General features: G+C 70.1%; 52 protein-coding genes and 1 riboswitch (1 of these 53 running past the window's edge). Of the genes, 22 read left to right on the top strand and 30 right to left on the bottom strand.

Annotation, left to right across the window (positions count from 1 at the left end; translation table 11 throughout):
• The 4 genes from NWP09_RS00260 to NWP09_RS00245 form a co-directional block, all read right to left on the bottom strand.
• Positions 1-2709, bottom strand: the 5' portion of a protein-coding gene (locus NWP09_RS00260) for a type ISP restriction/modification enzyme (RefSeq protein WP_258273539.1). 2106 nt of this gene lie to the left of the window's left edge; 2709 of the gene's 4815 nt are visible here — the first part of the coding sequence; its start codon is at positions 2707-2709; its stop codon lies beyond the left edge, outside the window.
• Positions 2710-4041: 1332 nt separating this feature from the next.
• Complete coding sequence (locus NWP09_RS00255; protein ID WP_258273538.1) at positions 4042-5613, bottom strand: AAA family ATPase; 1572 nt, start codon at positions 5611-5613, stop codon at positions 4042-4044.
• 285 nt (positions 5614-5898) lie between these two features.
• Positions 5899-7338, bottom strand: a complete 1440-nt coding sequence (locus tag NWP09_RS00250) for a CoA-acylating methylmalonate-semialdehyde dehydrogenase (protein WP_258273610.1) — start codon at positions 7336-7338, stop codon at positions 5899-5901.
• A gap of 4 nt (positions 7339-7342) precedes the next feature.
• On the bottom strand, positions 7343-7891 hold the full coding sequence (locus tag NWP09_RS00245) for an NYN domain-containing protein (protein ID WP_258273537.1): 549 nt from the start codon (positions 7889-7891) through the stop codon (positions 7343-7345).
• A 108-nt stretch (positions 7892-7999) separates the two neighbouring features.
• A riboswitch (SAM riboswitch) is annotated at positions 8000-8114 on the top strand.
• 38 nt (positions 8115-8152) lie between these two features.
• On the opposite strand from NWP09_RS00245, the gene NWP09_RS00240 reads away from it, so the two are divergent.
• The 8 genes from NWP09_RS00240 (at position 8153) to NWP09_RS00205 (ending at position 16475) form a co-directional block, all read left to right on the top strand.
• Positions 8153-8608 (top strand): hypothetical protein, encoded by a 456-nt coding sequence (locus NWP09_RS00240; protein WP_258273536.1) that lies wholly within the window; start codon positions 8153-8155, stop codon positions 8606-8608.
• Positions 8609-8797: 189 nt separating this feature from the next.
• Positions 8798-10369 carry an ABC transporter substrate-binding protein gene (locus NWP09_RS00235; RefSeq protein WP_258273535.1) on the top strand — a complete coding sequence of 524 codons (1572 nt, stop codon included), beginning with the start codon at positions 8798-8800 and terminating at the stop codon, positions 10367-10369.
• A gap of 55 nt (positions 10370-10424) precedes the next feature.
• Positions 10425-11306, top strand: coding sequence for an ABC transporter permease (locus NWP09_RS00230; RefSeq protein WP_258273534.1), 882 nt, complete (start codon positions 10425-10427; stop codon positions 11304-11306).
• Positions 11307-11308: 2 nt separating this feature from the next.
• Entirely contained in the window at positions 11309-12262 is a 954-nt protein-coding gene (locus tag NWP09_RS00225; protein WP_258273533.1) for an ABC transporter permease, read from the top strand.
• Between the two features lie 6 nt (positions 12263-12268).
• Positions 12269-13147, top strand: a complete 879-nt coding sequence (locus NWP09_RS00220; RefSeq protein ID WP_258273532.1) for an ABC transporter ATP-binding protein — start codon at positions 12269-12271, stop codon at positions 13145-13147.
• Positions 13144-13977, top strand: coding sequence for an ATP-binding cassette domain-containing protein (locus tag NWP09_RS00215; protein ID WP_258273531.1), 834 nt, complete (start codon positions 13144-13146; stop codon positions 13975-13977). The genes NWP09_RS00220 and NWP09_RS00215 overlap by 4 nt, the downstream gene beginning before the upstream one ends.
• The gene (locus NWP09_RS00210; RefSeq protein WP_258273530.1) at positions 13974-15374 is read left to right on the top strand and encodes an alpha/beta hydrolase domain-containing protein; all 1401 of its coding nucleotides are present in this window, start codon (positions 13974-13976) and stop codon (positions 15372-15374) included. Before NWP09_RS00215 ends, NWP09_RS00210 begins: the two co-directional genes overlap by 4 nt.
• A gap of 9 nt (positions 15375-15383) precedes the next feature.
• Positions 15384-16475, top strand: a complete 1092-nt coding sequence (locus NWP09_RS00205; protein ID WP_258273529.1) for a DUF5937 family protein — start codon at positions 15384-15386, stop codon at positions 16473-16475.
• Between the two features lie 30 nt (positions 16476-16505).
• On the opposite strand, the gene NWP09_RS00200 is transcribed toward NWP09_RS00205, so the two are convergent.
• The 4 genes from NWP09_RS00200 to NWP09_RS00185 are packed head-to-tail and all read right to left on the bottom strand — an operon-like array spanning position 16506 to position 20056.
• Positions 16506-17669 (bottom strand): M20 family metallopeptidase, encoded by a 1164-nt coding sequence (locus NWP09_RS00200; protein ID WP_258273528.1) that lies wholly within the window; start codon positions 17667-17669, stop codon positions 16506-16508.
• Positions 17662-18333 (bottom strand): DUF1028 domain-containing protein, encoded by a 672-nt coding sequence (locus tag NWP09_RS00195; RefSeq protein WP_258273527.1) that lies wholly within the window; start codon positions 18331-18333, stop codon positions 17662-17664. The genes NWP09_RS00200 and NWP09_RS00195 overlap by 8 nt, the downstream gene beginning before the upstream one ends.
• The gene (locus tag NWP09_RS00190; RefSeq protein ID WP_258273526.1) at positions 18330-18758 is read right to left on the bottom strand and encodes a RidA family protein; all 429 of its coding nucleotides are present in this window, start codon (positions 18756-18758) and stop codon (positions 18330-18332) included. The genes NWP09_RS00195 and NWP09_RS00190 overlap by 4 nt, the downstream gene beginning before the upstream one ends.
• Positions 18755-20056 carry an NAD(P)/FAD-dependent oxidoreductase gene (locus NWP09_RS00185; protein ID WP_258273525.1) on the bottom strand — a complete coding sequence of 434 codons (1302 nt, stop codon included), beginning with the start codon at positions 20054-20056 and terminating at the stop codon, positions 18755-18757. Before NWP09_RS00185 ends, NWP09_RS00190 begins: the two co-directional genes overlap by 4 nt.
• A gap of 120 nt (positions 20057-20176) precedes the next feature.
• Here NWP09_RS00185 and NWP09_RS00180 point away from each other — a divergent pair, with 120 nt between their 5' ends.
• A complete protein-coding gene (locus NWP09_RS00180; protein WP_258273524.1) occupies positions 20177-21103 on the top strand; it encodes a LysR substrate-binding domain-containing protein in 927 nt (308 codons plus the stop codon).
• A 78-nt stretch (positions 21104-21181) separates the two neighbouring features.
• Here NWP09_RS00180 and NWP09_RS00175 read toward each other — a convergent pair whose 3' ends face one another.
• Genes NWP09_RS00175 through NWP09_RS00160 form a run of 4 tightly spaced genes read right to left on the bottom strand, consistent with a single transcriptional unit; the run spans position 21182 to position 25380 of the window.
• Positions 21182-22054 carry a carbohydrate ABC transporter permease gene (locus NWP09_RS00175; RefSeq protein ID WP_258273523.1) on the bottom strand — a complete coding sequence of 291 codons (873 nt, stop codon included), beginning with the start codon at positions 22052-22054 and terminating at the stop codon, positions 21182-21184.
• Positions 22054-23034: a carbohydrate ABC transporter permease gene (locus tag NWP09_RS00170; protein WP_258273522.1), complete on the bottom strand. Its 981-nt coding sequence runs from the start codon at positions 23032-23034 to the stop codon at positions 22054-22056. The genes NWP09_RS00175 and NWP09_RS00170 overlap by 1 nt, the downstream gene beginning before the upstream one ends.
• Positions 23035-23068: 34 nt before the next feature.
• Complete coding sequence (locus tag NWP09_RS00165; RefSeq protein ID WP_258273521.1) at positions 23069-24403, bottom strand: extracellular solute-binding protein; 1335 nt, start codon at positions 24401-24403, stop codon at positions 23069-23071.
• 5 nt (positions 24404-24408) lie between these two features.
• A complete protein-coding gene (locus NWP09_RS00160) occupies positions 24409-25380 on the bottom strand; it encodes a nucleoside hydrolase (protein ID WP_258273520.1) in 972 nt (323 codons plus the stop codon).
• Positions 25381-25718: 338 nt separating this feature from the next.
• On the opposite strand from NWP09_RS00160, the gene NWP09_RS00155 reads away from it, so the two are divergent.
• The 5 genes from NWP09_RS00155 to NWP09_RS00135 are packed head-to-tail and all read left to right on the top strand — an operon-like array spanning position 25719 to position 30094.
• Positions 25719-26945, top strand: coding sequence for a Tm-1-like ATP-binding domain-containing protein (locus tag NWP09_RS00155; RefSeq protein WP_258273519.1), 1227 nt, complete (start codon positions 25719-25721; stop codon positions 26943-26945).
• A 2-nt stretch (positions 26946-26947) separates the two neighbouring features.
• The gene (locus tag NWP09_RS00150; RefSeq protein ID WP_258273518.1) at positions 26948-27781 is read left to right on the top strand and encodes a phosphoenolpyruvate hydrolase family protein; all 834 of its coding nucleotides are present in this window, start codon (positions 26948-26950) and stop codon (positions 27779-27781) included.
• The gene (locus NWP09_RS00145; protein WP_258273517.1) at positions 27778-28650 is read left to right on the top strand and encodes a sugar phosphate isomerase/epimerase; all 873 of its coding nucleotides are present in this window, start codon (positions 27778-27780) and stop codon (positions 28648-28650) included. Before NWP09_RS00150 ends, NWP09_RS00145 begins: the two co-directional genes overlap by 4 nt.
• Positions 28650-29699, top strand: a complete 1050-nt coding sequence (locus NWP09_RS00140) for a Gfo/Idh/MocA family protein (RefSeq protein WP_258273516.1) — start codon at positions 28650-28652, stop codon at positions 29697-29699. Before NWP09_RS00145 ends, NWP09_RS00140 begins: the two co-directional genes overlap by 1 nt.
• A gap of 14 nt (positions 29700-29713) precedes the next feature.
• Positions 29714-30094 (top strand): cupin domain-containing protein, encoded by a 381-nt coding sequence (locus NWP09_RS00135; RefSeq protein ID WP_258273515.1) that lies wholly within the window; start codon positions 29714-29716, stop codon positions 30092-30094.
• A 60-nt stretch (positions 30095-30154) separates the two neighbouring features.
• On the opposite strand, the gene NWP09_RS00130 is transcribed toward NWP09_RS00135, so the two are convergent.
• The gene (locus NWP09_RS00130; protein ID WP_258273514.1) at positions 30155-30838 is read right to left on the bottom strand and encodes a GntR family transcriptional regulator; all 684 of its coding nucleotides are present in this window, start codon (positions 30836-30838) and stop codon (positions 30155-30157) included.
• Positions 30839-31050: 212 nt separating this feature from the next.
• Here NWP09_RS00130 and NWP09_RS00125 point away from each other — a divergent pair, with 212 nt between their 5' ends.
• Positions 31051-32325, top strand: coding sequence for an MFS transporter (locus tag NWP09_RS00125; protein ID WP_258273513.1), 1275 nt, complete (start codon positions 31051-31053; stop codon positions 32323-32325).
• A gap of 103 nt (positions 32326-32428) precedes the next feature.
• On the opposite strand, the gene NWP09_RS00120 is transcribed toward NWP09_RS00125, so the two are convergent.
• The 9 genes from NWP09_RS00120 to NWP09_RS00080 all read right to left on the bottom strand — a co-directional run bounded on the left by NWP09_RS00120 (position 32429) and on the right by NWP09_RS00080 (position 41089).
• A complete protein-coding gene (locus NWP09_RS00120; RefSeq protein WP_258273512.1) occupies positions 32429-33595 on the bottom strand; it encodes a TM2 domain-containing protein in 1167 nt (388 codons plus the stop codon).
• 187 nt (positions 33596-33782) lie between these two features.
• Positions 33783-35477 (bottom strand): BCCT family transporter, encoded by a 1695-nt coding sequence (locus tag NWP09_RS00115; protein WP_309137085.1) that lies wholly within the window; start codon positions 35475-35477, stop codon positions 33783-33785.
• Between the two features lie 143 nt (positions 35478-35620).
• Positions 35621-36667, bottom strand: coding sequence for an LLM class flavin-dependent oxidoreductase (locus NWP09_RS00110; RefSeq protein WP_258273511.1), 1047 nt, complete (start codon positions 36665-36667; stop codon positions 35621-35623).
• A 17-nt stretch (positions 36668-36684) separates the two neighbouring features.
• Positions 36685-36885, bottom strand: a complete 201-nt coding sequence (locus NWP09_RS00105; protein WP_258273510.1) for a 4-oxalocrotonate tautomerase family protein — start codon at positions 36883-36885, stop codon at positions 36685-36687.
• A gap of 6 nt (positions 36886-36891) precedes the next feature.
• Complete coding sequence (locus tag NWP09_RS00100; protein WP_258273509.1) at positions 36892-38376, bottom strand: aldehyde dehydrogenase; 1485 nt, start codon at positions 38374-38376, stop codon at positions 36892-36894.
• A complete protein-coding gene (locus tag NWP09_RS00095; protein ID WP_258273508.1) occupies positions 38373-39140 on the bottom strand; it encodes an alpha/beta fold hydrolase in 768 nt (255 codons plus the stop codon). The genes NWP09_RS00100 and NWP09_RS00095 overlap by 4 nt, the downstream gene beginning before the upstream one ends.
• Positions 39141-39153: 13 nt before the next feature.
• Positions 39154-39705 (bottom strand): amino acid synthesis family protein, encoded by a 552-nt coding sequence (locus NWP09_RS00090; protein WP_258273507.1) that lies wholly within the window; start codon positions 39703-39705, stop codon positions 39154-39156.
• Positions 39702-40370, bottom strand: coding sequence for an amino acid synthesis family protein (locus NWP09_RS00085; RefSeq protein WP_258273506.1), 669 nt, complete (start codon positions 40368-40370; stop codon positions 39702-39704). The genes NWP09_RS00090 and NWP09_RS00085 overlap by 4 nt, the downstream gene beginning before the upstream one ends.
• The gene (locus tag NWP09_RS00080; RefSeq protein ID WP_258273505.1) at positions 40367-41089 is read right to left on the bottom strand and encodes a GntR family transcriptional regulator; all 723 of its coding nucleotides are present in this window, start codon (positions 41087-41089) and stop codon (positions 40367-40369) included. The genes NWP09_RS00085 and NWP09_RS00080 overlap by 4 nt, the downstream gene beginning before the upstream one ends.
• Positions 41090-41195: 106 nt before the next feature.
• On the opposite strand from NWP09_RS00080, the gene NWP09_RS00075 reads away from it, so the two are divergent.
• The 3 genes from NWP09_RS00075 to NWP09_RS00065 all read left to right on the top strand — a co-directional run bounded on the left by NWP09_RS00075 (position 41196) and on the right by NWP09_RS00065 (position 44242).
• On the top strand, positions 41196-42164 hold the full coding sequence (locus tag NWP09_RS00075) for a flavin reductase (protein WP_258273504.1): 969 nt from the start codon (positions 41196-41198) through the stop codon (positions 42162-42164).
• Positions 42165-42236: 72 nt separating this feature from the next.
• Positions 42237-43658, top strand: coding sequence for a cytosine permease (locus NWP09_RS00070; RefSeq protein WP_258273503.1), 1422 nt, complete (start codon positions 42237-42239; stop codon positions 43656-43658).
• Positions 43655-44242, top strand: coding sequence for a cysteine hydrolase family protein (locus NWP09_RS00065; RefSeq protein WP_258273502.1), 588 nt, complete (start codon positions 43655-43657; stop codon positions 44240-44242). The genes NWP09_RS00070 and NWP09_RS00065 overlap by 4 nt, the downstream gene beginning before the upstream one ends.
• Before the next feature lie 52 nt (positions 44243-44294).
• Here the strand turns inward: NWP09_RS00065 and NWP09_RS00060 are convergent, their stop codons facing one another.
• Both NWP09_RS00060 and NWP09_RS00055 read right to left on the bottom strand, forming a co-directional pair.
• Positions 44295-45806: a CoA-acylating methylmalonate-semialdehyde dehydrogenase gene (locus tag NWP09_RS00060; RefSeq protein ID WP_258273501.1), complete on the bottom strand. Its 1512-nt coding sequence runs from the start codon at positions 45804-45806 to the stop codon at positions 44295-44297.
• Between the two features lie 87 nt (positions 45807-45893).
• Complete coding sequence (locus tag NWP09_RS00055; protein WP_258273500.1) at positions 45894-47054, bottom strand: iron-containing alcohol dehydrogenase; 1161 nt, start codon at positions 47052-47054, stop codon at positions 45894-45896.
• Between the two features lie 118 nt (positions 47055-47172).
• Between NWP09_RS00055 and NWP09_RS00050 the strand changes: the two genes are divergently transcribed.
• Positions 47173-48069: a LysR family transcriptional regulator gene (locus NWP09_RS00050; RefSeq protein WP_258273499.1), complete on the top strand. Its 897-nt coding sequence runs from the start codon at positions 47173-47175 to the stop codon at positions 48067-48069.
• Between the two features lie 7 nt (positions 48070-48076).
• Here NWP09_RS00050 and NWP09_RS00045 read toward each other — a convergent pair whose 3' ends face one another.
• From NWP09_RS00045 to NWP09_RS00020, 6 genes are read right to left on the bottom strand one after another with little or no spacing between them, the layout of a single operon-like run.
• A complete protein-coding gene (locus NWP09_RS00045; protein ID WP_258273498.1) occupies positions 48077-49018 on the bottom strand; it encodes a C-terminal binding protein in 942 nt (313 codons plus the stop codon).
• The gene (locus tag NWP09_RS00040; RefSeq protein ID WP_258273608.1) at positions 49015-49839 is read right to left on the bottom strand and encodes a fumarylacetoacetate hydrolase family protein; all 825 of its coding nucleotides are present in this window, start codon (positions 49837-49839) and stop codon (positions 49015-49017) included. Before NWP09_RS00040 ends, NWP09_RS00045 begins: the two co-directional genes overlap by 4 nt.
• Entirely contained in the window at positions 49839-50900 is a 1062-nt protein-coding gene (locus tag NWP09_RS00035; RefSeq protein ID WP_258273497.1) for an Ldh family oxidoreductase, read from the bottom strand. The genes NWP09_RS00040 and NWP09_RS00035 overlap by 1 nt, the downstream gene beginning before the upstream one ends.
• Positions 50897-51193 carry a LysR family transcriptional regulator gene (locus NWP09_RS13500; protein ID WP_309137084.1) on the bottom strand — a complete coding sequence of 99 codons (297 nt, stop codon included), beginning with the start codon at positions 51191-51193 and terminating at the stop codon, positions 50897-50899. The genes NWP09_RS00035 and NWP09_RS13500 overlap by 4 nt, the downstream gene beginning before the upstream one ends.
• On the bottom strand, positions 51190-52725 hold the full coding sequence (locus tag NWP09_RS00025; protein WP_258273496.1) for an NAD(P)/FAD-dependent oxidoreductase: 1536 nt from the start codon (positions 52723-52725) through the stop codon (positions 51190-51192). Before NWP09_RS00025 ends, NWP09_RS13500 begins: the two co-directional genes overlap by 4 nt.
• A 20-nt stretch (positions 52726-52745) precedes the next feature.
• Complete coding sequence (locus NWP09_RS00020) at positions 52746-53573, bottom strand: alpha/beta fold hydrolase (protein WP_258273607.1); 828 nt, start codon at positions 53571-53573, stop codon at positions 52746-52748.
• Positions 53574-53864: 291 nt separating this feature from the next.
• Here NWP09_RS00020 and NWP09_RS00015 point away from each other — a divergent pair, with 291 nt between their 5' ends.
• From NWP09_RS00015 to NWP09_RS00005, 3 genes are all read left to right on the top strand, one after another.
• Positions 53865-54569 carry an SDR family NAD(P)-dependent oxidoreductase gene (locus tag NWP09_RS00015; RefSeq protein ID WP_258273495.1) on the top strand — a complete coding sequence of 235 codons (705 nt, stop codon included), beginning with the start codon at positions 53865-53867 and terminating at the stop codon, positions 54567-54569.
• 77 nt (positions 54570-54646) lie between these two features.
• The gene (locus NWP09_RS00010) at positions 54647-55975 is read left to right on the top strand and encodes an MmgE/PrpD family protein (RefSeq protein ID WP_258273494.1); all 1329 of its coding nucleotides are present in this window, start codon (positions 54647-54649) and stop codon (positions 55973-55975) included.
• On the top strand, positions 55972-56516 hold a 545-nt coding region (locus tag NWP09_RS00005), incomplete at its 3' end, for an NADP-dependent oxidoreductase (protein ID WP_258273493.1). The genes NWP09_RS00010 and NWP09_RS00005, both read left to right, overlap by 4 nt.

Below are 56516 nucleotides of genomic sequence, written 5' to 3'. Positions count from 1 at the left end.
GATGCGCGAACCGAACTCGGCGTACAGAGCGTCGTCGACCGAGCGCAGGATGAAGTCGACGATCTCGATCGGCGTGTAGACGATGCCGAGGCGATCACTAGTGCGGCTGAAAGCGTGTGAGAAGAACTTCTCGTAGAGCTCCTTGACGACATGCTGCTTGGCTGCCGCGTTGTCGAGACCCTCGGCGCGGATGCGTACGTCGTCGTAAAACTTCTCGAGCGTCTTGGTCTCGGCACCGAGGTTCTTCCCTTCGAGCGCGTCGAGCATCCCCTGCATCACCTGCGCGACCGGGTTCTTGCGCGAGAAGTCCTCGTGGGCGAATAGCGCGTCGAACACCGGCTGGGTGATCAGATGCTGCGCCAGCATCTCGATGGCGTCGTCGCGCTTGACCGACGGGTTGAGGTTGTCCTGCAGGCCCTTGTGGAATCGCGTGAACTGCTGCCGCAGCTCATGGTCGGATCCCTCGACGAGATCGGTGATGCGCGTGATCTGGCGCTGGGCGATCTCGCCGATGTCCTTCGCCCAGTCCTCCCAGTAGCGGCGCGTGCCGACCTTCTTGACGATGCGGGCGTAGAACGCGTCTTCCCACTGCTCGAATCCGGGGAAGGCGAGTTGCGAGCTTTGCACGCGCACGGCGGCGGCTTGCGCTGCCTCCGCGCCGAGGGTGACAGGCACGCCGTCACTGTCCCACTCGCCCAGCCGCACCGGCGCACTGTCGCCGGCCCACGCATCCGCCGCCCGCGAGTCTGTGTTCACGCCGATGATGCTGATCTGCCCGTTCGCGCGCTTGTCGCGGTTGAGATCAAGCTTGTTGATAGTCGCGTCAAGGCGCTCATCGTGCGCGCGCAGCGCCTGCAGCACCTTCCAGACCACCTCGAAGCGCTTGTTGTCGTTGAGGGCGACGTCCGGCTCTTGGTCGGTGGGCACCGCGACCGGCAGGATGACGTAGCCGTACTCCTTGCCGGCCGAGAGCCGCATGACGCGCCCGACCGACTGGACGACATCGACGATGGAGTTGCGCGGGTTCAGGAACAGCACCGCGTCGAGCGCCGGCACGTCGACGCCCTCCGAGAGACATTTCGCGTTCGAGAGGATGCGGCACTCGCCGGGTTTGCCGCCCTCGCGCAGCCAGTCGAGGCGGCCGTTGCGCTCGAGGATGTTCATGCCCCCGTCGACGTGCTGCACCTCGCAACGCGGCGGGCGATCGTCGCTCGCGAGCTCGCCCGCGATCTCCTCGAACTGCTCGGCGAACTGCTTCGAGTCACGGATGCTGCGGGTGAACGCGACGGCTCGCTGCATGGGGGCGCGGTCTCGGCCGAAGTCCTCGGGGTCGTCGCTGCGCTTGGCGAGGCCGTTCCAGCATCCAACGATCTTGGCGGCGTCGGGCAGGTCGATCTCGTGCTCGCTGGTTGCGAGCACTCTCTGCATGCTGCGGCTCACCTGCCGCTCGTCGACGGCGAGCACGATGACCTTGTAATCGGTCAGCCACCGGCCTGCAACGGCTTCGCCAAAGCCGAGGCGGTAGAGCTCCGGGCCGTAGAGCGACTCGTCGTCCATCGACGCCAGCACGGCTGCGCCGTCGGCCTGCACCTTCTTCGCTTCGGAGCCATAGATGCGGGGCGTCGCCGTCATGTACAGACGCTTCGAGCCGCGGATGTACTCGGCATCATGCACTTTCACGAAGTGGCTCTCTTCCTCGTCGGCAAGAGTCACTCCGGTGGTGCGATGCGCCTCGTCGCAGATGATGAGGTCGAAGTCAGGGACGCCCTGTTGCTGCGCCTCGTGGATCACCCCGATCGACTGGTAGGTCGAGAAGACGACGGTGGTCTTACCAGCGCCCAAGCGCTTGCTGAACTGGGCTGCGAGACCGGTCGCATCGGTAGTCGCTGGGTAAGCCAGATCGGTGAGGGTGAGGTCGGCGGCGTCGTCGTCGCGGCTGCGCTTGCCGACGCGCACGTCGGAACAGACCGCGAACGCACGAATCGGCGACTCTGCGGCGGCGGTCCACTCTTTGAGCGTCTGGGAGAGCAGCGCGATCGAAGGGACAAGGAACAGCACGCGGCCGCCCTCCGGCACGACGTCCTCCATGGCGCGCAACGACGTGAATGTCTTGCCCGTGCCGCACGCCATGATCAGCTTGCCGCGTTCGCCCTCGGTAAGCCCTGCTCGAACGGCAGCGATGGCCTCTGATTGGTATGGCCGAAGCTTCTTCTTCGCGTCAGGCTGGAGCTCCGTGGGCCTGTCGAACGAGTAGGTCGACCAGTCCACGCCGCTGTCGCCCAGGTCGTGCACGCCCAGGCGCATCACCGGCGGGTGTTGGCCCTCGATGGTCTCCTGAGCGTTCTTTCCCCAATGGTCTGTTGTGGAGACGAAGAGGCGGGCGGCGAACTCGCCGTGCTTGCCCGATGCGGCGAGGAAGCCGTCGACCTCCGCCTTGCTGATGACGTGGCCGGCGTCGTAGAACTTGCACTGGATCGCGGTCAGATCACCGGTCTCGCGATCTTTCGCGACCAGGTCGATGCCGGTGTCCGCGCGACCGTTGCGACCCGGGTAGTCACGCCAGAGCCAAACGTCGCTGAAGCGCTGCTGGTACAGCGGTGCCGTTCGCAGGAAGGACTGGATGAGGTACTCGAACAGGTCGCCCTGGTTGCGCTTGTCGAGCGCGAGCGCGCGGTACTCGTCAAGAACGTCGTATATCGACTTCGTCATTGCCGTGATCCTTGGGATTTGCGGGGAATACTGTCGAGCCTAGGTAGAGAACGCTCGTCAGAGTGGTACTGACACACTCCGGCCGTTGGTCCGGACACATCCGCTTCGAGTCGCTGCCGCCTGCACATCCGTCAAGTGGGGTCGATGGACTCAGCCCACATTCTGGCGTAGTCGATGGGAAATCCGGACGTTGGTGCTACGACGGCACTCCCGGCGGCCGCTAGGGCAAGGACCACTCGGCCTTCCGGCAGCACGAACCCCCCTCCGCCATCAAGAGAAGCAAGATGGCGATCATGCAGGGACGCCACTGAACCACGATGCATGAATCGCAGGCGTACACCAGGGACTGCGAGCAGACGCCGCGCATCGCTCGCAGAGTACACGTGACCGGGCGGTTCCTTCATGGTCAGGACGTTGACGCCTGTTTTCGAATGCTGCCGGACCGCATGGAGAAACTCGACAAGTCGATCAGTGTGCGGAAGCAGGTATCGGTCACACCACACCACCGTCGAGCTACTGTCAATCAGTCCGGCGAACCGGCGAGCCGCATCGCCAATCGCTGACGGCCATCCCGCGCTGTCACGGCGGAGCAGCTCGTCAAGCCCGGACTCCGTCGAGAGTCGAGTGGGAGCGCCCTCCCAGCTAAGGCCCGAGAGTGATGCGAGATCGTTCCAGGCCAGCGAGTCGGGGAAGCGTCCCGTCCTGTTCGCCGCGCGTGCCGCTTGCGTCACGTCGTCAGCGATCAAGTCTGCCTCTTGTGAGACGCGCGCAACGACGTCAGCGATGCGAGGTTGCCGCGCTCGCGCGTACTCGTGCCATAGCGCAAGCGAGTCGCCGAAAGCCGCCGTCAAGTCGCGATGAGAACCCTGAAGGCGGGCAGGAACTGTAGGCAGCGGGTGCTTCGTCGTGCGAGTGAGCAACGGACTGCCCGTGGTGCGCGACTTGTGAGGTCCGCTGCAACGCGTCAGAAACAGCGCGGCGGTGTCGGTTGCCATAGGCCCGTCGATCAGCTCCGCGACTAATGCTTGCTCTAGAAGGCCACCGCCTGAGCGCGCCAAGGCCAGATGTATGTCGTCGAAGAGGAGCACTACAAGACCGTGTTGCTCACGGGTCGAGCGTAAGGTCGTTAGCAGCTCTGAGCGCAGGGAGTGCTGGTCCGGCTCGGTGAAGGCTTTGCCGCTTGCGATGATGGCACATTCGCCAAGCATTTCTTTCAGTCGCTTTGCCAGCCAGGTCTTCTGAGAGCGAGGAGGCCCGGCAGTCGTCAACAACGCTCCGCTGAACAGTTGGTCACCCACGTCCTCGAGCCAAGCGGAGGCTTCTGTGTCCAGGTCACTCAGAAGCGACACTGGGGAACGCCGCTCGGATTCTTGGGTTAAGCTCGCCGTCGAGAAGGCCGTAACTAACTGCGTGCTCGAGTCGATTTCCGCTTTCTGCCATCCACTCCGCGGCGAGACTACGTTCGTCTTCATCGCCGCCTACGTGCAGCATAAGCGCAGCGTGTTCGTCTGGAAACCACTCTGCGAAGGAGACCAGCACGTCCTTCGCCTGGTCGCGCGCACTGCCACTTGCGTCGACCCGTACGGCAGCGGCGAGCCTATCGACCGTCAGTAGGAAAGGCATCTCCTCAGCGGTGCGCATGGAACTCGCTTGCGATGCAGCCTTCCGAGTCAGCAGAGGATGACCTCCGAAGGCGCTCCACAGAATTTCCATCGCCTCGTCGCCGGCCTGGCCTCGCGGAAATCGGACACCCATGCGCTTTCCCAGAGCCTGCACCATGTCGCGGGCATCCTGACGGCTCATTGGCGCCAACCAGTACAGCCGCACTAGCTTGTAAAGGAGATTGTCAGCTCGCCCCTGAAGCGGCTCCTCAAAAAGCCGGGGATTCACGCCCGCGGAAACCATCACAAGTTGATCCGCCTCTTGCAGCGGTCCGCGCAGTTGAACGAGGGCTCGATACGGTTCTTCGTCATTTGCGAACTTTGACTGCGGACCGGGCGGGACCTGATCGATTTCGTCGATGAACAATTCAACGCGCGCTGGGACGGCCGCCAGGATCGCACCGAGGTCCTCAATCCAGAAATCTCTCAGGTCCTCCTCGCTGGCCTTGAGGCGTCCCTCGCGTGACAGGCATCGCAGGCGCAACTTCGCTTCGCCCACGTGAGGCCTACTCGCTTCCCAGACCCTCTCAAGCAGAGTCGCGCGTAATTGGCGAGCTGATTCGATTTGTGAGACGTCCACCTCGACGACCGGGCGGCCCTCATCGCGCCGTTCCCGTGCCAGCCTTCTAAGAAGCGAAGTCTTTCCTGCCTTGCGGAGGCCGAAGATTCCTACCGACTGCCCGATCTCCAAGGCATGCCTCAGTCCGCTGAGCTCGGCCGACCGACCAAAAAACTCCGCAGCACTCGTGACCGGGCGCGTAACGTCATACACATCCACAGACGTAAGGCCAGACGCTAGCTTCGTGCGGAACTGCCGCTGACCCTCGAGGTCTTCCAGGTCGATCTGGACAAGGACGATGTCACGTTTGCGCCGTTGGGCCAGGAACTCGAAGCGGCGGTCGTTGGTGAAAACGACGGCAATATCTTCTTCGAGTCGGCTCGACTTGCTAATTCGATCTGTCAGGCGATCCAGCAGCCGCGGCTCCACCGTGTCGAACTCGGTGTACAGCAGGAGAATCTCACGGTGCAAGTCGAACATGTCTTTCACGTTCGTCGGCAACACACAGTGGAGCCACCACGCTCCCCGCATGGCGTGGTCCTCCGCGACCTGGAAGGTCTCGATCTCGTTTGATCGCAGGTAAGCAAGTAGCGCGGAGCCATGGAGGGTCGTCCGCATGAACCGACCTTTAGCTTCCTGCAGAACGCGCTGATTCGCTGTAATCGACTTCCCTGAGTCTTCCACCTCCTGAGTGTATCGAGTCGACGGCTCTCGGCGGTCCAGCTGTCCTCAACGGCTAGTTGATGACCGCGCGAGTCCGTGTCTCACGTGTCAGAGAACACCAGCGTTTCGTTCACATCCCGATTCGATCTCGCCACCGGTTCCGTTCCATTCAAGTGCCGTAGTCTTGGACCGGCGCCGCGCGAGCGGTCGCATCGTTGACGAGCGCCGCTGTTGACACGAGGTAAGCGGATGTCGCCTTACGCCAGCGCCGACGGCATTCACGACCATCCCTCCGGCACGCCCTGATCAGTTCGAAGGGAAGCCAAGGTTCAGGCCGCCGTGGCTCGGGTCGAGCCAGCGGCTCGTGACGACCTTCTCGCGGGTGTAGATGTCGAACGCGTGCTTGCCGTACGCCTTGCCCTGGCCGAACGCCGACTGCTTCCAGCCGCCGAACGAGTGGTAGCCGACCGGCACGGGGATCGGCACGTTCACGCCGACCATGCCGACCTGCACCTCGTTCTGGAACCGGCGCGCGGCGCCGCCGTCGTTCGTGAAGATTGCCGTGCCGTTGCCGAACGGGTTCGCGTTGATGAGCTCGAGCCCCTCCTCGTACGAGGCGACGCGCACGATCGAGAGCACCGGGCCGAAGATCTCCTCCTGGTACGCCTTCGACTCCGTCGGCACCTTGTCGAGCAGCGTGGGCTTGACCCAGAAGCCGTTCGGGTCGCCGTCGACCTCGGGGTCGCGGCCGTCGACCACCACGGTCGCGCCATCCGCCTCGGCGGTGCCGATGTAGCCGACGACCTTGTCGCGGTGGGCCGCCGAGATGAGCGGGCCCATGTCGTTGTCTCGCGTGCCGTCCCCGGTGCGGATGCCCTGCATCCGCTCGGCGATCTTCGCCTGCAGCTCGTCGGCGATCGACTCGACCGCGAGGACCACCGAGATGGCCATGCAGCGCTCGCCCGCCGAGCCGAAGCCGGCGTTCACGGCCGCGTCCGCGGTCACGTCGAGGTCGGCGTCGGGCAGCACGAGCATGTGGTTCTTCGCGCCGCCGAGCGCCTGCACGCGCTTGCCGTGCTTCGAGCCCGTCTCGTAGACGTACTGCGCGATCGGCGTGGAGCCGACGAACGAGATCGCGGCGACGTCTTCGTGGGTGAGGAGCACATCCACCGCCTCCTTATCGCCGTGCACGACGGTGAGCACGCCGGCGGGGAGGCCCGCCTCGGCGTAGAGCTCGGCGATGAACACTGCGGCCGACGGGTCCTTCTCGGAGGGCTTCAGCACGACCGAGTTGCCGGCCGCGAGCGCGATCGGCGCGAACCACAGCGGCACCATCGCCGGGAAGTTGAACGGGCTGATGATGCCCACGACGCCGAGCGGCTGGCGCAGCGAGTAGACGTCGACGCCGGTCGAGACGTTCTCCGAGAACTCGCCCTTCGTCATGAGCGGAAACGCGGTCGCGAGCTCGACGACCTCGATCGCACGCGCGATCTCGCCCAGCGCATCCGAGTGCACCTTGCCGTGCTCGGCGGTGATGATGCGCGCGAGGTCGTCCTTGCGCGCCACGAGCAGCTCGCGGAAGCGGAACATGATCGCCTGCCGCTTCGCGATCGACAGGTCGCGCCAAGCGGGGAACGCCGCCTTCGCCGCCGCGATCGCCTCGGCGACCTCGTCGGCCGACGCGAGCGCGACCTCGCGCGCGACCGTGCCCAGCGAGGGATTCAAGACGGCGCGGTGGGGCCGGATTCCCTTAGATGAACTCGAGCGGGTCGAACTCGTCGATCGGGATGATGCGCACGCGAGGCAGGCGCGAGTTGAACGCCGCCACGTCGTACTCGAGGTCGAAGAACTCGATGCCGTCGACGTCACGGAGGTCGCCGGCCATGAACTCGCCGAAGCCGACGATGCCGACGCGGCGCGCGTCGTCCTGCGCGAGGCGCTGCATCTGCAAGGCGAAGTCGCGGTCGTGGCTCACGAGCATGACGTCGTCTGCCCGGGCGGCCAGCGCATCCGCCGTCTTCTGGATCGCGATGTCGACGACCTTGCCCTCGCCGCTCAGCGGCACCGGCCGGTAGCCCATCGCGATGAGCGCCTGCACGAACGACGCCGGCAGCTCGTGGCTGACCGCGAGGAAGAACAGGCCCTTGACCGGCTGCTGCCACGCGCGCTCGGCGAAGTCGAGCACCTTGTTCCAGCGCGGGCGCTCCTGCGGCTCCGGGCGGCGGTCGAGGATCGAGACGCCGAGCGTGGCGTCGATGTTCTCGCCGTCGATCAGCAGGTATGTCGTGCGCTCGGGCATGGGGGAGACTATCGGCGGGCGGGTCTCGATACGCCGACTTCGTCGGCTACTCGACCAGCGGGGAGTGGGAACGGCACGTGTCGGTGGGGCGCGCTATCGTCGGGGCAGGCTCAAGAGTTGCAGCCATCGGTACCTGGCCGGCTGCACGGCAACCCCCTCCGCTGAGCGGGGTGCCCCAGGGGAAGAGCCGGCCCGCCGCGACCGCGCCGGGCAAGTCAGCGGGGTGCGGTGCGCCGCCCTCGCCGAGCGGGCGGAGCTCCCATGCACATGCAGCGACCCTTCATCGACGGCCAGCCGGTGCCGACGCACCACGACGGCGTCTGGCCCGAGCGCGTCCCGCCGCTCCCCGCGGGCCAGTTCAGCTTCATGTCGTGGGCGAAGGCTGCCGCACGCTCCCAGCGCGCGTGCCCGCACGACGGAGGCACGCGACCCGTCGACGCCTACAGCGACCTCGACCAGTGCGTGCTGTGCGATCTCGTGCTGCCGCTCGCGCCGCTGCCGGAGGTCGACCTCGACGATGCCGGCAGCGAGCTTGCGTGGGCCGTCGCGTTCGCGCAGCGGCCGCCCGCGTTCCCGGGCGTGCTGGCGCTCGTGGAGCTGTCGCGGCGCATCAGGCGGGCGGATGCGTCGTGGGCGACGCGGATGTTCGCCGACGACCTCGGGGGGTTGCGCCGGCTGGGCCACACGCCGCGAAGCTACCTGGCGATGTGCGAGTGATCACGACGGATGCGGCGGCCGGCCCGCGCGGCCGGTCACCGCATCCGCCGGTCTGAGGCGGCCGCGGGAGCCGCTTGCTGAGACGATTGTCGCTGTCCCGAACATCGTCGAAGCTCCGCAGCGACGCGCGCTCCTACAGTGGCCGCACGCCCGACTGGGATCAACGACGCTCCGCACGAGAGGTCCGGTATGAAGAACCGAAAGCCAGCGATCGCGCTCACCGCGCTCGCGACCACCGCCGTCATCCTCACCGGCTGCGCCGGTGCCGGCGGCACCGCACCCGCCGCATCCAACAGCGGCGAGCCGACCGAGGGCGGCGAGCTCATCGTCGCCTCGCTGCCGGCCATGATCGACCCGTACGTCACCACGTCGCGCAGCAACTGGATGGTCGCGGCCTCGGTGTGCGAGGGCCTGTTCGCGAACGGCGCGAACATGGAGGTGCACAACGGTCTCGCCGAGGACTACACCTACGACGCCGAGACCGGCGAGTACCTGATCACCCTCCGCGACGGCGTCGCGATCCACAGCGGCGGCACCCTCACCTCGGCCGACGTCGTCGCGTCCCTCCAGCGCTACGCCGAGAGCGACGCCGGCGAGCTCTTCGGCGAGCTCGTCAGCGAGGTCAGCGCCGTCGACGACGCCACCGTCCGCATCGCGACGGTCTCGCCGACCGGCGCCATCCCCGCCCTGCTCGCGGTGCCCGACACCGGCGCCTACATCCTGTCGGCCGCCTCGCTCGAGGCCGCCGGCGACGCCGAGCTCGAGACGCTCGACTGCACCGGCCCCTACCAGCTCGACTCGTTCACCGTCGACGATAGCGCGGTCGTGAGCCGCTTCGACGGGTACGTCTCGCGCGAGGAGGAGCCCGACGGCGGCGCCGGCGCCAAGGTCGCCCACGCCGACACAATCCGCTTCGTGCCGCTCAACGAGGACAACGTCATCAACCAGCTGCGCACGCAGCAGGTCAACATCGCGCCGCAGTTCGTGAGCATGGACCAGCTCGCCGTCTACGAGTCCGACCCGGCGCTGACGCCGATCGTCTCGCCCGGCAGCGGCTTCTCGCTCATCCAGTTCAACATGCAGGAGGGGCCTTTCACCGACCTGCGCATGCGCCAGGCGCTGATGAACGCCGTCGACCCCGAGGCCATCACGCTGCAGCAGATGGGCAGCACCGACTACGTCGAGTCGACCTCGTCGATGTTCCCCTCCGACTCCGTCTGGTACTCCGAGGCCGGCTCGGAGATATGGGAGGCGCGTGACCCCGCGCAGTCGCAGGCGCTGCTCGACGAGGCCGGCTACGACGGCACGCCCATCCGCCTGCTGTACCGCCCGAGCTCCGACAACTACGGCCCGCTGCTGCAGCAGCAGCTCGAGGCCGCCGGGTTCACCGTCGAGCTGCTCGCGGTCGACAAGGCGACCTTCGGCGACACCCGCACCGACCCCGGCGCCTGGGACATCTTCCTCGCCGGCGGCACCGCCTACTCCGACCCGCTGACCGTGGTGTTCCTCAACGACAGCTTCCCGGGCTGGTGGGCGACCGACGCCAAGCACGACCTCGTCGCGGAGCTCACCGCCGGCGCCGACTTCGACGAGCGCAAGCCCGTCTGGGACGAGCTGCAGCGGCTGATCTGGGAGGAGCTGCCCTTCATCAAGCTCGACCACGAGTCGCGCCTGATCGTCACGAGCAGCAACGTCACCGGCCTGGAGCCCGCGCAGGGCACCGCGCGCGGCTTCTACAACGTCTCGCTCAGCGAGCAGTAGCCGACGACCCGCACGACGCCCACCCGCACGATACCCACCATCCCGAGGAGCCATCATGAGTGAACAGCTGCGTTCGTTCCTCAGGGACCCCGCGGCGATGGTGGGTGTCGCGCTCGTCGCCCTGATGGTCGCGATCGCCCTGGCGGCCCCGATCATCAGCGGCGACCCGCACCTGCTCGACCCGCGGATGCGGCTGCAGGCGCCGAGCTCGGAGCATCCGTTGGGCACGGACGACATGGGCCGTGACCTCTGGACGATGATCGCCTACGGCGCGCAGAGCTCGCTCGCGATCGCCGGTGCGTGCATCGTGCTTGCCATCATCATCGGCTTTGTCATCGGCGTCACCGCCGGCTACTTCAAGACCTTCGACGCGATCATGATGCGGATCATCGACGGCATGATGGCGTTCCCGAACATCATCCTGGTGCTCAGCCTCGTCGGCGTGCTCGGCCGTGGCATCGGACCGCTGGTGTTCGGTCTCACGATCGTGCTGATCCCGCCGATCGCGCGCGTCGTCCGCGCGGCCGCGCTCGGGGTGAAGACCTCCGCCTCCGTGGAGTCGGCACGCGCGATCGGCGCGAGCGACGGCTGGATCCTCGCTCGCTACGTGGCGCCCGAGTCCGCATCCGTCCTCATCGTGCAGGCGACGATGGGCTTCGCCCAGACCGTGCTGTCCATCGCGGCGCTGAGCTTCCTCGGCATCGGCCTGCCGCCGGACGTGCCTAGCTGGGGCGCGACCCTGTCGGCCGCGCAGCAGTACATCCAGGTCGCCTGGTGGATCGCCGTATTCCCCGGCATCGCGATCCTGCTGACCGTGCTCGGCCTCATCCTGGTCGGCGACGGCCTCCGCGACGCAATGGACCCGCGCGCCCGCCGTCTGCTGGTGCTGTCGAAGATGAAGCGCATCGCCGCCCGCGCCGAGAAGGTCGAGGCCTGAGCATGCTGCGCTACATCCTCGGTCGCCTGCTGGCGATGATCCCCACCGTGGCGGTGCCGATGGTGCTGCTGTTCCTGCTGCTGCGCCTCACCCCCGGCGACCCCGCCGTCGTCATGCTCGGGGAGGACGCCAGCGTCGAGCAGATCGAGGCGCTCCGCGAGGAGATGGGCCTCAACGAACCGCTCATCGTGCAGTTCGTCGCCTGGCTCGGCCGCATGGCCACCTTCGACTTCGGCAGCTCGATCTTCCTGCGCACCGATGTCTCGAGCGCTGTGCTCGGCGCGGCCGCCGTCACCGCGCAGCTCGCGATCTTCGCGATGCTCATCGCCGTGCTCGTCGGGCCGCTGCTCGGCGCTGTCGCGGCGACGAGCAGGTCGCGCATGCTCGACAAGGCGATGGTCGTGGGCTCCACCGTGGGCATCGCGATGCCGACCTTCTGGCTCGCCATCATGGGCATCCTCGCGCTCGGCGTGGGCGTGCGCATCTTCCCCGTCTCGGGCTACGTGCCGCTCACGCACGACTTCTGGCTCTCCTGGTACTACCTGGCGCTGCCGGCCATCGTGCTGGGCGTGCTCGAGGCGGCGACCCTGTTCCGCTACGCCCGCAACGGCGTGCTCGACACCAAGCACCAGCCGTTCGTGCGCACCGCGCAGGCCATGGGCATCCCCTCCCGCACGATCACCGGGCAGTACGTGCTGCGCGCGGCGCTCGTGCCGGTCGTGACCGTCATCGGCCTCTCGTTCGCATCGATGCTCGGCGGTGCGGTCGTGACCGAGAAGGTCTTCTCGATCCCCGGGCTTGGCGCCCTCCTGCTCACCGCGGTCGAGCGGCGCGACTACCCGCTCATCGAGGGCTGCATCTTCTTCATCGCCGTCGTGTTCGTGGTCGTGAACCTGCTCGTCGACATCGTCTGCGCCCTCCTCGACCCCCGCATCCGCTTCGCAGGGAAGGACTGAGCCGCCATGCGATTCGAACCCACCGAAGCGATCAAGGTCGCCGGTCGCGCGTTGCTGACCGTGCGCGGGCTCAGCATCGACATCCTGAGCGAGCAGGGCGCGAACCGGGTCGTGCACGAGCTGTCGTTCGAGCTGCAGCCGGGCCGCACACTCGGCATCGTCGGCGAGTCGGGGTCGGGCAAGTCGCTCACCGCCAACGCGGTCATGGGCATCCTGCCCGAGGTCGCCGTCGCGCACGGCGAGATCGAGTACAAGGGGCAGCAGCTGCTGCAGTTCACGCGGGCCCAGCGCGAGCAGAGCTCGGGCTCGGAGATCGGCTACGTCTTCCAGGAGCCGATGAGCGCGCTCCACCCCACGATGACGATCGCCGAGCAGATGATCCGCCCGATGCGGCTGCACCTGGGCCTCTCGGCCAAGCAAGCACGCTCACGCGCCCGCGAGCTGCTCGACCTGGTCGGCATCCCGCCCGAGCGCGGCGTGCTCGAGAGCTACGTGCACCAGCTCTCCGGCGGCATGCGGCAACGCGTCATGATCGCCATGAGCATCTCCTGCGACCCGTCGCTGCTCATCGCGGACGAGCCGACGACCGCGCTCGACGCGACCATCCAGAAGCAGATCCTCGAGCTGCTGGTGCGGCTGCGCGAGGAGCTGCACCTGTCGATGATCCTCATCAGCCACGACCTCGGGCTCATCTCGCACTACAGCGACGACGTGGTCGTCATGCTCGACGGCTACCTGATGGAGCAGGGGCCGACCGCGCAGGTGGTCGCGGCGCCGCAGTCGGGCTACACCCGCGGGCTGCTCGAGGCGGCGCCGCGGCTCGGCCACCGCGTCGACCGCCTGCCGGTAATCGACCGCGCGGCATTCACGAAGGCGGAGCGATGACGGAGCAGGCGCAGGGCTCGGCCGAGCGGCTGGCACAGGGTTCGACGGAGCGCGAGCCGGTCCTCGCGCTCGAGCACGTGACCAAGACGTTCGCGATGGGCGGCGTGCTGCGTCGGCGCGCCCACACCGCCGTCGACGACGTCTCGTTCACCCTCGGGCGCAACCAGGTGCTCGGCCTGGTCGGCGAGTCGGGCTCGGGCAAGTCGACGATCGGCCGCATCGCGATCGGCCTGATCCGGCCCACCTCCGGCTCGGTGCGGGTGCTGGGAGAGGACATCACGCGGATGCGCGGGGCTGGCCTGCGCCGGTACCGGCGGAAGATGCAGATGATCTTCCAGGACTCCTCCAACTCCCTGAACCCCAGGATGACGCTGCTCGAGCTGCTGATGGAGCCGATGCGGGTGCAGGGGCTGCACTCGCCGAAGGAGCGCGAGCAGCGCGCCCGCAGGCTCGCCGACGAGGTCTCGCTCGCCGAGCGCTGGCTCGGTCGGCTGCCGCACGAGTTCTCGGGCGGCCAGCGGCAGCGCATCTCGATCGCCCGGGCGCTCGCGCTCGAGCCCGAGCTGATCGTCGCCGACGAGCCGGTCTCGGCACTCGACGTGTCGGTGCAGGCCACCGTGCTGAACCTCCTGAAGGACATCCAGCAGGAGCGGCAGCTCGCGACCCTGTTCATCAGCCACGACATGGCGGTGGTCGAGTTCATGTGCGACTCGGTCGCGGTGCTCAACCGGGGCGCGATCGTCGAGCGCGGCGCCACCCGCGAGGTGTTCGCCGATCCGCAGCACGACTACACGCGCACGCTCCTCGACGCCGCGCCCAGCCTGTCGTGATCCCCGTCAACCTCTCACCGCATCCGGAGCCCGTGAACATCGCCATGCCTACCGTCACCTCAGCCGTCGTCAGCGGTCCGATCGCCGAGACCGGATCCAGCACGGCGGTGCTGCTCGAGCCGTACGCCGTCGACCGGATGCCGCTCTACGGCTACGAGCAAAAGGAGTACGTCGTCTCCGGCACGGCGGCGGGGGCGAGCTACAGCACCCGCATCCTGGTGCGGCACCCGTCGGACATGGCGCGGGCGAACGGTCGCGCGCTCGCGGAGGTCAGCCACATCTGGGGCGGCACCTCGGTGTGGCGCGCGTACCACCGACAGCTCATGCGCGCCGGGTACCTGTGGATCGAGATCGACGCGCAGGCGCCCTCGGCGCTTGACCTGATCAAGGGCGCGGATCCGGAGCGCTACGCCGAGATGCACTTCGTCGAGGGGGAGCTGGCGCGCGACTTCAAGGCCACCATCCCGTTCGAGGAGGACCCGACGCCGCAGCTGCTGGCCGAGCAGTACGACGCGTTCAAGGAGCGCTGGTGGGCGGCCACGCCGCAGTCGTTCGAGATCGTCGCGCAGGTGGCGGCGGCGCTGCGCGAGGACCTGCCGGGGCTCGCTGGATCAGCAGTGCGGACGCTGCTGCTGGCCGGCATCTCGCAGACCGGCGGCTTCACGCGCAGGTTCATCGAGCGCCACCACGAGACGCTGCGCCGCGAGGGCGGGCTGCCCGTCTTCGACGGCTATCTGCCGGGCGCGTCGGGCGGCGACGCGCTGCCCGACGTCGACGTGCCCGTCATCGAGGTGCTGGGCGAATCGGAGTTCCAGTCGGTGCGCTGGGCATGCGGCGTCAGCGGACAGGTGCGGGGGCTGAGCCACCGCCGGCCCGACTCGGGCACCTTCCGGCTCTATGAGGTCGCGGGGATGGCGCACCGCGAGACGCGGCGCATGAGCCAGGCCGACGTCGTGCGGCTCGCGGACTGCCCGCTTCCGGAGGGCGCGCACTGGTCGAGCTTCCCCAACACGCACGTCTACAACGCGCTGCTCGAGCTGCTCGCCGACTGGGCCGAGGGCATCGCCGAGCCGCCCGCCTCGCAGCTGCTCGAGACGGTGGGAGACACGGACGAGATCGTGCGGGATGCCTGGGGCAACGCGGTCGGCGGCCTGCGCACGACGTACACCGACGCGCCGACGTCGACGCTGGTCGCGGCGACGCCGATGGGCCGCCCCTCCTGGTACCACGGCAACGAGACCCCGGTCAGCGCCGAGCTGCTCGCGCAGGAGTACGGCTCGGTTGCCGGCTACCGGCGGCGGGTGGGGGACGTGGTGTCGCGGATGCTCGGGGAGCGGTTCCTGCTGCCCGAGGACGCCGAGGAGCTGCGGATCGCCGCCGAGGCGGTCGACTTCTAGGCTGGTCGCGTGCCCATCGTCTTCGACGTCGCCGAGGTGCGCGCGGACGACGTCGTCATCGCGCCGAGCGAGCTCGCCGAGCTCATGGCGCTGCTGCACGTGCTGGCCGAGCCGGACCACCATCGCGATCGGCGGCGGGAGACCGACCGGATCGTCGCCGCGATCCCGGCGAATCTGCTGCGACAGCTGCGCGTGCACGCGCCGCTGTGGGCGCGCTTCCGGCTCCGGGCGTTCCTCCCGTTGCAGGCGGCCGGCGGCGGCCTGTCGTTCGATTCGTCGCTGGACGCGGTCAGGGCGCTGCCGCTGACGGCGTTCTTCGAGATGGCGGCCGAGACGGTCGCGGGCGGGCGCCTGCCCGACCACCAGCAGCCGAGCCGCGACGAGGCGGCCTTTCTCGAGCACTGCCGCAGCAAGAGCGACGAGCGCGAATCGCTGGCGCGACGGCTGCTGCGCGATCCGGCAGCCTTCCGCGATCAGGTGGTCGACATCGCGGCGCGCTGCCACGACCGCTTCTTCGCCGAGGTGTGGGCGGGCATCGAGCCCGCGCTGCAGCAGCGCGCGGATCTGCAGCGCGAGCAGTTGGCGCTCGAGCCGGTCGGCGAGCTGCTCGCGTCGCTTGCCCCCGACGCGCACCTGTTCGGGCAGCGGGAGCACGTCGTCTTCGACAAGCTGCAGTCGGCGGTCGTGCCGGGTGCCGGGCGTGAGTTCGTGCTGATCCCCAGCGTGTGGTCGGACCCGCATCTGCTGATCAAGTACGACGCCGCCTATGCCTCGGTGCCGATGCCCGTGATCGTGCAGTACCCGGTGCGGCGGCCCGTCGCCAGCGGGCTGTCGCTGCGCACGGTGCAGGAGCGGCTCGCGGTGCTCTCGGATGAGTCGCGCCAGGAGCTGTGCCGGCATCTCGTCAACGAGTGGTGCACCACCAGCGAGCTCGCACGGCGCACCGGCATGACCGCGCCGCAGGTGTCGCGGCACCTGCGACGCCTGAAGGACGTCGACCTGCTCGTCTCGACCCGCAACGGCAAGCTTGTCGCCCACCGCCTGCGCTCCGAGCGCATCTACCAGCTCGGCTACGAGTTCCTCAGCACGCTGACGCGCTGAGCGCATCCGGCATGGACGTGCCGCTGGCACCTACGGGCGTGGCGCCTCCGCCTCCCGCGATGCCGCCCCGACGTCGATCACCGTCTGCGCCAGCAGCACGGCACCGTCGAGCAGCGCCCGCTCCGCCGCGGGGCCGACGCTCGCGGCGGCGAACTCCGGCTGGTGGTTCGTGTACGGCAGCGAGTCGACACCGATGTAGGGGTGGATGGCCGGCACGACCTGGGAGACGTTCCCCATGTCGGTCGAGGCGCGGTTCATGCGCCCGGCGAGGCCCGGCTCGGCGAACTCGCGACCGCGCGCGATGGCGTTCGCCTTGTAGGCGGCGAGCGCGCGCTCGTCGGTGCGGAACTCCGCGTAGGGCTTGCTCTCGGGGGTGATCGTGAGCGTCGTGCCGGTCGCGAGCGCGCCGGCCTCGAAGCAGCGTCGCACGCGCTCCTCGAGCTGCGCGAGCTCCTCGAGCGAGTTCGCGCGCGCGTACCAACGGCCCTCGGTGCGGTCGGGGATGGCGTTGGGCGCCGACCCGCCGACGGTCTGGATGCCGTGCACCCGCGTGTCCTGCGGCAGCTGCTGGCGCAGCATGCCGATCGCGACCTGCGCGATGACGAACGCGTCGTTCGCGTTCACTCCCTGGTCGGGGTAGGCGCCGGCGTGCGCGGCGACGCCGTCGTAGGCGATGTGGTTGTGGGTGACGGCGAACGGGCGCGCCTCGGCGACGTCGACCGGGCCGGGGTGCACCATCATCGCGAGGTCGAGATCGCGGAAGGCGCCCGCCTCGAGCATCTCGATCTTGCCGCCGCCGCCCTCCTCGGCCGGCGTGCCGTAGACGCGCACGGTGATGCCGAGCTCGTCGGCCATGCGCGCGAGGGCGAGGCCGGCGCCGACGGCGCTCGCGGCGATGAGGTTGTGACCGCACGCGTGCCCCAGCCCCGGCAGCGCGTCGTACTCGGCCATGATGCCGATCGTCCGCGGGCCGCTGCCGGCCTCGGCGAGCAGCGCCGTCTCGAAGCCGAGGTAGCCGGGGGTCACGCGGAAGCCGTGCTCGCTGAGCGCGTCGCCGACCCATGCGGCGGCGCGGTGCTCCTGCCAGGCGGTCTCCGGGTGCGCGTGCAGGGTCTCCGACAGCCGCACGAGCGCCGACGACGCGCCGGAGACGAACGCATCCGCCGCCGTCTTCAGCACGGCGAGCTCACTCATCGCCGGGCACGCCGTAGGAGGGCGCCGCCGCCGGGTCGAGCGCGCGATCGACGTAGGCGTCGCGCTGCTCGAGCCATAGCTCGAGCAGCCGCTCGAGCTCGTCGAGCGGCTCCGACTCGGTCCAGTCGACGCGCAGGTCGGTCACGCGCCAGCCGGCGTCGCGCACGACCGAGAGCCCGATCGAGTGCACCGGGCCGGCCTCACCGCCCGCATCCATCGCAGCGCGCATCGCGGCGAGCAGGCGGCGCTCGAGATCGCCCTCGGCGGCGCTGAACGCGTCGACCATCCGCTGCGGGATCTCGGCGCTCGCGAGCATGTTGCCGCCGGCCACGACGCCCTCACCGGTCGCCTCGCCGAACACGCCCAGGGCGCGCTGCCCCGAGTAGAACGCGACGCCGCCGTCGGCGTCGACCGCGAGCAGCTGGCGGTACTCGACGTGCTCGGCGTCGGCGACGACCGCATCGAGCGCCTCGCGCGCCGAGCTGCCGCCGCGGATGCGCTCGAGCACCGCCGGCCCCAGCCGCGGATCGGTGACGTTCTGCGAGTTCACGGCGCCCACGCCATCGGCGAGGTGAATGCAGCGGGCCGCGACCGCGGGCGACGACGAGCACACCGCCGAGCCGAGCGCCCCGGTCGCATCTCGCGCCACGATCGAGAAGGTCATGCCTTCGCACCCTGATCGCTGATGACGGCGGTCGCGTCGATCTCGACGAGCCATTCGGGCCGCGCGAGCGCGCTCACGACGAGGCCGGTCGAGACCGGGTGCACGCCCTTGAGCCAGCGCCCCATCACGCGGTAGACGGGCTCGCGGTAGCGCGGGTCGATGATGTAGACGATCACCTTCACGATGTCGTCGAGCGATGAGCCGGCCTCCTCGAGCAGCATCGCGATGTTCGCCATCGCCTGCTCGGCCTGCGCCTCGACGTCGCCGATGCCCACCGACTCGCGCGTCTCGAGGTCCTGCCCGATCTGGCCGCGCAGATAGACGACGCCGTTCGCCACCACGGCCTGGCACAGGTCGTTGTCGAGGTTCTGCTCGGGGTAGGTGTCGCGGGTGTTGAAGGGGCGGATGCGCGTGTGCGTGGTCATCGGAAGGCTCCTGTCGTCGTGGCGAGCTCGGGCGCCTCGAGCGCGGTGGGCGCCGCGGGCTCGTAGGCGAGGTAGCTCTGCTGGATCGCGATCTGGTCGGCGATGAACTTCGCGTCGTTCCACACGCCCCAAATGAAGCTCGAGCCGCGCCGCGAGAGCCACGGCAGGCCGAGGAAGTAGACGCCGGGCTCAGTCGAGATGCCGCGCTCGTGCTGGGGCCGGCCGTCGGCGTCGAGCGCATCGACCTGCAGCCAGCTGTAGTCGGTGCGGTAGCCGGTCGCCCACAGGATCGTGGTGATGCCGGCGGCGGCGAGGTCGAGCTCCTCGACCGGCTCGAGCGCGTCGGCCGGGTAGGGCCCGAGCACGGATGCGCCGGGTTCCTCGGGCAGGTCGAGCCCGTTGCGCTCGGCGTACCGGTCGCAGCGCTCGAGCATGTCGAGGTAGTCCTGGTCGCCGCGCTTGATGTTGTCGAGCAGGTCCGGCGCGAAGCGCAGCGTGCCGTTGGCGTAGGCGTTGGCGCGGCCGACGAGTCGCACGCCGCGCGAGGCGATGGTGCGGAAGTCGACCGTCTCGCCGCCGTTCGCGCCGCTGACCGCGATCGTCACGTGGTCGCCGCCGTCCGGCGGGGTCGTGCGCTCCCAGTGGCCGAGCACACCGAGCCACCAGGTGAAGTCGCGGCCGCGGTACTGCCGCGGCGGTCGGCTGTGCGGCCCGACGGCGAGCCAGACGTCGCGGCCCGCGCGCGCGAGCTCGTCGGCGATCTGCGAGCCCGAGGCGCCGGCGCCGACGACGAGCACGCCGCCCGCGGGCAGCTGGTCGGGATTGCGGTAGTCGCGCGAGTGCAGCTGGTGGATGCCGGCGTCCTCGGGCACGAGCGGGGGGATCGCCGGCACCTGGAACGGACCGGTCGCGGCGACGACGTAGCGCGCGTCGTAGGTGCCGTCGGTCGTCTCGACGTGGAAGCCGGCGCGGCCGGCGTGCTTGCGCACAAGGGTGACGGTCACGCCGGTGCGGATGGGCGCCTCGATCTTCTCGGCGAAGCGCTCGAAGTACGCGGCGACCTGATCCTTGCCGGGGAAGCGGTCCCCGTCGACCTCGTGCTCGAGGCCTGGGAAGCGGTCGTGCCAGGCGGGGCCGTTGGCGACGAGGGAGTCCCACCGGCCGGTGCGCCACGCCTCGGCGATGCGGTCGCGCTCGAGGACGACGTGCGAGATGCCGCGCTCACCGAGGTGCGCGCTCATCGCCACGCCCGCCTGTCCTGCCCCGACGACGAGCACCTCAACGCTCTGTACCGACATCCCGTACCTCCAAATCTGTGTCAGCAGCACTGCGGACCCGTCCAGGCTATGAAGCACCGTCGCATCCGTAAACGGTGAGTTCGCGGCTCGATGCATCGCTTTCGTTGATACAGTCGCGGCATGGCTCGCCTCAGTGGACCCGTGATGACCCTCGTGCAGTTGCGGTACTTCATCGCAGCGGCGACCAAGCGCTCGATGACCGAGGCGTCGATCGATCTGCACGTCGCGCAATCGGCTGTCTCCACCGCGATCGCCCAGCTCGAGCGATCCCTCGATGTCCAGCTGTTCGTGCGCCAGCGCAGCAAGGGCCTCGTCGTGACCGAGGCGGGCGAGCAGCTGCTGCGCGACGCCCGGTCGCTGCTCGCGCAGGTCGACGAGATCACCGACAACGTGCGCGGCCGCCACTACGATCTACGAGGCACGCTGCGCCTCGCGTGCTACGCGCCGCTCGCACCCTTCGTATTGCCGAAACTGATATCGAGCGTGCAGTCGCATCACCCGAGCCTGCGCGTCGAGGTGATCGAGGCCGACGTCGACCGCACCGTCGAGCTGCTGCTCGACGGCTCGGTCGAGGGCGCGATCACCTACGACTTCGGCGCCCTCCACAACATCTCCTACGAGCACCTGTACACGGCGCCGCCGCACATCGTGCTGCCGGCCACCGACGACCTCGCGCGACGCAAGCGCCTGCGGCTGTCGCAGCTGGCCGATCGCGACTTCGTGCTGCTCGACACCGAGCACTCGCGCGACTACTTCCTCGGCATCCTCGAGCGTGCGGGCATCACGCCCCAGATCCGCTTCACCTCGCGCAGCTACGAGACCGTGCGCTCGCTCGTGGCGCGCGGGCACGGGTACTCGATCCTGAACCACATCCCCGCGACCGACCGCACGTACGACGGCGGGCAGCTCGCGGTCGTGCCCATCGCCGACGATGCCGACGCCTTGAACGTCTGCTTCGCCCGCGTCACCGACGTGCGGCCCACCACGCGCGCGCGGGTGATCGCCGAGCTGGCGCGCGAGCTCTTCGCCGGCGCGCGCACGGCGTAGCCGCGAGCGCAGACGACGAGGGCCGCCGGCGAACCTGCCGGCGGCCCTCGCTCCGCTGCGGCCGTGCAGCGGCATCCGTCACTTCATGCCGGTGGTCGCGAGCCCCTTCACGAAGTAGCGCTGCAGCAGCAGGAACAGCAGCAGCACCGGCACCACGGCGACTGCGGCGCCCGCGAACGTCAGGCCCCAGTTGGGCAGCGAGTTCGGGTCGACCTCGTGGGCTACGGCGACCTGGATGAGCTTGAGCTGCGGGCTCTGCAACGCCACGAGGGGCCAGAGGAACATGTTCCAGGAGAAGAGGAACTTGACCAGGATGAGCGTGGCGAGCGCCGTCTTCACGTTCGGCAGGATGATCGAGAAGAAGATGCGGAAGTGGCCGGCGCCGTCGATGCGGGCCGCCTCGTCGAGCTCCCGCGGGATGTCCTCGAAAGCCTGCTTCAGCAGGAACAGGCCGAAGACGCTCGCGACGCCCGGCAGGGCCACGCCCCACAGGTTGTCGGCCAGGCCCATGCCCGACACCACGCGGTAGAGCGGCACGAACATCGCCTCGACCGGCAGCATGAACGTCACGAGGATGAGCGCGAAGACGGCCCCGCGGCCCTTCCACTTCATGCGGGTGAGCGCGTAGGCCGCGAGCGAGCAGACCACGAGCGCGCCGATCACCTCGATGGCCGCGACCGCGAACGAGTTCAGCAGGCTCTGGCCGACGCCCTTCTCGACGAACAGCTGCACGAAGTTGTCGAGCGTGGGGTTCAGCGGGAGGAACGCCTCCCAGCTGAACGGCACAAGGCCCGCGAAGATGTCCTGCTGGCTCTTGAAGCCGGAGGAGATGATCCACATGAACGGCAGCAGGAACACGACGCCGATCACGGCGAGCATGAGCAGCCCGAAGGACCACTTGGCGATCTTGTGGCGCTGCACGCGCACCGGGGGCAGTCCGACGGTCGTCATCAGTAGCTCCAAGTCGTTCGGAGGAGGCGCATCTCGATCGCGCTGATGAGCAGCGCGAAGCCGAGCAGGATGACCGACAGCGCCGAGGCGTAGCCGGGCTGCTGCAGGAAGAACGCCGAGCGGTAGATCTCGAAGACGAACAGGTTCGTCGAGCCCTCGGGGCCGCCGCTCGTGATGACGTAGGCGGGCGCGAAGGCCTGAATCGCGAAGACCGTCATCACCACGGTGACGAGCACCGTCGTGCGGGAGACGAGCGGGAGCGTGATCGAGAAGAGGCGGCGGATTGGGCCGATGCCGTCGACGCTGGCCGCCTCGTGGACCTCATCGGGGATCGACTGCAGGCCGCCGAGGAACATGACCGCGGCGAGACCGATCTGCTGCCACGCCGACATGAGGATGACGGCCGGCAGCGCGAGCCCGGTGTCGGTGAGGAAGTTGAACGGGCCGAGGCCGATCGAGCCGAGCGCCGAGTTGGCGAGGCCGCTCTGGTTGAGGATGAAGCCCCACATCGTCGCGACCACGACGGTCGAGGTGACGACGGGGAGGAAGACGAGGGTGCGGATGATGCCGCGCGCCGGGACGTGGGTGTTGAGGTACACCGCCAGCAGGAAGCCCAGTGGCACCGTCACCACCAGGAAGCCGAGCATGAACAGCAGCGTCACGAGCATCGAGCCGAGTGCGGTCGGGTTCGTGAACGCGCGGACGAAGTTGTCGAGGCCGACGAACTCGGCCATGCCGGGGTTGTAGAGGGTGAAGGAGTGGAGCGAGTCGCGCGCCATCACGGCGAGCGGGAGGTACTGGAAGATCAGCAGCAGCACCAGGAACGGTGCCAGGAAGATGACCGCGGTCCGGATCTCCTTGCGGCGGTGCTGCCGCTCGAGCTTGAGGTGCACCGACCGCTCCTCGGCCGAGGTGGCCCCAGCGGTTGCTGGAGCCACCCCGACGGAGCGGCCAGGGTCGTCGGTCAGGACGTGAGTCATCGTGATTCCCTTGGCTGATGGTGCTGACGCGGGGTCAGCGGAGGTTGGGCGTGAGCTCCTGGACGAGCTGGTTCAGGCGCTGCTCGGGGTCGGCGCCGTAGGCGATGTCCGCGAGCGCGTCCGTCACGAACTGGTCGTACGCCAGGTACGAGGTCGTCTGCGGTCGGGGCTCCCCCCACTCGCGCAGCTGCTGCACCGGGATCTCCATGGGTGCCTCGTGCAGGGTCGGGATGGCGTCGATCACCGAGTTGCGCACCGGCAGCACGCCGGCCTCCTCGGCGTAGCGCTGCGCGAGCTCCTGGCCGGAGATCTGCACGACCACGTCGGCAGCCGCCTCGATGTTCTCCGAGCGAGCCGCGACACCCACGGTGATCGAACCGGTGTGCACGATCGGGGTGACCGTGTGCGGCACCGGGGCGACGCCCCACTCGAAGTCGACGCCAGCCTCTTCCAGGTCGCCCGCGAGGTAGGGGATGTCGAGGTCGAAGCATGCCGTGCCGTTGAGGAACGAGTCGGGGATGGGCGTCTGCGGGCTCACCGCGGTGTCGCCCTGGAAGAGCGTCTGGAACGCGGTCGCGCCGTCGATCATCTCCGGTGTGTTGAGGTAGCCGTCGACGATGAGGCCGTCCTCGGAGATCGCGGCGAAGGTGTTCGCGGCGCTCGAGCCCTCGGGTGCGGTCGGGTCGCCGTAGCCGCGCAGCATCGGCAGCCACGCGTTGAGGGCTCCGGTGCCGTAGCGCGAGCCGGCGAGACCCCACACCTCGGGCGAGCCGGGCTCACCCTGCTGGCAGGCGAGCATCGCCTCGTGCGCCTCGTCCCAGGTCCACGCCTCGTCGAGCGAGGTAGGCACCTCGATGCCCGCGGCATCGGTGAGCGTCTTGTTGTAGAACAGGCCGATGCCGCTGGTCTGCAGGCCGGTGGAGTACACCTGCTCGTTCCACGAGTGCTCGGCGAGCGTCGTCGGGAGCACGTCGTCGTAGAACTCCTCGGGGATGTACTCGTCGAGCGGCGCGAGCACGCCGAGGGCGGCGTAGTTCTTCGTCCACGGGCCGTCGTAGCCGATCAGGTCGAGGGGCGCGCCGCCGGCGGCCTGCACCGAGATCGTCTCGCCGAGCTGGTCGAAGGGCACGCGCTGCATCTCGATGGTGACGCAGGGGTTCGCCTCGGTGTACCACTCGATCTGCGAGTCGAGCGGGTAGCCCGAGGTCGACGTGATGCCGTGCAGCGTCGTGGTGCCGTCGGGGCACTCCTCGGTCGCGGGGCCGGCCTGCGGCTGACCGCCGGCGGTCGCGCAGCCGGCGACCGTCATGACTGCGGCCAGCGAGAGCGCGATGACGGCGCCCCTGGCTCGCTTCGTGGTGTGCTTCATAGTGCTCATTTCTTTCCGGGTCCTTCGTTGGACGAGGCTGATTGCAGGGAGGAGAGGAGTGCGCGGTCGAACCGAGCCTGGTCGGCCGAGAACGCCCACCAGATGTTGGGCTCGGCGTCCAGCCGCTGGTTGACGTCGACGGTGGTGCGCCCGTAGTTGTGGAAGCTCGTCGTGTCGACGCTCGCGTGCACGTGGCGCAGCTCGACGACCTCCGGATCCATGAGGTAGGCGATGCAGAGCGCGTCATGCACGGGGGCCGATGCGGCCTGTTCCATCGGGTGCGTGAGGTCGTGTCCGGTGATGTAGAAGTCGAGCACCGCTGCGACCGTGCTGCCGCCCGGGGTGCCGAGCGCGTCGAGCCGCTCGAGCATCGCGCGGTCCATGACGACGTCGTGGGTCGCGTCGAGCGGCATCACGACGGTGCGCTCGAAGCCGGCCTGGAAGACGACGTCGGCCGCCGTCGGGTCGGCGTAGATGTTGAACTCGGCAGCCGGCGTGCGGTTGCCGAACTCGTGGCCGCCGCCCATGATCACGAGCTCGTCGACGTGCTCGACGATGTCGGGCGCCGCGATCACGGCTGCCGCGATGTTCGTCAGGGGCGCCACTGCGACGATCGTGATGGGCTCCGTGGCGGCGCGCAGGGTCGACACGATCCAGTCGACGGCGCCCTCGTGGGCCGCGCCTCGCCCGGCGGCCGCGAGCGGCAGGGTCGCCTCGTGCATGAGGCCGCTGGAGCGGCCGGGAGCGAACGGGTACGGCCGCGGCACGAGCGGCTTCGCGCGCCCGGCGTAGACCGGCACGTCGCTGCGGCCGAGCGCGTCGAGCGTGCGCAGCGTGTTGTCGGTCGTCTGCGAGAGCGTCAGGTTGCCCAACGCGGTCGTGCAGCCGAGCACGTCGAGGCCGGATGCGCCGACCGCCATGGCGATCGCGACGGCATCGTCGTTGCCGGTGTCGACATCGAGAATGATGGGCCGCATGGTGTTCCCAATCGCATCGTTGCGCCGATCGGACGGCTGGATCCGCCGATAGGGGCCACTGTAAATCGGCGCCGGTCATCAACGCCAATAGGAGAAGTGGGCGCACTGCATCAGTTGAAGTGATCTCACAGGCGCGCGAAGCTGGGCGCCGGAGAGATGAGGTATCCGCGCGCCGAGCGCGCGGTCCACACCGTCGATTCTTCCGGGCCGCACGTCGCGATCCCGCCATACGCGCGCCGCCGCACCCGCTGCCACGGCGGCGGCTGCTGTGCCCGGGGATGCGCGATCGGTCGACATCTGGTATACAAGAAACCAAGCGAGTTGCGAGGAGGCAACGAATGGTCACTGTGGCGCTGCTGGGCACCTTCGACACGAAGGGGGCTGAGTACGAGTACGCCGGCGAGGTGCTGTCGACGATGGGCGTCGAGCCCCTCTACATCGACGTGGGCGTGCTGGGGGAGTCGCAGCTCGCGGCCCACATCGCGCGGGAAGCGGTCGCCGAAGCCGCGGGCATGAGCCTGGAGGAGGTCCGGCAGCAGGCCGACCGGGGCTCCGCGATCGCCTCGATGGCTCGCGGCGCGACGAAGCTCGTCGTCGACCTCGTCGAGTCCGAGCAGATCGCCGGCGTCCTCGCACTGGGTGGCACCGGCGGCACGACGCTCGCCTCACAGGTGATGCGCGCGCTGCCCGTCGGCTTCCCGAAGCTGATCGTCTCGACCGTCGCCTCCGGCGAGACGCGGCACTACGTCGGCGCCAAGGACATCACGATGATGTACTCGGTGGTCGACATCGCCGGAGTGAATGCCATCTCGGCGCCGATCCTCAGCAACGCGGCCGGTGCCATCGCCGGCATGGCGCTCGCCAAGCGGCCGAGCATCGACGCGAAGCCGGTGATCACCGCGTCGATGTTCGGGCTGACGACGCCCGCGGTCACCGCGGCGCGCGAGCGGCTCGAGTCGCTCGGCTACGAGGTGCTGGTCTTCCACGCGACCGGCGCCGGCGGCGACTCGATGGAGGCGATCGTCGAAGCCGGCCTGGCTGTCGGCGTGCTCGACATCACCACCACCGAGCTCGCGGACGAGCTCGTGGGCGGCGTGTTCGCGGCGAGCCCGTCGCGGCTCACCGCGGCCGGTCACGCCGGGGTGCCGCACGTCGTGAGCGCCGGTGCGCTCGACATGGTGAACTTCGGCCCCGCCTCGACCGTGCCGGCCGAGCACGAGGGGCGCACGTTCTACCACCACAACGACTCGGTCACGCTCATGCGCACCTCCGCGGAGGAGCTGCAGGAGATCGCCCGCCGCATGGCCAGCCGCCTCAATGCGCGCCATGACCGCGAGGCGACGATCGTCTTCCTGCCCGAAGCGGGCTTCTCGGGTATCGACATCGAGGGCGGCGCCTTCTTCGACCCGGCGGCCGACGCCGCCTTCGTCGAGACCCTGACGAGCGAGCTCGACCCGGCGATCCGCGTCGTCCGTCGCGACGTGGACGTCAACGACCAAGAACTCGCAGTCGAGATGGCAGACGCCCTCGACCGCGCCATCCGCAGCAACCAGAAGGGCGAATGACCATGGACCGCAAGACAGCGCTCGCGAAGATCCGCGAGCAGATCGCAGCCGGCTCGCCGGTGATCGGCGCCGGCGCAGGCACCGGCCTCTCGGCCAAGTGCGCCGAGCAGGGCGGCGCCGACCTGATCATCATCTACAACTCGGGTCGTTACCGCATGGCCGGCCGCGGCTCGCTCGCCGGCCTCATGCCGTACGGCGACGCCAACGGCATCGTCGTGGAGATGGCCAACGAGGTGAACACGATCGTCAACGACACTCCGGTGCTCGCCGGCGTCTGCGGCACCGACCCGTTCCGCTCGATGCCCCGCTTCATCCGCGAGCTGAAGGACCTCGGCTTCGCCGGCGTGCAGAACTTCCCGACCGTCGGCCTGATCGACGGCGTCTTCCGTCAGAACCTCGAGGAGACGGGCATGGGCTACGACCTCGAGGTCGAGGCCATCCGCGAGGCGCACGCGCAGGACATGCTCACCTCGCCCTACGTCTTCGACGAGGAGCAGGCGCGCAAGATGGTGGAGGCGGGCGCCGACATCATCGTCATCCACGTCGGCCTCACCACCAACGGCGCGATCGGCGCGAAGACGGCGCTCTCGCTCGATGACGCCGTCGAGCGCGTGCAGGCCATCCGCGACGCCGCGGTCGAGGTGCGCGACGACGTGATCGTGCTCTGCCACGGCGGACCGATCGCCGAGCAGGAGGACGCGGCGTACGTGCTGCAGCGCACGACGGGCGTCGACGGCTTCTTCGGCGCGTCGAGCATGGAGCGGCTCCCCACCGAGCGCGCCATCACCGAGCAGCTCAAGGGATTCAAGAACATCAGCATGGAGGCAGCAGCATGACGACAGCAGAGCTCACGATGCTCAACGCGATGGCCGACCCGGACTTCGACGCCGCGATCGCGAAGCACAAGGAGTGGGGCATCCGCCACCTTGACATCCGCGACGGCATCGCCGGCAAGTGGGTCAAGGACATCACGGTCGACGAGGCCCGGGAGGCCAAGCGCGCCGCCGATGAGGCCGGGCTCGAGGTCTTCTGCCTCTCGACCAGCATCTTCTACGGCGACGTGACCGAGGGCGAGCAGGCCTTCCGCGAGAAGCATGTCGGGGCGCTCGACCACATCCTCGAGATCGCCGAGGTCTTCCAGCCGCGGCTCGTGCGCATCATCGCGGCGCAGCTGCCCGGTCGCGAGGCCGACGCCTCCGCGGTCGAGATCCTCAAGCGCGACTACCCGTGGCTCATCGAGCAGTACCGCGAGGTCGTCGACCGGATCGCCGCCGCAGGCCTGACCGCGACGATCGAGAACGAGGCCAACGTGAGTTTCCTCTCGCGCACGCAGGACTTCGTCGACTTCTTCGAGTGGCTCGACCGTCCTGAGGTCTCGCTGACCTGGGACATCAACAACCAGTGGGCGACGGGCGTCTTCCCGACGCAGGACGACTACGAGCAGCTCAAGCCGCTCATCCACTACTTCCACCTCAAGGGCGGGCAGCACGAGGGCGACGACCTGCGCCTCAAGTGGAACAGCTCGCTCGAGGACTCGACCTACGATGTCGTCGGCATCACCAGCCGCGTCGTCGCGGACGGCGTCTCGCCCGTGATCTGCCTCAACCCGTCGCAGCACGGGGAGAACAAGCCGGGCTACGACTACGACAACCTGGTCAAGCGCGACGTGGACTTCCTGCGCGCGAACGTGGAGGGGATCCGCTGATGAGCTACCAGAGGGAATTCGAGCGGCGCGTGCGCGTCGGCGTCGTCGGGCTCGGCTCGCACAGCTACCGCAACCTGCTGCCGACGCTCACCTTCCTGCCGGTCGACCTGGTCGCCGTGACCGATCTCGACAAGGACCTCGCCGACGCGACGGCCAAGCAGTACGGCGTCGAGCGCTCGTACCAGAGCACGGCCGAGATGTACGCCTCCGAGGATCTCGACGCGGTGCTCCTGTGCGTCTCTCCGCAGCTGCACCCGCGGCTCGCGCGCGAGGCCTTCGAAGCCGGGCTGCACGTCTGGCTGGAGAAGCCGGTGGGCACGAGCGTGGCGGATGTCGACTCGATGATCGAGGCGCGCGGAGACCGCATCGCCGTGGTCGGCTACAAGAAGGTGTTCATGCCGGCTGCGGTGAAGACGCGCGAGCTCACGGGGCTGCCGGAGTTCGGCAAGCTCCACTCGACCTCGGCGGTCTACCCCATGAGCATCCCGCGCGGCGACGCCGAGTTCATCGCCCGCGGCGAGAACAACCGCTGGCTCGTCGACGGCTGCCACCCGACCGCTCTGCTGCTCTCGCTCGGCGGCCGCGCCGTCGAGGTGACGACGCACCGCGCCGACGACAACTCCGGCGCGCTCATCATCCGGCACGAGGGCGGCAACATCACCGCGCTGCACCTGGCTGACAGCGCGCCGATGTTCCAGCCGTCCGAGCGCTACACGCTCATCGGTGACGGGCAGAGCGTCGAGATCCGCAACACGCGCACGGTCACCTACCAGCGCAACATCCCGCACAGCTACGTTGCCGGCACGACCTTCGCTCCCGAGGGCACCGACCACGGCGCCATCGTCTGGGAGGCGCAGGACTCGTACAACACGCTCGAGAACAAGGCGCTGTTCACGCAGGGCATGTACGGGGAGCTGCGCTACTTCCTCGACTGCGTGCTCGAGGGGCGGCCCGCCGAGCTCTCGACGCTCGAGTTCGCCCGCAACGTCATGCAGGTCTTCGAGGCCGCGCTGCAATCCGACGGCACCCCCGTCGCCATCAACGACTGAAGAAGAGGAACACCATGAACGACAAGATCGACACCCCGCACACCCTTCGCACGAAGGATCAGCACATCATCGAGCCCCAGCCCTGGGGCCGGCTCGAGTGGTACGTCTCGGCTGCGATCGGCAACTCCGAGAAGCTCACCGTGGGTCTGTGCGTGCTCGACCCGGGCCAGGCCAACGGTCGTCACTGGCACCCCACGAGCGACGAGGTGCTGACGGTGCGCAAGGGCAGCATCATCCACACCTGGAACGACCAGGAGTTCCCGATGGAGGAGGGCGACGTCATCTCGATCCCGCAGGGCGTCGTGCACAACGCGCGGAACGTCGGCGAGGGCCAGGCCGAGCTGAGCATCGTCTTCTCCACCGCCTACCGCACCACGGAGGGCGAGGAGTCCTGAACCCGTAGAGGCCGGGGTCGCTGTCATCTCGACGGCGACCCCGGCCTCTGCCGTGCGCGCTCAGACCGCGACGGTCTCCGCATCCGTCGTGGCGGGCAGGCGTCGCAGCGCTTCGGTCTCGACCGCGGCGATGTGCTCGATCATCGCGGCCTCGGCGGCCGCGGCGTCACCGGCTGCGAGCGCGTCGTGCACGCGCTGCCGGTCGTCTACCGTGTGCGCCGCGACGTCGTGCTCGACGTTGACGAGGTGGCGCACGAGCTGGATGCGCAGCTCGAGGTTCTTAAGGTGCTCGGTCAGCAGTGCGCTGCCGGCCACCCGCACGATCAGGGCGTGGAACTCGCGGTCGGCCGCCTCGAACTGCTCGGTGTCGTCGACACCGAGCGCGGCGGTGCCGCGATCGATGATCTCGGCCAGCTCGTCGAGCTCAGCGGGCGTGATCGTGCCCGCCGCCTTCCGCGCGGCGAGCCCTTCCATCACCTTGCGCAGCTCGTAGAGCTCCGCGACCTGGGTGCGGGTGAAGACGCGGAGGAACGCGCCGCGGTAGGCGCGCTGCTCGACGACGCCGAGGCTCGCCATGCGGGCGATGGCCTCGCGGAGCGGCGTGCGGCTGACGTCGATGCGCTCGGCGAGCGAGCGCTCGTCGAGGCGCTCGCCCATCACGAGCTGGCCGCTCAGGATGAGTTGCCGCAGCCGGTCGAACGCCACTTCGTTGACCGTGCGCGGGTCACTGCTCCATTGGGTCATCAGGGCCTCCCTCGGCCGCATGCTATCGCGAGCGCAAGGCGCAGCGTCCGCTCAGTGTTCATGGTATACCAGACTTGACGTGGTGGTATTTGGTATGCCAGCATCCATGGATGCACATCGCAGTGCATCTCGACTCACTTGAAAGGGCAACGATGCTCGTAGATTCGACTTCCGGAGGCGAAGCCCGCGTGACGCCGGTGAAGCTGGGTGCCGTGCCCAAGCATGAGCGCCGCCACCTGCTGGCGCTCAGCTGGGGCCACGCGCTCGAGTGGTTCGACTGGGCGATGTTCGGCCTGCTGTCGGTCTACATCGGCGCGGCGTTCTTCCCGGCCGACAGCGTGCTCGCGTCCACGCTCAACGCACTCGCGGTCTTCGCGGTGGGCTTCATCGCCCGCCCCATCGGCGGCGTGGTGTTCGGCTTCATGGCCGATCGCATCGGCCGCAAGCGCATCATGATCGGCGCGATCGCCGCGGTCGCGGGCGCGAGCCTCGTGATCGGTGTGCTGCCCGATTTCGAGACGATCGGCTACCTCGCGCCCATCACGGTCGTGGTCATGCGCCTGCTGCAGGGCCTCTCCGCGGGCATCGAGGCGCCGCTCGGAACCGCCTACGCGCTCGAGCTCGTCCGTGAACGGCCCGGCTACGTCGCAGGCTACTTCGCCTTCTTCAACAACTTCGGCAACCTGCTGGCGCCGCTGTCGGCCTTCTTCATCACCCTCGCGCTCGGGCCTGAGCTGATGGGCGAGTGGGGCTGGCGCGTGCCGTTCATCATCGGTGGCCTGCTCGGACTCGTCGTCCTCTACCTGCGTCGCACCCTGCCCGAGACGCTGCACACGACGGCCATCAAGGCCGGCGAGGCCGCTGACCCGATCGAGCAGGCGAACCCGGCCGTGTGGTCGACGGTGCGCAAGCACTGGCTGAGCGTCGTGGCGATCGTGTTCATCGTCGGAGCGATGCAGTCGTTCATGTATGCGTTCCTCTCGGGCCTGCCGAACCTCGCGAACGGCGCCTTCGAGGAAGACCCGACGGGTGTCTTCGCGGTCACCACCGGGCTCGGCATCTTCCTGACCCTCGGCGCGCTCGTGCTCGCCAAGACGCTCGACAAGATCAAGCTGTCGCGCTGGTTCATCGGCGCGCGCCTGCTGACGATCCCGGCGATCTTCCTGATCCTGCTGTACTCGGGCCCCGGGCTCGGCACCTTCGGCCTCGTGATGGCTGTCGGCGGCGTGCTCATCCTGCTCAACGGCACGGTCTTCGTCGTGGTGGCCAACTCGATGCTGCCGCAGCACGTCCGCGGCACCGGCGTCGGCCTCGGGTACGGTATCGGGGTGGCGCTCTTCGGCGGCACCGCCTCGTACATCCTCGTCTGGCTGCAGTCGCAGGGTGCGTACTGGCTCTTCCCGACCTACGTGGCGCTGCTGTGTGCGCTCAGCGTGGTCTTCTACATCCTCGCGAAGCGGAAGCACGGCGTCTACGTCGGTCGCTGATTCGGAACCAAGGAGAAGGGCGAGTGCGTTTCGGCGCACTCGCCCTTCTCTTGCTAGCACTCACCTGGCGGGGCCCACTCGGCGCTCGCGCGCGGCTCGGCGTCTACGGCAGCGAGATCGTCCAGCTGCCGTCGGCCATCACGGTGACGACCGAGGGGCCGGCGCCCAGCGGCACGGTGCCCGAGTAGGCGCCGATGTCGTTCACGAGCAGCCCCATCGCGAGGAAGCCGTCGCTGTGCTGCTGCACGATGAAGTTCGCGGAACCGTCATGCGTGAGCGTGGCCGCCGCGGCGTCGCCGCCGTAGAGGAACACACCATCACCGGCGCCGGACTCCGCGAGCTCGGGCGCGCTCGCGATCGGGGCGATCGTCAGCTCCCACGCGCCGTCGGCGGTCACCTGCAGCCGGGCGCCCTCGCCGAACGCGGTGATGCCGTACGCCGCGGTGCCGCTGTAGGCACCGATGGTGTTCACGAGCAGGTCGCCGGTCATGCCGTTGCTCGCGTCGAGCACCTGCACGATGAAGTTCGCCGACCCGTTGTGCGAGGCGGTGACGATGCCCGCGCCGGCGGGCAGCTCGATGATCGAGTCGCCCGAGCCCTGCTGCGTCACGGCGTCGAATGTGCCGTACGTGTCGGCCGCCCACGAGGCGGCGTCGTCGACCGGCGCCTCCACAGGAGCGGCGGGCTCGTCAGCGGGCTCCTCGGCCGGTGCTGCCGGCTCAGCCGCGTCCTCGACTTCGGCAGCCGGCTCCGGCGCGGACTGCGACACCTCGGGCAGCGCGGCGGGCACCCGGCTGCCGGCAGTGGCGCCGTTCACCGCGCCGACCACGACGCCGAGCAGCACCCACGCCGCGGTCACGATCCACGCGGTCTTCTTGTGCTGCTCGTAGCCTTCGAGCGGCCGGCCGAGCTTGTCGGTCTGCTTGCCGACGAGCGTGATGATCAGGTCGACGAGCGCCCAGATGCCGAGCCCGCCGAACGTGAGCAGCTTCGCGATGCCCGTGCCGACCTTCCCGAAGTAGAAGCGGTCGACGCCGAGCACGCCCAGCAGCATCGCGAACAGCCACGTGGCGACGAAGCTCTTGAGCGGCGCCTGCGGTCCGTTGAACGCGGGGGCGGATGCGTACCCGGCCGCAGGCGGGTAGCCGGCGACGGGTGCGGTGGCAGTGGGCGCGGTGCCCGGGGCGGCGTACTGCGGGGCCGGCTGCGGCGGCATGCTGCCGCCGGCCGGTGCAGGGCCGGAGCCCTGCGAGGGGTTGGTGTAGGACATGGAGGTCTCTCTCTTGACAGGGTGAACCCACCGGCCCGGGGGTCGGAGGGAGAGGCGGCCGATCGGCTGGGGGCGTCTCGACCTGTGGCGAACCTATGCAGACTCACTGACAGACCCACGGACGCGCGAAGACGGCGCCGGCCTCGCGATTGCGAGACCGGCGCCGTCGAGGCTGGCGAACGGCGCTCTACTTGAGCCGCAGCGTCCCCGTCCGCAGCTCCTCGCGGCGCACGTCGCGCATCCGGTCGAAGTGCGCGTCGCGTCGCAGCTGGTGGATGAGCGAGTAGCCCAGCAGCGCGACGATGATCGTGAACGGCAGGGCCGAGAGTATCGCCGCCTGCTGCAGCGCGCCGAGGCCGCCCATCAGCAGCAGCAGCACCGCGCAGACACCGGTCAGCGCGCCCCAGATGGTGAGCACCGGCTTCGTCGGCTCGAGCGAGCCGCGCGACGACAGCATGCTCAGCACGAACGTGTTCGCGTCGGCACCCGAGATGAAGAACAGCACCACCAGGATGATCGCGACCACCGAGGTGATGCCCACGAGCGGCAGGTTGCCGAGCATCTCGAAGAAGGCCGAGTTGATGTTCTCGCTCGTCGCCGCGCCGATCTGGCCGCCGTTCTCCATGTCGAAGCTGATCGCGGCGCCGCCGAAGATCGTGAACCAGCCGAAGAACACCAGGCTCGGCACGATCATGACGCCCAGCACGAACTGCCGCACCGTGCGGCCGCGCGAGATCTTCGCCAGGAAGACACCCACGAAGGCGCCCCAGCTGAGCCACCACGCCATCATGAAGTAGGTCCACCACTGCATCCACTCCGAGTCACCGCTCGAGAGCGGCGTGATGAAGCTCATCTCGAAGAAGTTGCCCACGTAAGAGCCGGTCGAGCGCACGAAGAGGTTCGAGTTGAAGCTCGTCGGGCCGACCAGGAACACGAACAGGCCCAACAGCACCGAGGCGCCCATCGTGAACTGGCTGATGTACTTGATGCCGCGGTTCACGCCCGACAGCGCCGAGAGCGTGAAGATGAGGGTGATGACCGCGATGATCAGCACCTGGATGAACATCTCGGTCGGCAGCCCGAACACTCGGTTGAGCCCCTCGGTGATCTGCGAGGCGCCGAGGCCGAGCGAGGTGGTGGTGCCGAACAGCGTCGCGATGATCGCGAACACGTCGATGACGTTGCCGAGCGGGCCGTCGACGCGGTCGCCGAACACCGGCCGCAGCATCGGCGAGACGAGTCCGGTGTTGCCCTTGCGGTGCGTCGAGTAGGCGATCGCGAGGCCGAAGACCCCGAACACCGCCCACGCGTGGGGGCCCCAGTCGAAGTACGAGAACTGCATCGCGACGACCGCGGCCTCCTGCGTGCCGGCCTCGGCGAGGCCGTGCGGGGGCGTGATGAAGTGCGAGATCGGCTCGGCGACGCCGTAGCTGATGAGGCCGATGCCCATCACGGCCGAGAGGATCATCGCCAGCCACGCCCAGGTGCTGAACTCCGGCCGATCGGTGTCGGCACCCAGGCGAATGCGACCGAAGCGGCTGAACGCGAGGTAGACGAGCAGCGCGATGCACCCGGTGGTGACCACCAGATACGACCAGCCCAGCGAGTCGGTGGTCCAGCCGATGGCGGCCGTCATCGTCGCGTTCAGCGAATCGGGCGAGAGCGCGGCCCACGCGACGAACGCGAGGATCAAGCCGATCGAGACCCAGAAGACCACCCCCGGCCGGTGCCGCATCGCCTCGGCCTTCGCCTGCGCTTCGCTGGGCTCGCCGGTCGGCTCCATGCCGTGGCCGGCGAACTCCGGGTCATCGGGGTCGGCGTACGCCTCATAGCCGGGCCCGCGGCCCGACCGCCGCTCCTGCGGCTTCGTCTGCTTGTCCATGGTCTTGCTCCACTCCGTTGTGTTGCCGTGCTGCTGGGTCGTGCTGCAGGGTCGTGCTGCAGGGTGACCGGCGGATGCCGGTCAGCCGGATCTGGGGCGGTGACGGATGCGCGGGCGCGGCCGCCGCATCCGTCACCTCGGTCTCACTGGAAGGCGGGCACCACCTCGTCGATGAACATGCGCAGCGAGGCCGCCTTGGCCTCGTGCGGCATCGAGTTGTCGATCCAGAAGCTGTACTCGTCGACGCCCATCGCCTCGTACTGCCGCAGCCGCTCGATGACCTCGGCGGGCGTGCCGATCATCGCCGTGCGGTGCAGGCTCTCGGGCTGGAACTCGGGGCGCTCGGCGAACTTCGACTCCGGGCTCGGCTCGTGGAAGCCGTTGACGGCCTCGACCTTGTTGCCGAACACCGCGTCGAAGGTGCGGTAGAAGCGGTTGATGGCCTCGGCCGGAGCGCGCCAGCCCTCCGGGTCGTTCTCGCCGTGCACGTGCGTGTGTCGCAGCACCATGATCTCGGGGCGGCGCTCGATCTCGGGGTGGGCGGCGATGGCGGTCTCGAACTTGTCGACCAGCGCCTGCACCTCCTCGTCGCCCTTCGCCAGCGGCGTCACCATCACGTTGCAGCCGTTCGCGACCGCGAAGTCGTGCGAGGAGGGGTCGCGCGCGGCGATCCACATCGGCACGCCCTCCGGCTGCACCGGCTTCGGCACGCTCGTCGAGGTCGGGAACTGCCAGATCTCTCCGTCGTGCGCGTAGTCGCCCTCCCACAGCTTGCGGATCGCCGGCACGATCTCGCGCAGGTGCGCGCCGCCGTCGGTCGCGGCGACGCCGGGCACCAGCCGGTCGAACTCGTACTGGTAGGCGCCGCGCGCCAGGCCGATCTCGGCGCGGCCGCCGCTGATGACGTCGAGCAGGGCCGCCTCGCCCGCCGCCCGGATGGGGTTCCAGAAGGGGGCGATGATCGTGCCGGCACCGAGGCGGATGCGCTCGGTGCGGGCGGCGAGATACGCCAGCTGCACCATCGGGTTGGGTGAGATCGTGTACTCCATCGCGTGGTGCTCACCGATCCACACCTTGTCGAAGCCGCCGGCCTCGGCGGCGAGCACGAGCTCGGTGAGGTCCTCCCACGACTGCTGGTGCGGGACGGTGTCGTCCCACCGCTCCATGTGGACGAACAGCGAAAAGCGCATGATTCCTCTCCTTCTCTCTACGTGCTGCTGGCGTCGCGCTCGGCGACGGTGGTGTCGGTGCGCGACCAGTGCTCGCGCTCGACCTCGCGAACGATGACGGTGATGTTCTCGGATGCGGCGCCGACGGTGGTCTCGGCGGCCGCGTGGAGCGCGTGCATGAGCGCGCGCAGCTGCTCGGGGCTGCGTCCGCGGGCGATGGAGACGTCGATGAGCGGCATGGTGCCCTAGCCCCGCATCACGAAGGGGTCGGCGACCGGCCCCTCGTCGGTGTTGATCCACACGCTCTTCAGCCGCGTGTACTCGTGCATCGACTCGAGCCCGTGCTCGATGCCCACGCCCGAGCTCTTGAAGCCCTGCCGCGGCGACATCGGCGACATCGCCCGGTAGGTGTTCACCCAGATCGTGCCGGCGTCGAGGCGCCGCGCCATCCGGTGCGCGCGGGCGAGGTTCTGCGTCCACACGCCCGCGGCCAGGCCGTACTCGGTGTCGTTGGCGAGCGCGACGAGCTCGTCCTCGGTCTCGAAGGGCATGATGGCCGCGACCGGGCCGAAGATCTCCTCCCGCACGACGCGCATCGAGTTGTCGACATCTGTGAGCACGGTCGGCTGGTAGAAGTAGCCGGGGAGGTCCAGCCCCTCGGGCCGGCCGCCGCCGACGCGCACCGAGGCGCCCTCGGTCACGCCCAGGTCGACGTAGGAGGCGACCTTGTCGAGCTGGTCGGCGAACGCGAGCGGGCCGAGCTCGGTCTCGGCTGCGAGCGGGTCGCCGATGCGGATCGATCGCGCGCGCTCCGAGACCCGCTCGAGCAGCTCGTCGTAGACAGCCTTGTGGGCGAAGACGCGGCTGCCGGCGATGCAGGTCTGGCCGCCGGCGGCGTAGATGCCGGCGATCACGCCCATCGCCGCGTTCGCGACATCCGCATCGTCGAAGACGATGTTGGGGCTCTTGCCGCCGAGCTCGAGCGTGCAGCCGATGAAGCGCGCCGCCGCCTGCGCGGCGATGCGGCTGCCGGTCGCGGTCGAGCCGGTGAACGAGATCTTCGCGAGGTCCGGATGCGCGACGAGGGCGGCCCCGGCCTCGGCGCCGTAGCCGGTCACGACGTTCACGACGCCGTCGGGGAACCCCGCCTGGGAGGCGAGCTCGGCGACCATGAGGATCGTGCGGGAGGTGTGCTCGCTCGGCTTGATCACCACGGTGTTGCCGGCGGCGAGCGCGGGCGCGATCTTGGAGGTCGTGAGCGTGAGCGGCGAGTTCCATGGCGTGATCGCGCCGACGACGCCGAGCGGCTCGCGCTGCGTGTAGTTGAGGATGTCGACGTTGGTCGCGGGGATCTGCGAGCCCTGCACCTTGTCGGCGAGCCCTGCGTAGTAGTAGAGGTACTCGGGGAGCGTCGCGAGCTGCCCGCGCATCTCGCGCAGCAGCTTGCCGTTGTCGAGGCTCTCGCTGCGGGCGAGCTCTTCCGCATGCTCGGCGATGAGGTCGCCGAGGTTGCGCAGCAGCCGGCCGCGCCGGCTCGCGCTCAGACGCCGCCAGCTGTCGTGCTCGAACGCCGCTTTCGCGGCCGCGACGGCCTTCCGCACGTCCTCCTCGTTGCCGCGAGGCACCTCGTAGAGGTCTTCGAGCGTCGTCGGGTTGATGCTCGGGAAGTGCTCGCCGCTGCTGCCGGCGACGCGCGCGCCGCCGATCCAGTGGTGCAGTCGCTCGGTCATGCGGTGGCCTCTGCCTTCTGCGTCTCGTCGATGAATGCGGTGAGGGCTGCGGCGAGGGCGGGGGCGTCCTCGACCGGCAGCATGTGGCGGGCGCCCGGCACGACGAGCGCGCGGGCGCCGGGCACCGCCGCGGCGAGGCGCGCCGTCATCTCGGGGGTGGAGCCCGGGTCGAGCTCGCCCGTGATGGCGAGCGTGGGCGCGGTGATGCGGTGCAGCTCGGGGGCGATGACTGCATCGCCGGTCGCGAAGACCTCGTACGCGTGCAGGTAGGAGGCGCGGTCGTTCGCGAGCAGCACCCGTTCGGTCGCGACGATCGTCGCCGGCGGCACCTCGGTGTCGTGCGGGAACCAGCGCTCGAGCGACGTGGCGACGCTGGCGGGGAAGTCGGCGCGCGCCGCCTCGAGCCGGCCGGCGACGGCCGCCGCCTCGTCGGGGGTGCGCTTGCATACCGAGCTCACGCACGTCAGGCTCGCGACGACCTCCGGGTGGAAGGCGGCGATGTGCTGCGCGATGAGCGCGCCCAGCGAGAACCCCACGAGGTGCACGGGCCCGCGAGGCATCCGCGCGCGCACGTCGTCGGCGAGCTCGGCGAGCGACGCCGGGGCGCGCAGCGGCGGCCTGGCACCGTGCCCGGGCAGGTCGAGCGCATCCGTCTGCTCCGGCATGAGCGCCCGCAGCGCATCCCAGACCGTGCGGTCGAGGCCGACGCCGTGCAGCAGCACGACCGGCGGGGCCAGCCGTGGCGTCTCGTGCTTCTCCGTCATCGCGCGCCGCCGCCTACTGCTCGGTCGAGAGCGGCGCGAGACGCTGCTGCGGCCGGCCCTGCGCGGCGCCGGCGAGCGCGACGAGGATCTCGCCCGCGTGCGGCGCGTCGGGGACGCGCACCTCGACGCTCTGGTGGTGCGAGCGGATCGTCGCGTCGGTGATGTGCTTGAGGGGGATGTCGAACACGGTGCCTGCCGCCGCGCGCTTCTCGACCGCCGGCAGGAGCGTCGTGGCGCTCGCGGCATTGCGGAAGTGGTCGCCGAACTGCAGCGTGTGGATGAGCGCCGAGCCGTGCTCGACCTCGCCGTCGAGGCCGACGATCGCGGCCTTCCCGTACGCCTCGATCGGCGCGCCGAGCGCCTCGACGACGCGCGGCGCGAGCAGCGCGCCGAGATCGGAGGCGGTCGCGGCGATGCCGGGCGCGAGATCCTCGACGAAGCCCTGCCCGTGCCACGGATTGTCGATGACGACCGCGACGACCGCGACGCGCGCAGCGGGCTCGACGGGGCGGCCGCCCTCGGTCGCGATCTCGTCGACGATGGTGGTCAGCTTGCGGACGATCACAGGGTGATTCCCTTCAGGATGTCGGAGGTGACGGCGCGGTCGGTCGCGCGATCCCCGATGCGGGCGTGCGGGCGGGGGCCGGTTGCCGCCCCCGCGATCACGGCGATCTCGCCGCGGTGGGGAGCGTCAGCGAGGTGCACGTCGAGCGACTGATAGAAGTCGCGCGTCGCGGCGGCCGTCTTGTGCCAGAGCGGGATGCGGTGGCTCTCGCCCGCCTCGGATCGCGCGTCGGCGAAGCACAGGATCGAGGTCCCCCCGAGCGCCTCGCGCACGAGGTTGCCGAAGTAGGGGGTGTGGATGAGGGCGCCCGCGTGCTCGAGCTCGCCGTCGACGCCGACGACCGCCGCTTTCCCGAACGCCTGCACCGCATCCGCCCCGCCGAGGGCGTGGAGCAGCCGGTCGCTCAGCAGCTTTGCGAGCACGGGCGCGATGCGCTCGGTCTCGGGCTGCAGATCGTGGTCGGTGCCAGTGCCCGCCCACGGGTTGCGGATGATCGCGATGGCGGCAGCGCGTCGGGTCGCGGGCGCGGCTGGCGCACCCGGGAGCTCCTCGACGACGGTGCGGATGCCGCGGAGGCCGATGGCGGCGGCGATCGGCTCGTAGCCGCGGAGCGTCGAGGCGCTCGTGAGGTCGACGGCGCCGGCAGGCGCGGTGAGGAGCCTCATTCGCCGGCACCCGTCGGCTCGTCGGCCGGCGCGGACCCGGCCTCGCTCGCGAGGGCACGCATCGTCGAGGCGCTCGAGGCGTCGACGTGCTGCCTGGTGGCGAGCTCCGCGCCCACGTGGTCGCGGGACTCGATCGCGAGCACGATGCTCTCGTGCTCGTGCAGCGAGTCGCGCAGGCGGCCGGGCTGGTCGACCGACTTCCGCACGAGCCGGTGGTAGGCGAGCTGGTTCATGAGCCTCTCGTAGTGCTCGGTGAGCTTGCGGTTGTCGGCGCCCGCGATGAGGCAGTTGTGGAACTCGTGCACGAGCACCGCGTAGAGCGCGCCGTCGCCCCGCCGCACGGCCTCGGCCGAGGCCGACAGGTTGCGGCGCAGCGCGTCGAGCTCGGGCACGTTGCCGCGACGGGCGAAGAGGCCGGCCGCGAGCCCCTCGAGCCCGCTCTTGAGCTCGAACAGCTCGACGATCTCGCGGCGCGTGGGCTGGCGCACGAACGTGCCGACGCGCGGCCTGATCTCGACCAGCCCCTCGTTCTCGAGCTGCTTGAGCGCCTCCCGCACGGGCGTGCGGCTCACCTGGAACTCCTGCGCGAGGAAGAGCTCGGGCAGCGGGGCGCCAGGCGGGAACTCGCCGCTGAGGACGAGGGCGCGGAGGCGGTCGAGCAGCGGTGGCTCGCTGGCGGTGCCGCCGCCGACGCTGGAGCGCTCGAGATTCTCTTGCATGCCAAGACCGTACCTTGCATGCCACCTAATCGCAACGCATCCGAGGTTTTCCTCCGTTTTGGGCCGGTACTTGACGACTCTGTTGTCGACACCTACGATCACTTGCATGCCAGACACCACGGAAGCTGTCACCACTGACATCCGCAGCGCCGTGCGCGCCGTGTGGGAGGCCGCCTGGGATCGCGGCGAGGTCGACCGGCTCGACGAGCTGATGACCGCGGACTTCGTGCGCGAGAGCGCAGCGAGCGGGGCGCGCTGGGACCTCGCGGCGCACAAGCGCGAGATCCTGCAGATCCGAGCGGCGTTCCCCGACCTCTCGACCACGGTCGAGCAACTCATCATCGACGGCGACGACTTCGCCATCTTCTGGAGCAGCACCGGCACCTTCGCGCACGACCTCGGCGAGGTGCCCGCGACCGGCACGCGCGTGCAGACGCGCGGCTCCAACCAGGGCCGGCTGCACGACGGCCGCATCGCCTTCGAGCGCGTCACCTGGGATCAGAGCGAGCTGCTCGCCGACCTCGGCGTGCCGTCGCTCCGCGCCGCGCTCGAGCCGGAGCCTGAGGCGTCGGTCGTCGACGACCTCTCCGGCGCGCAGCGCGAGGCGCTCAAGGGCTTCAACCGGCAGTTCGTCACGGGCGTGACGGTCGTCACGACCACGGATGCGGAGGGTCGCCCGCGCGGGCTCGCCGCGAACTCCTACGCGTCTGTCTCGCTCGACCCGCCGCTCGTGCTCGTCTGCGTGCAGAAGACATCGTCGACCTACCCGGCGCTCTTCCACTCCCGGCACCTCGGGATCAACATCCTCAGCACCGAGCAGGGCGACACCCTCGCGACCTTCGCCTCGCGCGAGCCCGACAAGTTCGCGCACGTCGACTGGCGGAAGGGCCCGCAGGGCAGCCCGCTCCTCGACGGCTCCTCCGCCTCGATCGAGGCGGAGATCAAGGAGCGCTTCCAGGCTCGCACCCACACCGTCTTCATCGCCCGCGTCATCCACGCCGAGGTCACCGACCGCACGCCCATCGTCTACAAGGCGGGGCAGTTCTTCGACGGGTCCTCGCTCACCGAGCTCTGACGACCCGGAGCCTCCGGGCCCGAGCACGACCCAACCCATCCACCATCGAGTCACCAAGAAGGCAGCGTCGCCATGACCGAGATCGACCCTGGGGCCACGAGCGTCCCGACCTACGGCACGTCGCTCACGCGCACGGAGCCGTTCGCGACCGAGGAGATCCCGGTCGCCGAGCGCCACGGACACCCGCGGCATCAGTTCACCCTGTGGTTCGCCGCGAACATGGTGCTCGCCGTGCTCGTATCGGGCTTCTTCTCATCGCTGTTCGGCCTGACCGTCTGGCAGGGGCTCAGCGCCGTCGCCGTCGGCACCCTGCTCGGCGCGGTCGTCATGGGCGTGCTCGCCGGCATCGGGACGAAGCTGGGCGTGCCGCAGCAGGTGCAGGGCCGGGGGCCCATGGGCTTCCTCGGGAACTTCCTGCCCATCGCCCTGCTCACCGTCGTGTCGGCGATCGGCTGGACCGCCGTCAACACCGTCTTCGCGGTGCTCGCACTGCAGCAGCTCGTCGAGGTGCCCTTCTGGGCGGCGGCGGTCGCGATCTTCGCGGTGCAGGCGGTGTTCGCGATCTGGGGCCACAACCTCATCCACCTGGTCAACAAGATCGCGACGGTCGTGCTCGCGATCCTCTTCGCCGTCATCACGGTCCTGTCGCTGCAGCGCACCGAGTTCACCCAGGTGGTGAACACCGACGCCCCGTACTTCGTGGGTGAGTTCGCGGGCTGGTTGACCTTCGCCGGCTTCTTCTTCGCCTACGTGATGACCTGGACGCCGTTCGCCTCCGACTTCTCGCGCTACCTGCCGCGCACGACCTCGCACGCGAAGGTCACGCTCTACACCGCGGCCGGCACGTTCGTGGCCATGATGTGGCTCGGCGGCATCGGCGTGCTCGTCTCGAGCTTCGCAGGCGAGCTCGACGCGATCCAGGCGCTCGCCGAGATGACCGGCGCGTGGGCGCCCGTCGCAATGTTGACCGTCGTGCTGTCGACCCTGCCGGTGAGCGCCATGAACCTCTACGGCGGCTCGCTCTCGCTGCTCACGATCCGCATCCCGGTCAACCGCGTGGTCGGCGTCGTCGTCATCGCCGCCATCAGCCTCGGCGTGACGCTGCTCATGCAGGGCAACCCCTACGGAGCGTTCTACGACTTCCTGCTGATCCTCGCCTACCTCGTCGTGCCGTTCAGCACGATCCTGCTGCTCGACTACTACCTGCGCATGCGGCCGCTCGGCGTCGCGGGCGTGCGGCAGCTGTTCGACCCCAAGCGCACGTTCGAGTGGGGCTTCGTCGCCTGGATCATCGGCTGCGCGTTCTCGGCGCTCTTCTGGAACTCGACGCTCTTCACCGGGCCGCTCGCGAGCACCTTCTCCAGCGTGGGTGACGTCGCCTACCTGGCCGGCGCCCTCGGTGCCGCGGTCGCCTACCTGTTGCTGCGGAGGCTGCCATCGCTCTCGCGCCGGCGGGCGACGGCGACGCCGTCGGTGGATACGGTGTCGGCGTGACAGGCGCCGTGCTGGGCGGCGGTCGGGCGGACGCACGGCCGCCCGCCCTCGTCGTGATCGACATGCAGCGCATCTTCCGCGACCCCGGGAGCCAGTGGTCGACGGGCGGCTACGACGCCGCGGCCGACCGGATCGGCCGGCTGGTGGAGGTGTCGGCCGGGCCGGTGATCTGGACACGGTTCGTACGGGATCCCGCCGAGCTCGGCAGCTGGCGCGCCTACTACGACCGGTGGTCGGCGTGCCGCGAGGCGCCCGATTCAACCGCGTGGGACCTCACGATGCCGGTGCGCCCGAGCGACTCCGTGCTCTCGCTGCCGACGTTCTCGAAGTGGGGCGACGAGCTCGCCGCGCTCACGGAGGGCCGCGACCTCGTCGTGTGCGGCGTCGCGACCGACTGCTGCGTGCTCTCGACGGTGCTCGGCGCCGTCGACGCGGGCAAGCAGGTGACGGTCGTGACGGATGCGTGCGCTGGCGCCACAGAGGAGGCCCACGACCAGGCGGTGGCCCTCATGGGCATGCTCGCGCCGATGGTCTCGCTCACCCGGACCTCCGAGCTCGTCGGCGCCGCCGCACCCGCCGCCTGAGACGGTGCACGGCGCGCCCCCGGCCGGGGCGCGCCCTGCACCGTGCGCGGCGTCAGTTCGAGGGGAAGCCGAGATTCAGGCCGCCGTGGCTCGGGTCGAGCCAGCGGCTCGTCACGACCTTCTCGCGGGTGTAGAAGTCGAAGGCGTGCTTGCCGTAGGCCTTGCCCTGGCCGAACGCCGACTGCTTCCAGCCGCCGAACGAGTGGTAGCCGACCGGCACCGGGATCGGCACGTTCACGCCGACCATGCCGACCTGCACCTCGTTCTGGAACCGGCGCGCGGCGCCGCCGTCGTTGGTGAAGATCGCCGTGCCGTTGCCGAACGGGTTGGCGTTGATGAGCTCGAGCCCCTCCTCGTACGAGGCGACGCGGACGATCGAGAGCACCGGGCCGAAGATCTCCTCCTGGTACGCCTTCGACTCCGTCGGCACCTTGTCGAGCAGCGTGGGCTTGACCCAGAAGCCGTTCGGGTCGCCGTCGACCTCGGGGTCGCGGCCGTCGACCACCACGGTCGCGCCATCCGCCTCGGCGGTGCCGATGTAGCCGACGACCTTGTCGCGGTGGGCCGCCGAGATGAGCGGGCCCATGTCGTTGTCTCGCGTGCCGTCCCCGGTGCGGATGCCCTGCATCCGCTCGGCGATCTTCGCCTGCAGCTCGTCGGCGATCGACTCGACCGCGAGGACCACCGAGATGGCCATGCAGCGCTCGCCCGCCGAGCCGAAGCCGGCGTTCACGGCCGCGTCCGCGGTCACGTCGAGGTCGGCGTCGGGCAGCACGAGCATGTGGTTCTTCGCGCCGCCGAGCGCCTGCACGCGCTTGCCGTGCTTCGAGCCCGTCTCGTAGACGTACTGCGCGATCGGCGTGGAGCCGACGAACGAGATCGCGGCGACGTCTTCGTGGGTGAGGAGCACATCCACCGCCTCCTTATCGCCGTGCACGACGGTGAGCACGCCGGCGGGGAGGCCCGCCTCGGCGTAGAGCTCGGCGATGAACACTGCGGCCGACGGGTCCTTCTCGGAGGGCTTCAGCACGACCGAGTTGCCGGCCGCGAGCGCGATCGGCGCGAACCACAGCGGCACCATCGCCGGGAAGTTGAACGGGCTGATGATGCCCACGACGCCGAGCGGCTGGCGCAGCGAGTAGACGTCGACGCCGGTCGAGACGTTCTCCGAGAACTCGCCCTTCGTCATGAGCGGAAACGCGGTCGCGAGCTCGACGACCTCGATCGCACGCGCGATCTCGCCCAGCGCATCCGAGTGCACCTTGCCGTGCTCGGCGGTGATGATGCGCGCGAGGTCGTCCTTGCGCGCCACGAGCAGCTCGCGGAAGCGGAACATGATCGCCTGCCGCTTCGCGATCGACAGGTCGCGCCAAGCGGGGAACGCCGCCTTCGCCGCCGCGATCGCCTCGGCGACCTCGTCGGCCGACGCGAGCGCGACCTCGCGCGCGACCGTGCCAAGCGCGGGGTTGAACACGGGCGCGGTGCGGCCCGAGCCCTCGCGGCGGCTGCCGGCGATGAAGTGGGGGATCGTCTCGGTGGTGGTGGGCTGCTCGGTGATGGTCATGGATGCTCCTGGTTGCGTTGAGGTTCGTGGGGTGCGGCGCGCTCGGCGCGCTTCGTCCTTGACGGTGGGGCGCTGCGCTGGGGAGGGTCAGGCGTAGACCGCGTGGTACAGCTGCTCGACCTGCTCGGCCGTCGGCACTCGCGGGTTGTTGTTCGGCGAGCCGGAGGCGAGCGCCTGCTGCGCCATGATCGGCACCCGCTCCTCCCACACGGCGCGGTCGATGCCGCGCGTCGCGGGCGTCGGCACCTCGACCTCGCGGGCGAGGTCGCGCAGCTCCTGCACGAGCGCGGCGGCCGCGGCCTCGTCGCTGTCGGTGTCGGATGCGACGCCGAGCGTGCGCGCGCACGTCGCGTACCGCTCGACGGCGTGGTCGACAGAGAAGGCGGTGATCTCGGCGAACAGCATCGCGTTCGCCATGCCGTGCGCGATCTGGAAGTGCCCGCCGAGCGGCCGGCTCATGCCGTGCACGAGGGCGACGGATGCGTTCGAGAACGCCATGCCGGCGAGGGTCGCGGCGATCATCATCTGCTCGCGCGCCTCGCGGTCGCCGCCGTCGCGGTAGGCGCGGCGGAGGTAGCGGCCGATGCGCGAGATCGCGGCGAGCGCGTAGGTGTCGGAGACCGGGTTGGCCTTGCGGCTCACGTACGCCTCGATCGCGTGGGTGAGCGCGTCGATGCCGGTGTCGGCGGTGAGCCGCGGCGGCATCGACAGCGTGAGCTCGAAGTCGACGACCGCGGCCTTCGGCAGGTAGCCGGGGCCTGCGCACAGCATCTTCTCGTTCGAGTCGCTGTCGGTGATGATCGTGAACTGCGTGACCTCGGAGCCCGTGCCGGCCGTGGTCGGCACCGCGATGACCGGCAGCGCGCGCCCCGTGAACTGGAACGGCGCCTTCAGCTCGCGCATGTGGCCGCCGCGCACCGCGAGCACCGAGAGCGCCTTCGCGGTGTCGATCGGGCTGCCGCCGCCGAGCGCGACGATGCTGTCCGCGCCGTGCGCCCGGATCGCCTCGAGGCCCGACTCGAGCGAGTCGGTGGTGGGGTCGGGGATCGTGCCGTCGTAGACCGCGGCCTGCAGGCCTTCCGCGCCGAGCGCATCCGCCACCCTCGCGGCGACGCCCGTCGAGACGAGGAACGCGTCGGTCACGACGATCGGCCGCGCCGCGCCCAGGCTGCTGAGGAGCCCGCCGATGCTGTCGACGCTGCCCGCGCCGAAGCGGAGGATGGGAGGGGTGTTGATGTCGAAGCTCACCGGGTGCACGCCTTCGTGGTCGGATCCGTCAAGAGGATGGGACCAGCATCGCCAGGCGCTCGTGCAGGCGTCAACGGCCAATGGCGCAGGACGAACTGCAGAAGTGCAGAATGGTCGAGTGGATGCCGAGAACCTGCGATTCCTGCTCGAAGTCGCGCGCACGGGCCGGCTGCGCGACGCGGCGGCGCGCCTGCAGGTCGACGAGACGACCGTGTCGCGGCGCATCAGCCGGCTCGAGCAGGAGCTGGGGGTGCGGATGTTCGACCGCACGCCTCAGGGCTGGCGCATCACCGAGTCGGCGCGGCTCGTGCTGCCGCACGCGGAGGCGGTCGAGTCGAGCGTCGCCCGCGCGCTCGAGGCGGTCGTCTCGCGCGCGGGGGAGCTGAGCGGCACCGCGCGGCTGCTCGCGCCCGACGGCTTCGGGGCGAACGTGCTCGTGCCCGGGCTGCGGCCGCTGCTCGACGCGCACCCGGGCCTGTCGGTCGAGGTGATCACCGCGACGAGCCACGACCTCATCACCGCGCGCGACTTCGACCTGGCTGTGACGCTCGAGAAGCCCTCGCCGCGGGCGGCGGCGGTGCGGCACCTCGCCGACTACGAGCTGCGCGCCTATGCGTCGCGCGAGTACCTCGAGCGGCACGGGACGCCGGGGTCGGTGGAGGAGCTGCGGCGGGACCACGACCTCATCTGGTACGTCGAGGCGCTGCTCGACGTCGCGCCGCTGCGGATCCTCGACGAGCTGCTGCCGCGCGGGCACGCCCGGCTGCAGACCAACAACATCACCGGGCAGCACAGCGCTGCCCGCGCCGGGCTCGGCGTCGCGATCCTGCCGACCTACATCGGCGCCGCCGACCCGTCGCTCGTCGGCGTGCTGCCGGAGGAGCTTCGTATCAGCCGCACCTACTGGCTCGTCGTGCCGCGCGACCTCACCGAGCTGCTGCGGGTGCGGGTGATCGCGGACGCGATGCGGGCGCTCGTGGCGGGCCATCCGCACCTGTCGACGGGGGAGCGCTGACCGGCCGCTAGGCCACCCGGTCGAGCACTGGCTCGCCCTGCAGCAGCTGCCTCGCGCGCAGCACCGCGCCGGACTGCAGCGCCGCGAGCGAGCTGCGCGACTTCCACGCGGAGTGCGGGGTGAGGACCGCGTTCGGCGCGTCGCGGAGCGGGTGGTCGACGGCCAACGGCTCCTGCTCGAACACGTCGAGCGCGGCACCGCCGAGGTGGCCGCGCTCAAGCGCATCGGCGAGCGCCGCCTCGTCGACGAGGCCGCCGCGCGAGACGTTGACGACGGCCGCGCCGCGCGGCATGCGCGCGATCGTCGCGGCGGAGAGCAGGTGGCGGGTCGCATCGGTGAGCGGTACGTGGAGCGAGAGCACGTCGGACTCCTCGATCAGCCGGTCGAGCGGAGCCGCGGGCACCGCGTCGAAGACGGCGATCGGATCGTACGCGCGCACCTGGGCGCCCACGTCGCGCCACCAGGTCGCGACCAGCCGTCCGATGCGCCCCATCCCGACGACGCCCACGCGCAGCTCGCTGAGCACCGGGCTGTCGAACGGCACGCTGCTGGCCCACTCGCCGCGGGCGATCGCCGCCTGCCCCTGGGGGATGCGCCGGCTCAGCATGAGTCCCATGGCGAAGGCGTGGGATGCGACCTCCTCCGACGACGCATCCGGCACGATCGAGACGGGCGTGCCGTGCTCCTCGGCCGCGCGCACGTCGATGTTGTCGTAGCCGATGCCGTACCGCACGACGCCGAGGCAGCGTTGCATGCGGGCGAAGTCGTCGTGCCCGAGGCGCACGTAGGGCGTGACCATGGCGACCGATGCGTGCTCGAGCGCCTCGGCGAACTCGCGTGCGTCGCGCGCGACGACGAGGCGCAGCCCGAGCTCGTCGGCGAGGGCCTCCTCGCGCGCGAGGTCGGGGAACTGGTGGGGCGCGATGAGGAGCGTGCGCTCGGAGGTCACGGCTGCGCCGCCGTCGCTGCGCCATCACGGACTCGGTTGCGCAGCGTCTCGATCGAGGATCCGTCCCTCGTGAGCTCCGTCTCGAGCAGCTGGCCCGGCTGCAGGTGGCGAGGCGGCTGCATGCCGTGGCCGACGCCGCCGGGCGTGCCCGTGGCGATGACGTCGCCCGGCCGCAGCCGCACGATGCTCGAGCAGTAGGCGATGAGGTCCGCGACGCCAAAGACGAGCTCGTCGAGGCGGCCGCGCTGCACCTCCTCGCCGTCGACCCGGGTGACGATCTCGAGGTCGTCGGCGAGCGGCGCGAGGAGCGACCCGATCGGGGAGAGGCTGTCGAGCGCCTTGCCCTGCAGCCACTGCGTCGTGCGGTACTGATGGCCGCGCGAGGTGACGTCGTTGAGCGCGACCGCGCCGAGCGCGGCGCCGTCGGCGTCGTCGGCGGATGCCGTGCGCACGGGAGCGCCGATCACCACGCCGATCTCGCCCTCCCAGTCGAGCTGGTCGACATCCGCGGGCCGCACGATGTCGTCGGCCGGTCCGACGAACGAGTCGACGAACTTCGCGAAGAGCGTCGGGTACTCCGGTGCCTCGCGGCCCATCTCCTCGATGTGCGGCCGGTAGTTGAGGCCGACGCAGAGGATCTTCGCGCCTTCGCGGAGGAACGGCAGCGGCGTCGCGTCAGCCGCGTCGAGGCGCGCGGCGGATGCGTCGGGCACGGCGTCGAGGATCCGTCCGCCGTCCCACGGGCCCAGCACGTCGAGGGCGTCGCCCTCGCGTCGCACGAGCACATCGCGCCCATCGGTGGTCTGCACGCGCTGCAGCATCACGCCGCCTCCTTGGTGAATGGGGTTGGCACGCCCGCCTCCGCGGCGAGCGCCTCGAGCTCGTCGATCGTCGCCTGCGCGAGCGCGAGGCCCGCCCGGTTCCGATCCGCCGCCGAGCGCTCCAGGTCGCCCGGCGCGTAGATCGCCTCGACGCCAGGGGCTCGGCGGCTCGAGCGGATGCGATCGGAGAACCGGTCGACGCGCTCCGCGACCGGCGCCTCAGCGGCGGCCTCGAAGCGGCTCGCGTCGACGGCGATGAAGACGTGGGAGCAGTCGTTCGGCTCGTCGCGCTGCTTGTAGAGGCTGCGCGCCTCCCCGCCCTCGCCGCCGCCCAGGATGCTCGTGAGGACCTCGATGAAGAACGCGAGGCCGAAGCCCTTCGCGCCCGCGGCGGGCAGCAGCAGGCCGCTGCGCGCCGCGGTCGGGTCCGTGGTCGGGGCGCCGTCCCCATCGGTCGCCCAGCCGGCCGGGATGTCGCGCCCGGTGCGCTCGGCCTCGATGATCTTGCCGAGCGCGACCGCCGAGAGCGCCATGTCGGCGAACGGGGCTCCCGCGCCGCCCGGCGCGGCGATCGAGATCGGGTTGTTGCCGATCACCGGCTCGGCGCCGCCGACGGCGGGCATGAGCGGCGCCGTGCTCGCCGCGACGATCGCGACCATGCCGGCCTGGGCCATCCGCTCGCTGAACGCGGCCGCGCGGCCGAAGTGGTCGGCGTGCCGTGCGACGACGACCGCCATGCCTGCCTCGCGGGCCTTCTCGATCGCGAGGTCGGTGGCTCGCGCCGCCGACCATGCGCCGAACGAGTGCCCGGCGTCGAGCACGGCGCCGGTCGGCCACTCGGTCACGACCGACACGGCGTCATGGCCGCGCACGGCTCCCGAGCGCAGCCGCTCGAGGTAGATGCCGAGCCGCGAGACGCCGTGCGACGCCACGCCGTGCAGGTCGGCGTCCACGAGCCCGTGCGCCACCGCATCCGCCACCTCGCCGGCGCAGCCGGCGGCGACGAGGATCTCGCGCACCGCGAGCTCAAGCCGCTCGGGCGAGACCTGCGGGCGCGTCATGCGGCCTGCAGCCGGCCGCGCGCCACTGCGGCGCTCACGAACGACTCCGCGGCGGCGAGCACCTGGTGCGCGTACGGCAGCAGCCGCCGCCCCTCGTCGGTGAGCGTCACCTGGCGTGCACGGCAGACGAGCTCGTAGCCGAGGGAGAGCTCGAGCTGCTTGATCTGCAGCGAGAGCGCGGGCTGCGTGATGAACAGCCGCGTCGCGGCGCGGCCGAAGTGCAGCTCCTCGGCGAGGGCGACGAAGCACTCGAGCCGCCACAGGTTCACGCCGCTCATGTTCACGGCGCTCACGCGCGCACCTGCTCGAGCTCGCGCTCGGCGAGCGCCGGCTCGCCGTCGAAGCGGTACTCGTCGGGCCGGAACGTGCCCGCCTCGCGGCGGAACTTGTGCATGAAGTCGGGCCAGACCGTGGTCAGGCGGCCGAAGCGGTGGTCGACGTACCAGGAGTGGCAGCCGCCGTTGAGCCAGACCGTGTCGGCGGCCCGCGCGTCGACCGAGTCGATGAACGCGTCCTGCGCTTCCTGCGTGATCTCGATGACGGATGCGCCGGTGTCGGCCATGTGGTCGAGGGCGCCGAGGATGTAGCGGATCTGGGACTCGATGATGAAGATGATCGAGCCCGCGCCGAGGCCCGAGTTGGGCCCGTTCATGATGAACAGGTTCGGGTAGCCGGCGACGGTCGAGCACGCGTAGGCGGCGCCGCCGCGCGTCCACGACTCGGCCATCGATCGGCCGTGCTCGTCGAAGATGCGGTGCGTGATCGGCAGGTCGGCTGCCTCGAAGCCCGTGCACAGCACGAGCGCGTCGAGCTCGACCTCGCCGTCGTTCGTGACGATGCCGGTCTCGGTGACCTCGACGATGCCGCTCGTCTCGAGCGCGACGTTGTCGCGCAGGAACGTCGGGTAGTAGTCGTTCGAGATGAGGATGCGCTTGCACCCGATCATGTAGTCGGGCGTGAGCTTGTCGCGCAGCTCGCCGGCCGGCACCTGCGCGTGCAGGTGGTCGCGCGCGGTCGCCTCGATCTTCGCGATGAAGTCGGCGATGCCGCGGCGCTGCGGGAAGCGAGCCTCGTTGCCCCAGTACAGCTCGTCGCGGAGCGCCTGCGCCGTCTCAGGCATGCGGCGGAACATCGACTTCTGCGCGTCGCTGTACTCGTGGTCGACGCGAGGGATGATGTAGGGCGCCGAGCGCTGGAAGACCGTGAGCCGCTCGGCCGTCTTCGCGAGCTCTGGCACGATCTGGATGCCGGAGGCGCCCGAGCCGATCACGCCGACGCGCTTGCCGGCCGGGTCGAACGAGTGGTCCCACTGCGCCGAGTGGAACATGGGGCGCGAGAAGCGCTCGAGCCCCTCGATCGCCGGCAGCTTCGGGTCGGAGAGGTGGCCAGCGGCGGTGACGACGAAGTCGGCCGTGAACGACCCTGCGGTCGTCTCGAGCGCCCAGTGCTGCGCATCCGGACGCCAGGTCGACTCGAGCAGCTCGGCGTCGAACGTGATGTGCGGCATGACGCCCTCGTCGATCGCCGCCTCGCGGAGGTACGCGTGGATCTCGGGCTGGGTGGCGTAGACGCGCGACCAGTCGGGGTTGGGGCGGAACGAGTAGGAGTAGAGGTGCGACTGGATGTCGCACGCGGCGCCTGGGTAGGTGTTGTCGCGCCAGGTGCCCCCGACGTCGCCGGCGCGCTCGAGCACGATGAAGTCGTGCTCGCCGCGGCGGCGCAGCTGGATCGCGAGGCCGAGGCCGGCGAAGCCCGAGCCGATGATCGCGATCTTCGCGTGGGTGGTCGACTGCCCGGCGGCCCGGGTGGCGGATGCGGTGGTCATGGCGTGCTCCTGGTTCTGCATCAGGCGTGGTCGACGGGGATGATGGTGCCCGCGGGGTGCTCGCGAGGATCGACCGTGAAGTCGTCGATCGCGACGGCGAGCTGCGCGGGGCGCTCGACCGAGACGGCGTGGCCGGAATCGATCTCGAGGTAGCGGGCGTCGGAGATGGCGCCGAAGAGCACGCGCGCGTGGTGCAGCGGCACCATCGCGTCGTGGGTGCAGCCGATGACGAGGGTGGGCACGTCGATGCGGCTGAGGCCCGAGGTGATGTCGATCTCGCGGTTGAGGCGCATGATCTGGGCGGGGTAGGGGCGCGTGACCGCCTGCTGCAGCTCGGCCCAGTCGCGCGCGTTGCGCCCGACGACGAAGCCGGGGGAGTAGGCCATGAGCAGCGTGAGGCGCTGGAGGCTCTCGGGGTCGCTGTCGTGGAGGCGCTGCCACAGGTCGTTGCGCACGAGCTGGTGCCGGTCGGTCTTCGACCAGCCAGCGACGAGCGCGAGCGACGCGAGGGTGCCGGGCTGCTCCGCGGCGTAGGCCGCCGCGACGACAGCGCCGAACGAGTAGCCCACGAGCGCGACGGGGCCGTCGGCGGATGCGTGCTCGACGACCGCGCGCAGCTGGTCGACCGCGTCGGCGAGGGTGAGGTCGCCGTCCTCGGCGGGCAGCTGCAGGTCGAACGCGACGACGCGGCGCGTGAAGCTCAGGATCGGGTAGACGGCCCAGAAGCTGCCGCGCGCGGTGCCGGAGCTGCCGTGCACGAGCACGATCGTCGCGGCCGCGGTCTCGTTGCCGCTGTCGTAGATCGGGATCGATCGGCCGCCCTGCTCGACGTGCCCGCTCGGCTGCACCAACAGCGGCTCGCGCAGCGTCCCATCGACATGCCAAGCGCTCTGACGCTCTGCCTGCTCCGTGACCATCGCCACCTCACTCCATCGTGATCAAGATTCTGAGAGCGCACTATCAAACTGTGCTCTGCGGTGAGCGTACACAACGTCGGAGCGGATGCCAATAGGCGGATGTGATTGCCCGCTCTCACTTCCCTGCGTACGATCGGGCTGCGGCGATGGCGCCCGGAGCGCTCCCGTCGCGGGGACGTGCAGAGCTGATCGCGGCCGCTGGCCGCAGACGTAGGGAGCGCCATGGGCGGGTCGAAGGAGCGCGTGCTGGTCACGGGTGGAGCGAGCGGCATCGGCGCCGCGATCGTCGAGCAGCAGCGAGGGCTCGGCCGCGACGTCATCGTGATCGACAAGCAGCCGGGCGGCATCCAGGCCGACCTCTCCGACGGCGCGCAGGTCGCCGCCGCGCTCGAGGAGGCGCTCGCCGATGGGCCGATCCACCGGCTCGTGAACAACGTCGGCTACATCCGCGTCGCTGAGCTCGAGCAGCTCGAGATCGAGGATGCGCTGCGGACCTACGAGATCAACGTCATCGCCGCCATGCGGTGCTCGCAGGCGCTGCTGCCCGGTATGCGCGAAGCGCGCTTCGGGCGCATCGTCAACATCGCCTCCCGCGCCGCTCTCGGCAAGGCTGGCCGTTCGGCCTACTCGGGCTCGAAGGCCGGCATCATCGGGGTCACCCGCACGTGGGCGCTCGAGCTCGGCAAGCACGGCATCACGGTCAACGCCGTGAGCCCGGGTCCCATCCGCACGGCGATGTTCGAAGCGGCGAACCCCGCCGACGACCCGCGCACGCGGGCGATCATCGACGCGATCCCCGTCAAGCGCGTCGGCGAGCCCTCGGACATCGCTGCCGCGGTGGGCTTCCTCCTCGACGAGGCCGGCTTCATCACCGGGCAGAACCTCAACGTGTGCGGCGGCATGACCGTCGGCGCCGCGCCGCTGTGAGCGGGGCGCCCGTCGGCGCCTGGTCGACGCCGGCTGCCCTTGCCGACGAAGCCGCGATCGAGCCGGGGGCTGCGGCCATGCTCGCGGCCTACGCACTCCGCGTCGCTCGCGAGCCGCTCGCAGAGCCGACGCGCGGGGCGGCGAAGGCCGTGCTGCTGCACAACCTCATCGTCGGGCTCGCGGCGCACGGCATGCCGCTGCCCGGCCTAGCGGGTGCGCGCGCCCTGCCGTGGGCCGAGGGGCCCGCGACAGCGACCGACCTCGCGTTCGCGACCGCGCTGCGCATGGGCGCACGAGCGCAGCACGACGAGCACCCGCACTCGGTCACGCACCTCGGGAGCGCGGTGACGCCCGCGGTGCTCGCGATCGCCCCGCGCGGCATCGACGGCGACCGACTGCTCGCGGCAGTCGTCGCGGGATACCAGGTCGGCGGCGCGCTGGGAGTCGCGCTCCTGCCGCACGTCCGTGCGCGGGGCATGCGCGCGACGGGAGTCGTGGGACCCATCGCGGCCGCGGCGGCGGCCGCAGTCGTGCTGCAGCTCGACGCGTCGGCGGCAGCGAACGCGATCGCGATCGCCGCCAACCGTGCGGCCGGCTTCACTCAGGTGTGGCTCGAAGGCACGGATGAGTGGCGGTTGCAGACCAGCGCGGCCGCGCGCGACGGCCTGGAGTCGGCGCTCTGGGCTGCAGGCGGAGCGCGCGGCGCGGCCGCGGCGATCGAGGGCCGGTCGGGTCTGCTGCGAGCGCTCGGCGTCGACGCGGAGCGCGCTGCCGCGATCGTCGCCGCACTGCCTGCCGCGCTCGCCGGCGAGCCGGTCATCGAGCAGATGCTCCTGAAGGCCCATCCCGTCTGCGCCATCAACCAGGCAGCGGTCGAGGTGGCCGTCGCGCTGCGCGAGGGGCTGATCGCCGCCGATCTGACCGCGATCGAGCGCGTCACCGTGCGGCTGAGCGACGCCGACGCCACGTACCCCGGGATCGACCTCGCGTATCCGCCCTCGTCGTGGGCGCAGGCGATGATGGATGCGCGCCAGGGCGTCGCGGTCGCGCTGGCCGATGGCCGCGTCGATGCGGCGGCACTCCACCCCGGCACCGCCGAGGCGCAGCGCCTCCGCGCGCTCGTCGGCGTCGTCGGCGGGCGTTCCGCCAGCCTCGCGCACGGGGCCCACATCGAGATCGAGCTCACCGATGGGCGCCGCCTCGTCGGCGCCTCCGACGGCGTCGAGGTCGATGCCCAGCGATCGGCGCGGATGGCGCTCGAGCTGCTGCCCGCCGCGGGCCTCCCGCGCGCGCTCGCCGACCAGCTGCCCGCCCTCGTCCGCGGGATCGACAGCGCGGGCGGCGTCGAGCGCCTCATCGGAGCGCTCGAGGGCATCGCGCCCTGGGAGGCGCTGTGCCGCGGATGATGCAGGCGGTCGCCGCGACCGCGTGGGGAGCGCCCGAGGTGCTGCAGCCGATCGAGGTGCCGCTGCCGTCGCTGCTGCCCGGAGAGGTGCTCGTGCGCGTCGAGGCGGCGGGCGTCAACCCGACCGACTGGAAATCCCGCGCCACGGGCGGCCGCGGATACTGGCGAGACCCCGCGATCCTCGGCTTCGACGTCGCGGGCGTCGTCGAGGAGGTCGCCGACGGCTCACACCGGTTCGCGGCGGGCGACCGCGTCTTCGGGATGCCGCGCTTCCCGCTGCCGGCCGAGGCCTACGCCCAGTACGTCGCCGCACCCGCCCGGCAGCTCGCACGGATGCCCGAGGGCCTCGGCTTCGCGGATGCCGCGTCGTTGCCGCTCGCCGGGCTCACCGCGCTGCAGGCGCTCGAGGACGCGGGCGGCCTTCGCGCCGAGGAATCGGTGCTCGTGTGCGCGGCCGGCGGCGGCGTAGGGCGGCTCGCGGTGCAGATGGCCCTCGCGCTCGGGGCGCGCGTCACGGCGTGCGCCCTGTTCCTTATACCCAT

Source organism: Agrococcus sp. HG114, from assembly GCF_024723325.1.
Lineage (GTDB): Bacteria > Actinomycetota > Actinomycetes > Actinomycetales > Microbacteriaceae > Agrococcus.
The sequence above is the reverse complement of the archived record's forward strand: the minus strand, read 5'-3'. Positions and strand labels throughout refer to the sequence as shown.

Excerpts from the sequence above, each read along its gene's own strand:
- NWP09_RS00095 (WP_258273508.1), bottom strand. The coding sequence starts at position 39,140 with ATGACGGAGAAGCACGAGACGCCACGGCTGGCCCCGCCGGTCGTGCTG.
- NWP09_RS00245 (WP_258273537.1), bottom strand. The coding sequence starts at position 7,891 with ATGCCCGAGCGCACGACATACCTGCTGATCGACGGCGAGAACATCGAC.
- NWP09_RS00175 (WP_258273523.1), bottom strand. The coding sequence starts at position 22,054 with ATGACGACCGTCGGACTGCCCCCGGTGCGCGTGCAGCGCCACAAGATC.
- NWP09_RS00100 (WP_258273509.1), bottom strand. The coding sequence starts at position 38,376 with ATGACCGAGCGACTGCACCACTGGATCGGCGGCGCGCGCGTCGCCGGC.
- NWP09_RS00150 (WP_258273518.1), top strand. The coding sequence starts at position 26,948 with ATGGACCGCAAGACAGCGCTCGCGAAGATCCGCGAGCAGATCGCAGCC.
- NWP09_RS00230 (WP_258273534.1), top strand. The coding sequence starts at position 10,425 with ATGAGTGAACAGCTGCGTTCGTTCCTCAGGGACCCCGCGGCGATGGTG.
- NWP09_RS00200 (WP_258273528.1), bottom strand. The coding sequence starts at position 17,669 with ATGAGTGAGCTCGCCGTGCTGAAGACGGCGGCGGATGCGTTCGTCTCC.
- NWP09_RS00165 (WP_258273521.1), bottom strand. The coding sequence starts at position 24,403 with ATGAAGCACACCACGAAGCGAGCCAGGGGCGCCGTCATCGCGCTCTCG.
- NWP09_RS00155 (WP_258273519.1), top strand. The coding sequence starts at position 25,719 with ATGGTCACTGTGGCGCTGCTGGGCACCTTCGACACGAAGGGGGCTGAG.
- NWP09_RS00060 (WP_258273501.1), bottom strand. The coding sequence starts at position 45,806 with ATGACCATCACCGAGCAGCCCACCACCACCGAGACGATCCCCCACTTC.
- NWP09_RS00240 (WP_258273536.1), top strand. The coding sequence starts at position 8,153 with ATGCACATGCAGCGACCCTTCATCGACGGCCAGCCGGTGCCGACGCAC.
- NWP09_RS00115 (WP_309137085.1), bottom strand. The coding sequence starts at position 35,477 with ATGGACAAGCAGACGAAGCCGCAGGAGCGGCGGTCGGGCCGCGGGCCC.
- NWP09_RS00215 (WP_258273531.1), top strand. The coding sequence starts at position 13,144 with ATGACGGAGCAGGCGCAGGGCTCGGCCGAGCGGCTGGCACAGGGTTCG.
- NWP09_RS00180 (WP_258273524.1), top strand. The coding sequence starts at position 20,177 with ATGGCTCGCCTCAGTGGACCCGTGATGACCCTCGTGCAGTTGCGGTAC.
- NWP09_RS00015 (WP_258273495.1), top strand. The coding sequence starts at position 53,865 with ATGGGCGGGTCGAAGGAGCGCGTGCTGGTCACGGGTGGAGCGAGCGGC.
- NWP09_RS00220 (WP_258273532.1), top strand. The coding sequence starts at position 12,269 with ATGCGATTCGAACCCACCGAAGCGATCAAGGTCGCCGGTCGCGCGTTG.
- NWP09_RS00235 (WP_258273535.1), top strand. The coding sequence starts at position 8,798 with ATGAAGAACCGAAAGCCAGCGATCGCGCTCACCGCGCTCGCGACCACC.
- NWP09_RS00195 (WP_258273527.1), bottom strand. The coding sequence starts at position 18,333 with ATGACCTTCTCGATCGTGGCGCGAGATGCGACCGGGGCGCTCGGCTCG.
- NWP09_RS00225 (WP_258273533.1), top strand. The coding sequence starts at position 11,309 with ATGCTGCGCTACATCCTCGGTCGCCTGCTGGCGATGATCCCCACCGTG.
- NWP09_RS00190 (WP_258273526.1), bottom strand. The coding sequence starts at position 18,758 with ATGACCACGCACACGCGCATCCGCCCCTTCAACACCCGCGACACCTAC.
- NWP09_RS00075 (WP_258273504.1), top strand. The coding sequence starts at position 41,196 with ATGCCAGACACCACGGAAGCTGTCACCACTGACATCCGCAGCGCCGTG.
- NWP09_RS00035 (WP_258273497.1), bottom strand. The coding sequence starts at position 50,900 with ATGACGCGCCCGCAGGTCTCGCCCGAGCGGCTTGAGCTCGCGGTGCGC.
- NWP09_RS00120 (WP_258273512.1), bottom strand. The coding sequence starts at position 33,595 with ATGTCCTACACCAACCCCTCGCAGGGCTCCGGCCCTGCACCGGCCGGC.
- NWP09_RS00185 (WP_258273525.1), bottom strand. The coding sequence starts at position 20,056 with ATGTCGGTACAGAGCGTTGAGGTGCTCGTCGTCGGGGCAGGACAGGCG.
- NWP09_RS00110 (WP_258273511.1), bottom strand. The coding sequence starts at position 36,667 with ATGCGCTTTTCGCTGTTCGTCCACATGGAGCGGTGGGACGACACCGTC.
- NWP09_RS00085 (WP_258273506.1), bottom strand. The coding sequence starts at position 40,370 with ATGAGGCTCCTCACCGCGCCTGCCGGCGCCGTCGACCTCACGAGCGCC.
- NWP09_RS00025 (WP_258273496.1), bottom strand. The coding sequence starts at position 52,725 with ATGACCACCGCATCCGCCACCCGGGCCGCCGGGCAGTCGACCACCCAC.
- NWP09_RS00135 (WP_258273515.1), top strand. The coding sequence starts at position 29,714 with ATGAACGACAAGATCGACACCCCGCACACCCTTCGCACGAAGGATCAG.
- NWP09_RS00070 (WP_258273503.1), top strand. The coding sequence starts at position 42,237 with ATGACCGAGATCGACCCTGGGGCCACGAGCGTCCCGACCTACGGCACG.
- NWP09_RS00145 (WP_258273517.1), top strand. The coding sequence starts at position 27,778 with ATGACGACAGCAGAGCTCACGATGCTCAACGCGATGGCCGACCCGGAC.
- NWP09_RS00140 (WP_258273516.1), top strand. The coding sequence starts at position 28,650 with ATGAGCTACCAGAGGGAATTCGAGCGGCGCGTGCGCGTCGGCGTCGTC.
- NWP09_RS00170 (WP_258273522.1), bottom strand. The coding sequence starts at position 23,034 with ATGACTCACGTCCTGACCGACGACCCTGGCCGCTCCGTCGGGGTGGCT.
- NWP09_RS00130 (WP_258273514.1), bottom strand. The coding sequence starts at position 30,838 with ATGACCCAATGGAGCAGTGACCCGCGCACGGTCAACGAAGTGGCGTTC.
- NWP09_RS00040 (WP_258273608.1), bottom strand. The coding sequence starts at position 49,839 with ATGCTGCAGCGCGTGCAGACCACCGATGGGCGCGATGTGCTCGTGCGA.
- NWP09_RS00105 (WP_258273510.1), bottom strand. The coding sequence starts at position 36,885 with ATGCCGCTCATCGACGTCTCCATCGCCCGCGGACGCAGCCCCGAGCAG.
- NWP09_RS00080 (WP_258273505.1), bottom strand. The coding sequence starts at position 41,089 with ATGCAAGAGAATCTCGAGCGCTCCAGCGTCGGCGGCGGCACCGCCAGC.
- NWP09_RS00010 (WP_258273494.1), top strand. The coding sequence starts at position 54,647 with ATGCTCGCGGCCTACGCACTCCGCGTCGCTCGCGAGCCGCTCGCAGAG.
- NWP09_RS00160 (WP_258273520.1), bottom strand. The coding sequence starts at position 25,380 with ATGCGGCCCATCATTCTCGATGTCGACACCGGCAACGACGATGCCGTC.